Source organism: Catellicoccus marimammalium M35/04/3 (assembly GCF_000313915.1).
Classification (GTDB): domain Bacteria; phylum Bacillota; class Bacilli; order Lactobacillales; family Catellicoccaceae; genus Catellicoccus; species Catellicoccus marimammalium.
In genome coordinates this window covers 1-57,671 of sequence record NZ_AMYT01000022.1, presented here as the reverse complement: position 1 = coordinate 57,671, position 57,671 = coordinate 1, and the positions used below count along the sequence as shown (strand labels likewise).

The window sequence follows — 57,671 nt, the reverse complement described above, 5'->3', positions numbered from 1 at the left end:
ACATTTAATAAGTTTTGTAATTTTTCTTCCATATTTGGTAACGCACCAGTTACAAAAGCACTCGCTTGATTTAATTTATCTCCAATTAATGGTAGTCCTTCTTGATAGAATTTTTGACCACCTTCAATACCAGCAATGATAGTTGACATATTTTCATTCAATAAAGTACTTGCATCATGAACTTCTTGTCTTAAGCTTGGTAATTGTTTTTTAAATTCAGTAATTAAATCATTGGCTTCAACTAATGTTTTGTTTGCATTTTTCAATAATGGAACCAAATCAACACCTTTAATTTTAGCTGTTACTGATTTTGCATCTTTCAATGTAGCTTGCAATTCACTAGCAATATTCGCTACTTTTTGTGGTAAATTAGCATTCGCTACTTCTTGAATCATCCCTTGAATTTTCTTTGATAATTCATTGACTTGTTTTAACGCAGATTGAATTTCAGCGACAGAAGCATGTTCTACCGTTTGATCAATTCTATTTAGATGTCCTTCTAAATCTTTATTTACGGTCTCTGCTTGTTTTAATGTATCAATCAGAGATTGCAAATCATGATTTCCACCTGCTTGTTGTAACTGCTCTAAAGTACCAATCATTCCAGAAAGCATGCCATTCATTTGTGCCAACTGTTGATTCATTGATTGGACAAACTTATTAACATCTGCTTTATCTTTATCGGTTAGGGCATTTCCTTGAACTAAAGCATAAAGACGTGCACTTTCTGTTTGGATATTTTGGGCAATTCCATAGACCAAAGATAAAGAAGTATTCACAGACTTCGCTACTTGCGGTAATGCTTTTTGTACAGCAGATACTTGATCTTGTGTTAGATTTAAAAATTGATTGGCTTGATTTAACGTTTGGTCTACCGCTGGTAAAATATTTGCTGCTTTTTGAATTACTTCTTTACCAATTTGTGTAGTTTTTTGTGCGTTATCTACTGTATCCACAATTTTATCAAAGTTTTGATCAAGCATTGATAATTGTTTTCCAGCATTTTGAATTTCTGGAATCTTACTTGGTAGAGTATTTAATACAGATAAATCTTCTACTAATTTTGGATAGTTTTCATCTACTTTTACTACCCCTTCAGCTGCTTGATTTACTTTTGGTAATGTAGCATTCACAAAGTCTTTCGTTTTCTCGATATTTTCTGAAATTTTTGGCATATTTTCGTCTAATTGTACAACGTCTTGAAGGTAGCCATCAATTTCTGACAAATGATCATTCGTATATAAGACTAAGCTTCGAACTTTTTCTACATCAATTAAGTGACTATCTAAATCAATTCCTGCTTTATTGGCCATCGAGAAAATTGCTTTACTGACCGTCCCAATGAATTGTTGGGTAATCGTTTCTTGGATAGTTCCTGCTCCTTTATCCGTAATTTTTGGAGCAATCGCATTAATTTTTTGGTTGACATAGTACTGAATCTCTGGTTTTTCTATTTTTCCTCGTAGAAAACTCATTAAACAATCGGAAAAGTCTTTAGGAATATAAATCCCTGCATAATATTTCCCAGATTGAACACCATCGACTAATTCATCTTTAGAATCAACAAATTTCCAACCGATTTTGTGGTTTTCTTTTAAGTTTTTAACCACTTCATCTCCGATATTTAAATCTAATTTTTTCTTTCCTAGATCTAATACTTGAGTTTTATCTGCACTATATACGGCTACAGGTAAATCTCCTGTATTACTATATGGATCCCATAAAGCCTTAATATTAAACCATGCGTAGAAGCAAGGTAAGATTAATAAGGCTAAGACCATTAAAATTGCCATTTTATTTTTAAAGACTCTTTTCCAGTCATCCATATAGAGATCAGAAACATGTTTAAAAAAATTCAATTCATCCACCTCTATACTCATATTTTTACGTTACTTATCTATTATACTATTTTTTGTATGATATTTCTCATTTCTTGCTAAAATAATGATGAAAAAATTTATTTTAGTTTTCTAATCTCTTCTTTTTATCATTGCCAAAATAGTTTTTTACAGATATAATGATAGTTGTTACTATGTTCGTATACAACCGAATGTAAGATTAATGTGGGAGGTGAAATCATGCCAAACATCGAATCAGCAATCAAACGCGTACGTACAAGCGAAAAAGCAAATGAAAAAAATTCAGCACAAATCTCAGCTATGCGTACTGCCATCAAAAAATTTGAAAAAGCAGTAGAAGCAAAAGCAGATAACGTACAAGACTTATTCAAAGAAGCTACTCGTGCTATCGACATGGCTTTATCAAAAGGTTTAATCCACAAAAATAAAGCAAACCGTGAAAAATCTCGTTTAGCATCTAAATTAAGCAAATAATAAAAAATCGCAGTCTTCTCACTGCGATTTTTTATTTTATAAACGACTTAACAATAACTCGAATAAAAAGTCTTCATCCATTCCCGTTGATTTTAACGCTTGTTCTACTTCTACTGCATAACGATACATCGTTTCTAGTTTTTTCAAAGAAACTTGCCGAGTCTGTCTTTTTGCCAATTCAATACGATAAGGATGAATACCTAATGCTTTTTGCATTTGTTCTTTCGAATATCCTTTTTCCTGTAAAATTTTTACCTGTAATAAAAGACGAATTTGCATTAATAACAAATAATTCATCTTAATTGTATCTTCTCCTTGTACTTTTAATTGGCGATAAATACGCACTGCTTCTCCAACATTTCTTTCTAATAAGTGATCACTAATCGCAAAGAGATGCTCTTCTAAATTAGGCTCAATGGTCGCATCAATGCCTTCTTTTGTAATCTCTTGTTCTCCTGTACTATATAAGAATAATTTTTCTAACTCTTTTTTGATTTCATCGCGCTTTTGTGGCAAACGTTGAAATAAAAATTGTAAATTTTCTTCAGAAATGGCATAACCTTGAGTTTGAATTTGCTGACGTAAATAATTTTTCCAATCTTTTTCTTTCCATTCCTCTTGTGTAACACTCACAGCTTGTTTTAACACTTGTTTTGTCACTTGTTTTCTTTTATCAAGTTTTTGTCCATCACAATAAAAAATCAGGATTACTTCTTCTGGTAACTGTTGAGAAAAGGCTTGGAAGGCTTCAATTTCTTCTTTTGGTACTTCTGTTTTGGTACTTAAAAAAGTACAACTTTCTAAAACAATGACTTTTCCTTCTCCTAAAAAAGAATAGCTTTCTGCTTCGGCAATTAAAGAAGGAAGATCTTCTTCTGGAAAACGAATCCACTCTGCTTCTGGTCTTTGTTCTTGAATGATAGCTAATAAGCGCTCTTTTTGTACTTGATCAAGATCTTGCCATAGATAAAAAGGAGCGATACTCCCCTCTTGCATTTGCTTTTTCGCTGTTGTGTAATTCATTTGTTTCGCCCCTTTCTATTCTTCATTTATTATAGTCGATTTCTCTTTTTCTATCATCTTTTCTTAAGGAATAGCTACTTGAATTTTTTCTTTTCCTAATAACGAAACTTGATAGGTAATCGTTCCTTGTAGATCAGTACGATAATAAGGAATTTTTTCTTTTTTTAAAACCGCTAATACTTCTGGATGAGGATGATGGAAGCGATTATGGTAGCCACAAGAAATCAAAGCTATTTTTGGTTTCCAAGCTCTCAAACAATTTTCATCACTTGAAGTATGACTACCATGATGCCCTAATTTAATAAAATCTGTCGTCAAAGAAGGTAATTGGTTTTCTACTTCTTTTGGTGCATCTCCTAGTAATAAACATTTTCTTTTTCCCAGATGCACTTGTAAAACCAAAGAGTCCTCATTACGTCCACTTCCTTCTTCTTTAGGCCATAAGGTTTTCCAAGTTAACGTTTGATTTTTTTCTTGCTTTCCAGCAATGAGCGGAACAAATTTTGTTTTTGGTTGTATTTTTTGCCAAGCTGCTTTTTCTCTAGCAAAAGTGCCTTTTTTATCACAGCCTAAAGAATACATCACCTGCTCAACTTGAAAATTTTTAGCTAAAGCTACCATATTTCCCATGTGATCCCAATCTGCGTGAGTAATAAATAACGTTTTAATCTTCCATACTCCTTTACTTTTCAAAAAAGGAATTAAATTCCTCTCTGCATCTTCCCTTTTGGGTCCTTGTTGACCAATTTTTCCTCCACAGTCCACAAGATAATGTTCTTGAGCATAATGAGAGCCAGAAAACAAAATGGCATCTCCTTGTCCAATATCAATGACATTCATTTCTTTTTTCAATGTGCAAGGATTGAGGATGAATAGTAGAAGTAGCATCCACCACAATCCCTTTGTTTTTTGTTGGAAAAAACGCCTTTGCCAATACCACAAAAAAGTAACTAAACAAAGACAAAGAAGAATACTAGAAAATGGTTTTAGGGTCAAAGAAAAATTATATTGATTACCAAAAATAACCAATTGGTCTAACTGTCGTAAGGCATTCTCTACTAATTGCTGTAGGGGAGCAAAAGAAAAGAAAGAGAAAATAAAAAAATATCCAAATAAAAAAGGAATTAAAAGATAGGTAAATAAAGGAGCAAAAATAAAATTCCAAAATGTACTCCAAATCGAAACTTCAAAGAAAAAGCGAGACATGACTAGACATAAGAGAAAGAAAAACAATAATGAACCATGCTTTTCTTTTTCATAAAAACAAAAGTAAGCAAATAAACTTAACAAATAACTTAAAACAGCTCCTACTTGAAGTCCAAGACTTGGACAAAAAAGCCAATGACAGCAAAACGCTAAGCCCCATGTCTCATATAGAGTAGGCTTTAAGGAAAAATGCTGAAAAATACGTAAAAAAATATATTGCAAACCACTACGAATAATTCCAATTCCTTGCCCGCAAAACCAATAAATATTCCATAATAAAACTAATTCACAAAAGAAAGTAATTTCTCTTGGTAAATGACATTGCCATAAAATTTTACGCACTACCCAAACCATTAATAATACTTGTAATCCAGATAAGCTTAATAGATGAATCACACCTAATTGACGATAGGCTTTTTTCACCTCTCCTTCGGTCATATTTTTTCCTAATAATAACTGATTAATATATTTTTGTGTACAAGAAGGAAATGCATGCACCTTTTTTTGAATCCAAAGTTGCATCTTTTGGTGCCAAGAAGGAAGAAAAGGAGAACAAACTGTCACATCTTTTCCCATGATTTTTCCTGCTAGATGCTTTCCTCTAAAATATAAGCACTCATGAAAGCCATGTTGGAATCTAGCTTTTTGTCCATTTTGTACCACTCCCTTTATTTGCCAATAAGAAAAAGGAGCAGATGGAACTTTCTTTTTTGGTAACCATAATTGATATTCTTGATTTTTGTATTCTACGATTAAAGACGTTTGATTTTCTTTCTCTTCTTTCGTTTCCCACTTTGGTTTTACTAGCCATGAAACTTCTTGTTCTTGAAAAGGAGCTTCTATGATTTTCTTTTCTTCCAATAATAAAAAGGATGCAAATAGACATACTATTACTAATAAAAGATGCTCTTTCTTATTTTGAATTTGCCACAGACGAAGAAAAACAAGTACTGCTAATACCAATCCTAATCCTTGATAAGAAGAGGAAAGAAAAAACCAAGAGACTCCCCAAAGTAAAAAAGCAAAAAGAGGACTTTGTATTAGTATCCGTTCTTTTTCGATCATAGAACTAACGCCTTCTTTAATTTTTCTACTGTTTTTTCACCAAAACCATCAATATTTTGTAGCTCATCTAGCGACTGAATTTGCCCTTTCTCTTCTCGATATTGAATAATTTTTTGTGCTTTTTTCTCGCCAATTCCATCAATCGTTTGTAGTTGTTCTGAAGTCGCTTGATTAACCGAAATTTTTCCTCCTTCTTCCTCCTGTCCACTGTCCTTTGCTCCCCCTGCTGAAGATGAATTGGTTTGGGAAGTAGCAGTTTCTCCTTTTGGATAGCGAAGCCAATCTTTTTTCTTCTCCCCTTTTTTAGGAATGATAACCGTCATTTCATCTTGTACTTTTTGTGCCAAATCTAAACGATCTTTTTCTGCTGCTTTCGTTAATCCTCCTGCTGCTTGAATCGCATCATATACTCGATCTCCTTCTTGTAAAGGATACATTCCAGGATGCTTTACTTCTCCTTTCATATCTACATAGATTTTTTTAGTTGTAGATTCTTCTTTCAAAGAAGCACTCGTTTCTCCAGTATCTTTTGCCAAAGAGGTTGCTTCTGTTGATTCCACAGGATCAGAAGGGGCTAATTCTTGAGGTTCTCTTTTTGATCCCAAAAACCATATTCCTCCGCCAACCACAAGAACGATGATGATAAGTAAAATTAATTTCTTTTTCTTTTCTTCGATTTCCATTTTCCTCACCTCATCTATTTATACAAAAAAAAGAAGCAACTATTTCTAGTTGCTCTTTTCTAAATAGTGGATGGCATCTTGTACAGTTTTTACAGGCACCACTTTCATTTTTGTATGAATATCTTTAGCCGTTTTTTTAGCTTCCGCATAATTTGATTGGAAATCTTTTGGTTTTTTCCCTAATTCTTTTGGCCATGTATCATCTGGCGCTAAAAAGATTTCTGCTCCACTAGCATCTGCAGCTACGATTTTATCTTGAATTCCACCAATCCGGCCAATTGTACCATCTGGATAAATTTCACCTGTACCTGCAATTTTACGTCCTTTTTGCAAATCTTTATGTGTTAGTAGTTCATAAATTTGCAAAGTAAACATCATTCCAGCCGAAGGACCGCCAATATCTCCTACGGTAAATTTAATTTTTTCTGGCGTTTCAATTTTTGTTTTGGTTACTAAACCAATTCCTAGTCCAACTTTTTTTGTGGCTTTAATTTTTTTCAAAACCCCAGTAATTTCTTTTTCTTTCCCTTCTTTTTTCACTGTAAGGGTTACTTTTGTTCCAGCCTTTTGTTTTTGTAGATAACGAATCATTTCATCAGCAGAAGAGAAAGACTTTTGATTGATTTTTGTAATCCAATCTCCCACCGCTAATTTATGGTAAAAATCAGAATCCTTTTCTACATCTAAAACATAAATTCCATCATATTTTAAATGATAAGGTTTTTTAGCTAGAGATAAAGCCACTTTTTTGGCGATATTTTGCGAGGTTTCCATATAATATTGTTGCATTTGGTCATATTCTTTAGAATCAGTATCTTTTCCCATGACCTCTTCTTTTTTCATCACTTGCATATAAGGATCTTTTTTTGCTTCTAAATAAAGGTAAGGAGTGGCTTGACGCAACATCACAGTGGTTAAATAAAAATCTCCCTTTGCTTTTTCTTTTTTTCCATTGACGGTTACCATTTCTGTCAACGGCTCAGCGCTACCTGGAGCTTCAATTACATAATTTTTTAATGGAAAACAAAAGAAGAAAATAGCTCCCACTCCTACAATTAAAAGAAGAGCACTGATAATATACCATAGAGAATGACGTTTCTTTTCTTTATCCATTTTTTCCCCTTTCTGCTTCTAATTCTGTCCAAATTTCTTTTGGCACATAGGATTGATACTGCGTCCCATAAGAGAATAGTTCACGAACATAGGTGGAAGAAAGAGTTAGATATTCTTTTTTGGCGGGTAAAAACAAAGTATCTACCCCTCCTAACTCTTGGTTCCACTGACTCAATGTCCACTCATTTTCAAAGTCATTCATAGAGCGAATTCCTCTTAAAAACACGGCATTTGGGTATTCTTTGGCTATATCTACTGCCAATTGATCTTTATTTTGTATCACTTGAACATTAGAAAAAGAAGCAACACTTTTTTCTACACAATTTTTTCTTTTTTCTAAAGAAAGCCAAGAGGACTTATTACGATTTTGTGTCACCACTACAATGACTTTTGCAAAAAGTTGACTGGCTCTTTGGATGATATCTAAATGTCCTAGAGTAATTGGATCAAACGAGCCACTATAAATTGCTATTGTCATTCTATTCATCCTTTTCATATAAGACAATTTGAGTAATACCATAAGTAGCACGACGGCGACAGTATAATCCTGCAATTTCATCAGGTAACTCTACGGTTTTGGCATCGACTTCGCACATAATAATACCCATATCGCTTAATAATTGATTTTCCATAATAAAGGTTAATTGTTTCTCAATTTCTTGTTTTGCATATGGGGGATCTAAAAAAATCAAATCAAAGCTTTGACGTTGAGCTGCAAATTGTTGCAATGCTTGATTTGCATCCTGTTTTAAAATCACTGCTCGGTCAGCACAACCTACCAATTCCATATTTTCTTTGATGACTTTAATTGCTTGATAATGATGATCAATACAATACGCTTCTTTCATACCGCGAGACAAAGCTTCAATTGCTAAGCCTCCACTTCCACTATATAAATCTAAGCATGTTCCTCCATCAAAGTAAGGGCCAATCATACTGAATACAGCTTCTTTTACTTTATCTGTTGTGGGACGAGTTTGTTTTCCTTCTAAAGATTTCAAACGACGACCACGATATTCTCCAGCAATGACTCTCATGTGTTATTTTCCTTTCTTTTCTTCTGAATAATCTAAACGAATTTCATCTTTTTTAGAAGGTTCTACTTTTAAGACAAAATGTTGTTGTTCTAAGGCAGAAATAATTTCGTCCTCTTTTTCTTTTTCCACATAAATTAACGCATATTGATTCTTTTTGGAAACATAATGAATCATTCCGTACGATTTAATATGACGAATGTATTTTAGTCGTTTCACAAAAACACATAAGCCAATACGTTTTGTGCGTTGAAATTCACTTTCTCTAATGGTGGGTACTGTGTCCATGACAGTTTCCTTTACAGTTTCGTTCACCCCATAAACCTCCTCCCTCAATCATAATTGATTCATCGATGGTGTGAACCATTTTCTCTATAACAGTATAATATAGTTTTTGCCAATCCAAAAGCGCACGACGATAAGCAGCTACTTCTGGTAAACAATCATACGCTCTTTTTTGGGCATAAAATGCTCTTCTTGCTTCTTTATACCCTGGAGCATATTTCCCATATTCCGCAATTTGAAAAAATTTCTTTTGAGCATCTACCACTGCTTGATAGCTCATTTCCACTTCTTTATTTTTTAATTTTTCCTCTGCTTTTTTATAATTTTGATAGATTTCACTTTTAAGCAGTGCCTGACTTAATTGATCTACACTTTCTTCTAATTGAAAATATTCTTCATTATAAATCATTGATAAAAAAAGATGGACGAATCCGTCCATCCCCTCCTTATTCGAAAATTTTTAAACGTCTTCTTTTCTTTGTGGATAAACGATAATCTCTTTCGGTTGCACTTACGTTTAAGGCTAAGCCAACTCCAATCGAAAGAACAATTAAACTCGAACCCCCTTGACTGATAAACGGGAGTGTTACCCCAGTTAAAGGAATAATACCAACTAATCCACCTAAATTGATAAACATTTGAATAAAGATCATCATACTAATTCCGATACATAGATAAGAATTAAAACGACTTTGTGCTTTAATTCCAATGTATAAAATACGAAGAACTAACAATAAAAGTAGGCCGATAATGAAAAGACCAAAGAACATTCCTAGTTCTTCTACCGTAATGGAAAAGATAAAGTCGGTTTGTGCTTCAGGTAGGAATCCTTTCTTTTCAATACTGTTTCCTAAACCTGTACCAAACCAACCACCATTACTTAACGCATAGTAAGAATTAATTAACTGATGTCCTTCTCCTCTAGCATAATCAAATGGATGTTGAGCTACTAAAAAGCGCGCTTTTTGATATTCTTGCATCGGTAAAATATATGGTAAAAAGAAAATCCCCAAAACCGCTACAACATAGAAAAGTAATGTCGCGGCTCCTGAAATTTTTGGACTTTCTCCATTACATACCAATAACGCTAAAATTAAAAGTGCACAAATAACAACCCCACCATTATCTGGTTGTAAACGAATTAATAGTAATCCAAAGAAAGTAAAGAACCAAAAATGCCATTTTCTAGCAAAGGTCCAAAACTGACGATAAGTCAAATAACGAGCCATCATAATTACTAATGCTAATTTAAATAGCTCTAAAGGTTGGAATTGGAATCCTGGTAAAGAAATCCATCCTTTCGCCCCATTAATTCTTTGACCAAAAAGTAAAACATAGACTAATAGTACTAAAACAAAATAAAAAAAGTAATTGACGAGTCGACTATCTCGGAAAACCTTAATTTTCATTGTGTAAATCACGCCAATTAAAATCAACGATAAAATAAAAAAGATTAATTGTTTACTTGCGGAGCTCCACATCGGTAATCCTTCTTGTAAAAGACGATAAGAGCTGGCACTATAAACCATGATTACCCCTGTAACTGATAAAATCAAATAAGGAAGTAAAATAAACCAATCCACTCGTAAAAATTTATCTCGAATTTTTTGTTTATGTTGATGTTTTTTTGTTTCTTCCTCTTTTTTTTCTTCTTTTGAAATGATACTCACCCCAATCACACCACTTTTTACGCTTCAAATCGTTATTATTATAGCACAATATCAGGAGTGCATTTCTTTTTTTACTAATTTTTTAAGTTTTGGTAGGAGTTTTTGACATTGTTCTTCTGTTTCTTCCTTCGTACCATTATTATCAATTTGCCAAGTCGCTTGTTTTTGTTTTTCTTTAAGTGGCATTTGGCTTTGCATTTTTTGTTTCACTTCTTCTAAAGAACAATGATCTCTTTGTTGTAATCGCTCTTGTTGAATCGATTCTTGGACATGAACCACAATAATGGCATCCATATCTTGGTCATAATTTTGTTCAAATAATAATGGCATATCAAAAATTAAATGCGAAGCTTGACTCTGATCAATTTTAGCTTGGAACCCTTGTTGTAAGTATTGAGCCATAATTTGATCTAATTTTTGTCGTTCCGTTTCATCGGCAAAAATATGACGACCTAATTTTTTTCGATTTAAAGTCCCATCTGTGTGTAAATATTCTTTACCAAAAGTTTGGACAATTTCTTTTAATGCTGGAGTTCCTGGCAAAACAATTTCTCTTGCGACACAATCTGCATCTAAGATTTCCATTCCTTCTTTTTTTAGATATTGAGCCACTGTGGACTTGCCACAAGCGATATTTCCTGTTAAGCCAATTAAGATTTTATCGGTTGACAGTTTGGACAAAAGTGCGTCCCCCTTCCTCCAACTTTAATTTTTTCAATTGGGGTCTGACATCGTGGACAAGGTTCTCCTTTTTTTCCATACACTTGTAATTGTTTTTGGTAAGCTCCAGACTTCCCTTCCGCATTTTTATAAGTGTGGATTGTTGAGCCTCCTGCTTCAATGGCCGCCTGCAAAATTTCTTGACTCGCTTTTAAAATACTTGCACTTTCCTCTTTTGTAATTTCATTCGCTTTTGTTTCAGGATGGACTTGAGCTTTAAATAACACTTCATCGACATAGATATTTCCTAAGCCACTAATTACTTTTTGGTTTAGTAATACACTTTTAATGGCTGAACGATATTTTTTTAGTTCTTGGTAAAATTCTTCTTCGTTTTTATCCCAAGGCTCTTTTCCTACATGGGACAAGGCTGTAATCAAAGCTTCTTTATTTGGTAAATAGCACATTTTACCAAAAGCGCGCACATCTTGATAACGTAACTCTTCTCCATTGTCTAAAAGAAAACGAACATGCGTATGTTTTTCTAGAGGCTCGTCTTTTTTTGTCACTCGATATTTTCCTTCCATACGTAAATGACTTAATAAATACCCTTCATTCAAAATAAAAATGATATATTTTCCATGACGAGCAATTCCTTTTATCGTTTTTCCAACCATTATTTGGCGAAAATCTTCTTCTTTTCCTTCAATAATCGAAGGTCGAGTAATGATTACTTCTTTAATCATTCTGTTTTGTACTAAAGGACGTAATCCACGGCAAACGGTTTCTACTTCTGGTAATTCTGGCATCTTATTTCTCCTTTACAACCGCTTTTAATTCTTCAATGATTGCTTCTGTTTCTTCTAAAGAGTAAGCATTTGCGCCACTAGCTAAAGGATGTCCTCCTCCTTCATGAGCTTTAGCCACTTCAACGATTGGCAATTCTTTAGAGCGTAAGCGACAACGGTAATTTCCTGGATGAGCTTTCTTTTCTAAAAATAGTACCCAAACTTTTACTTCTTTAGCATTCCCCATTAAACCAACACAAGAAGCTGTATCTTCATGCTCTAAGCCAAATTGTTCAATCAATTCATTGGTAATATAAAAATAACCCACTCCTTCTTCGGTGCATGTGAAGTGGTCTAATAAATAACCTTCTAGTTTTAATACTTTACGTTCTTTTTCGATAAATTGACGATTTAGTTTTGCGACATCAAAAGGTTGTTTTACTAATTCACTTACGACTTCAAAAGTGTGACTTGTTGTATTGTTAAATAAAAAGCGACCTGTATCCCCAACAATTCCTGCATAAAGAAGATAAGCTACTTTTGGAGTTAAAGTTAATTCTTCTTTGAATTGATGATAAAAATCATAAATAATTTCACTTGTACTACTTGCTTTTGTATCTACCCATTCTTCATCTGCATAATGATCTTCATTAGGATGATGGTCAATTTTTAATACTTTTTTAGCTAAAGGTAAAAAATCTTTTCCATCAAGGCGATCAAGATTGGCAGTATCGGTTGTAATCAATAAGGCATCTTGAAAATCTTCTTCTTTTACTCGATCCATTTGATTCAAATATTGTAAATCTTTAGACATAGAACCAAAGCATAAAACTCGTTTATCTGGAAAAGCTTGACTTAATAAAGTTGCCAATCCTCCTTGAGAACCTAAAGCATCTGGGTCTGGATGGATATGACGGCAAATAATAATTGTTTGTGCAGCTTTAATTTCTGTCCATAAATTTGTAAAATCCATAAAATCCTCCTAAACAATATGTGCTACAAAATAAGCTTTTGTAACGACTTCTTTACTATGATAAATTTCTACTTCCATTTTAATAAAATTTTGTTGCATCCCTAAAATTTTTGCTTCTAATTCAATTTCTGCAGCTACTGGAATTGCTTTAAAAAAATGCACATTTAATTCTTCTAATTGTAAATCATGCGCAATGTATTCTTCTTGTACTTTTCTTTTAGCTACAGCTACAATTAATTCTGTTAAGACACTTTCTGCCAAAGTACCATCACTATGAATCATTCCTGGATGTACTTTAGCAGCAAAACGAAGATGACCATCTACTGTCATACGTTCTTCTAAAATGGTATGGAGCGTATCAAAAATTGTTTTTTGTTTTAAATGTTGATTTTGTTTTCGTTTTTCAATGCCTTCTAGCATCATTTCTTTAGAAACGAGTCCATCAATCACCCCATTTTCTTTAACTACAGGTAAATAAGAAAACTCATCCCAAAGCAATAAATGAGCTACGCTAGCTACATTAGAATGATTGCGGACAAAAACAATCTTTGTTTGCATAATTTTCCCTAATGGAGTATTACGAGGCTTCCCTTTTACTTCTCGTTCACTCACTAGTCCTTCTACCCTTTTTTGAGCATCCACAATTGGAATTACTTTTTGGTTTTGGCAAATCGCCTCATAATCAGCGACCGTATTTTCTTTTTCTAAAGTAATCGTTTGTTGCACTGGAATTTTGACATCTTTTACTTGAATAATTGATTGCATCAATTTTTGTTCCCCTAATGCCTTATTGATCATTGTTGCTACAGTAAAAGTATCATAATTCGTTCCAATCACTGGAAATTGATAATATTCACTAGCTGCTTTAATTCCTTCACTAGGTGGGAAACCTCCTGTAATTAAAACTGCCATTCCTTGTTTTAAAGATTCTAATTGAATATATTCTCGATTCCCTACAATCATTAGAGCATGAGGTTTCATGAATTTTTTCATCGTTTCCTCTTCCATTGCCCCAATCATAAAATATTCTAATGGCTTTTCTAAATAATCTTTACCACTATATACAACCCCATCAATCATTTTAACAATATCTGCATAATGAAGTTCTTTTTTGAATGATTCATTACTGATACGCACAGTTCCTACACGTGGAATAGTAGAAACAATTCCTTCTTCTTTTGCTTTTTGAATTCCACGGTAAGCGACTCCTTCACTCACATGTAATAATTGTGCTAATTGACGTACAGAAATCTGTTGCCCGGGTGTTAAGTTCCGAATATATTCTTGAACATGATCTTGTTTTTTTGACATCTCATTCCCCCTAACAAAAGAAAGACTGGAAATCCAGTCTTTCTTTTATGATTTATGACGACGTTTTCTTTGTGGATTTGCTTCCATAATTACAGGTAAAATTACTGGACGGCGTCTTGTTTGTGCAAATAAGAAACGACTTAATTGGTCTTTAATGTCTTGCTTCATATCTGCCCATTCAAAGTCATCCTCTGCCAAATAATGCTCAATGATTTGCGTGACCATTTGACTCGCTTCTTTTAACAATTCTTTACTTGCTTTTACATAGACAAAGCCACGAGAAGTAATTTGCGGTTTTGTAATAATCTTTTTCGCTTTGCGATCGATGGTTACCACTGTAATAAAAATTCCATCTTCAGATAAAATTTTACGGTCTCGTAAAACGATATTTCCGATATCACCAACACCTAACCCATCAATCATGACATTTTCTGCTGGAACAGAACCTGTCATAACAAATTTTTGTTTTTTCTCATCCCATTCAATAATATCGCCACAAGAAGCAATAAAGATATTAGACCAAGGCATTCCTTGCTCATGCATAATATCTGCATTCGCTTGTAATTCACGATATTCGCCTTGGATTGGCAAACAACTTTTTGGTTTTAATAGGTTATAAAGTAAACGCAAATCATCAGGATCTCCATGTCCAGAAGCACGGAAATCACCATACACTGCTTTTACATCTCCACCAGCTTTATAGATTAAGTTTTCTGTTTGAACTACAAAAATTTCCATAGCTAAAGAAGGAGTTGTCGCAAGATATACTAAATCTCCTTCTTTAATATTGACATGACGATGTTGTTGTTTGGCCATTTTTTGAATTGCCTTAATCGGCTCTCCCATATTGCCTGCTTCTAAAATCACAATTTCGTCATCTGGATATTTTTTCATTTGCTTTAAATTAATAATCAAATCATCACTTGGCACTTCTAATTTTCCAAGATCAATCGCAATACGTAAAATTTCATTGATGTTTCCATCCATAATCACTACTTTGCGATAAGATTGATAAGCTGCATTTAAAATCTGTTGAATGCGTTGAATATTTCCTGCCACACAAGAAACGATAATACGTCCTTCCCAATAGCGGAAGGTTTCATTCATTGATTCTTCAATTTGACGTTCACTTGCTACAGGTTCTGGGTTATCCGCACCTGTTGAATCTGAAAGTAGTAATAATACTTCTTGACTTCCAATTTGAGCTAAATGGACATAATCTGTTTGGTACATTGGATTTGCACTTTGATCAAATTTGAAATCTCCAGTATAAACAATATTTCCTTCTTTAGTATGAACGACAATTCCTAATGAATCTGGAATGGAATGAGTCGTTTTAAAGAAAGAAATGGTCGCACAAGAAAAATCGATTTCTGTTCCTTCATTTACAACATGGAAATCATTAAATTTTTTCGCTGGTGCATAATTACGTACATACATTTTTGCTAAAGCAATCGTTAATTCTGAACCAAAAACAGGTACTTGAATTTGTTCTAATAAATAAGGTAATGCGCCAATCGCATCCGCATGTCCATGGCTTAAAAAGACACCACAAACACGATCTTCATTTTCTACTAAATAGCGAAAGTCTGGAATAACTACATCGACTCCTAACATTTCTGTTTCTGGAATCTTCAATCCACAATCGCAAATATAAATATCTTGATCCACTTCAATGGCATAGAGCTTGCGACCATGCTCTCGAACGCCACCAAAAGGAATTACTCTAATTTTACTCACAGAGTTCCCCTTTCTTTACCTTTTTAGGTAATTTTTTTCTTCGTATCCTTATCAATGTTACTATTATAGCACGAGTTCGAAAAGAATAACAAAGACTCAACATAAAAAAATCCCTTCTCATAATTGAGAAAGGATTTTTTTTATTTTTGGAAAAAGATAGACATCCATGGATGATTTTTGTTTGCTTTTAGATGATGAGTAGGAATAAAAACACTCACCAATAAAACTAACCAAGCTACAATCTGAATTAGTGTTGCCCACCATTCTGCATGCGTTGCCAGTTCAGACATAAAGGTGCAATACCATAAAGCAAAGATGCTCAACCAACCAAAGTTACTCCATCCTGCATTACGCCAACGTTTTACTAACCAAACAAAAGATGGGTAAATTAGGATAAGATGTAGAATGATTAAAAAGCAACCTAACGTAGCTAAAAAGGAACCAAAGGCATTATCCATAAATAAATATCCCGCTAAGCAAAGCATTGCTAAAATAGGAACTAAACATAAGAAAGGATAGACCCAAAAGAATTCACTTCGTGTAATTTCTCCACGCCAATGGAATCCTTCGTGATAAAATTTCTTCCACGCTTCTTTCATCATATCCTCCTAATTATTATTATCACTGTTAAACACATCTAAAATTTGTAGTAAGTTAATAAACATCGCGATTAAATCCATGTATAGATTCATCGCACCATAAGTAGCTAATCCTGATTTTGTTTCTGAGTTTGCCATTTGATATAAACGGATAATCATTTGTGTATCATAAGCCATATATCCAGCAAATAAAGCTACAGAAACTAAAGAACAGAAGAAGCTTAAAGCACCACTACCTAAGATTAAGTTTACCAATAACGTGATAATGACTCCTAAACTGATTCCCATCAAGAAATTACGCCAAGCACTTAAATCACGTTTCGTTGTACGACCATAAATCGACATCGCAACAAACATTAATGCTGTAACTAAGAACGCTTGTGCAATTACTTTTGGACTGCTCACAATCGTTAAACCAACGGTCAATGTTAACGCATTGATGATACTATAAACCATATACATCATCATCGTTCCAGAGGAATTGCCACTGTAAGCACGATGTCCAGCAGAAATTACAAGCATAATTTCTACGATACAAAGTACTATCCATAAAATAGTACTATTGGCAAAAGCAACTAAAACATTAGGCATGAAGTAAATTAAAATAAAACTTACTAATGCACTAACACCAACTCCTAAGGCAACTTTGGCATATACTTCACCAAAAAAACGATTTAATCCAGTAGTATTCGCTTCAATAATTCGTTGATTCATTAATATACCCTCCTATTTTTCATATAAATATGCATATTTTTGATTTCCATATCCAGTTATATTATACGTTTCTTCTTCTGAAAACTCCATTTTTTCAACTAAAGTAAACTCTTGCAATGCATATAGTTTTTGTACTTCAGAAACAGGAAGAGAATACGTATAAGGTTGCCAAATTTCTTGTAAAAATTTGATAATTCCTGTTTCGATTTCTTCTTTTGCTCCTCTTTCTTTTAAAGAAAGGCATAAGTGCGGAAATTGAGTAGGAACAAAGTCTCCTGCCACTTGGTCCATTTTATTATAAATAGTTAATACAGGAATAGACTGACAACCTAATTCGTCTAGTAAACGTAGTACCGTCTTTTCTTGCTCATCTCGTTCTGGGCTACTAGCATCTACAATATGAAATAAAAGATCCATATTTTGTGTTTCTTCTAAAGTAGAATGGAAAGCTTCCACTAAAGTTGTTGGTAAATCTTGGATAAATCCTACCGTATCAGTAAACGTCATTTTCAATCCTTCTTTTAGACGATATTGACGAGTCAATGGATCTAACGTCGCAAATAATTCATCTTTTTCATAGGTTTCTGCTTGTGTTAATACGTTTAAAAATGTAGATTTCCCAGCATTTGTATATCCTACTAACCCAATATTTAAACCACTATTTTGTGTTCGATTTTTACGTGCTAGTTCACGATGTTTTTTGACTTCTTTTAATTCTTTTTGAATTCGGAGTTGTTGACGGTGTAAGTGACGACGATCGGTTTCTAATTTTGTTTCTCCTGGTCCACGAGTCCCAATTCCTCCTCCAAGTTTTGATAGATGACCATTCATCACTGTTAAACGAGGTAATAAATAATCAATTTGCGCTTTTGCGACTTGTAATTTTCCTTCTTTTGAACGAGCACGTAAGGCAAAGATATCTAAAATCAATTGCGTACGGTCAATTACACGGCAAGGTAAAATTTCTTCTAAATTCGCTAATTGACGAGGAGTTAGACTTGTATTAACCACCACAAGATCAATGTTTTCTGCGATTACTTGCTCTTGAATTTCCGCAATTTTTCCTTTTCCTAGCACGGTTTTTTGATCGATATCTTCTCGATGTTGAATATTTTCAACAATGACTTCTCCTTGTGCGGTTTCTACTAAACGTTTTAATTCTTCCATGGAAGATTGAAAATGTTCTTTTTCTTTTTGGGTATACGCACCGCAAACTAATACTCGCTCTTTTGTTAATTTTTCAACCATTCTTGAACCTCTTTTTCTACTCTCTCTTTTTCTCCTTCTTGCCAAAGATCAAGCCAAGTTCCTGATAATCGATTACGGAACCAAGTTAATTGACGTTTGGCATATTGACGAGAATGCTGTTTCACATCATTAATTGCTTCCTCTAAAGAAATCTCTCCTGAAAAATAAGGCATAAATTCTTTATAGCCAATTCCACGACTACTTTGGACAGGTCCTAACATCTGTACCCATTGCGCTTCGTCTAATAGTCCTTCTTCCATCATCAAATCCACTCGTTGATTAATTCGATCATATAAACGTTCTCGATCCGTATTCAAAATAATCAATTGAAAATCATAGAGAGGTTGTGGTGTTTCTTTTTGTTGGAAGCTTTCTCCTGTACTTAATACTACTTCAAGTGCTCTAGCTACACGACGACGATTATTGGGATGAATCGTTTGTGCTGTTTTTTCATCTCGCTGTTTTAATTCTTCCCACAATTCTTGAGCTGTTTTTTCTTCCTGCCATTGAGCAACTTGTTCTTTTACTTCTTTAGAAATCGTTTCTTCTTTTGTTCCTAAATGGAAATCATAAAGTAAAGATTGCAAATACAATCCCGTGCCTCCTACAATGATTGGTAGTTTTCCTTTTTGTGCAATTTCTGCAATTGCTTTTCTTCCATCTTTTTGAAAATCCGCTACACTATATTCTACTGTTGGTTCTTTATAGTCTAACAAGTAGTGGGGAATCCCTTGCATTTCTTCTGGTTTTACTTTTGCCGTACCAATGTCCAATTTTTTATACACTTGCATGGAATCTCCACTAATAATTTCTCCGTTCCATTTTTTTGCCCATTCAATAGATAATGCTGTTTTCCCTACTGCTGTAGGTCCGGCAATTACCAATACTTTTTGCAATCCAATTGCTCCTCTCTTCTATTTTCTCTTATCTTATCATTTTCATTTATAGAAAAACAAATATCATAGATTTTCCCTCTTTATTCTTGGTATAATAAAAAAGAAGAAGGAGGGATTTGTAATGAAAAACTTTACTAAAGGATTCTTATCTGGTGCTGCCGTTTTAGGTGCTGGCGTTGCTGCTGCCCTTTATGGGGTGAAAAAAACAGTCATTGAACCGGTTGAAAAGAAAGAAGAATTTGTTAACGAAAACCGTAAAAAAGCAATGCGTAAGAGTCACGCTCGTTCATAAAAAAGACCTCAAGAAGCAATTCTTGAGGTTTTTTCTTATTGTGTTTTTTTCACGCGGCCTGTCCATTGATCAAATCCGCCTTTTAAGACATAAATATTGCGGAATCCTTGTTTATACAAAACATTAACAGAACGTGCTTCCATTCCTTTTGTTTGAGCGTATAAGTAGATTGGACGATCTTTACGTAAAGATTGACCTACCTCTTTTAACATACTATATGGGAAATTACGTGCTCCCATAATGTGACCTGCATTGAAAGAATCTCTTTCTCGTGTATCAATTAATTGTTGATTTTTACTTTGTACACGGAATTCTGCTTCTTCTAGCTGTGTAGCTTTACGTTTTAAACTTACATAAACATAAAGCATATTCGCTAATAACCCTACTAAAATAATAATTAAAATTAAATTCACAACGGCAATGACTGACATGTTTTTCTCCTTTTTCTTTTTTATGCTTGTAAAACTAATGAGGCAGCACCAATAACCCCTGCATCATTTCCTAATGTCGCTAAACGAATTTTTGTCGTTTGTTGTACTAATGGGAAAGTAAATTGTTCAAAGTAACGCTGAACTCCTGCTCGCAAAATCTCTCCTGCTGCAGAAACTCCTCCTCCAATCACAACACAAGCTGGATTTAGTGTATTGGCAATATTTGCTACGGCTAACCCTAAATATTGATGTACTTGATCGACGATAGATAAAGCAAGAGCATCTTCCATTTTAGCAGCATCATAGACATCTTTTGCTGAAAATTCCTCTTTTTGACGTAAAATGGAGTCCATAGTAGATTCCTCTAATGTTTTTTTCGCTACATTTACAATTCCTGTTGCACTAGCAATTGTTTCCAAACAACCTTTTTTACCACAAGTACATGGAAAATCATGTTTTTCTAAAGCCACAGTAACATGACCAATTTCACCAGCACCACCAGCAATTCCATGCATAAGTTGATGATTTAAAACAATTCCTCCACCAACTCCTGTGCCTAAAGTTACAAGAACAACATCCGCTTGGTTTTCTCCTGCACCTTGCCATTGTTCTCCTAAGGCTGCTACATTTGCATCGTTATCTACATAAAATGGCACATGGAAAGTTTCTTCCATCGGTGTTTTTAAATCTTGGGTTTCTACCCAATTTAAATTGTAAGCACCTGTTACTGTTCCATTGGCACAGTCTACCCCTCCAGGAGAACCCATACCAATCCCGATGATTTCTTTCCATTCTTCTTTTGTGACTTCTTTTTGTAAAGAAGCAATCATATCAGGAACAATATGACTTCCTTCATCAGAAATATCGGTTGGAATGTTCCATTGTTTTTCTACCATTCCTGATTCTGTTACAATCGCAAATTTGATACTTGTGCCACCAAGATCAATTCCTATCATTTTTTTACTCATGACAAACTCCTATGATTCTTGATTTTGTTTTTCTTCTTCGTAGCGATGTTCTCGCCGTAAAATTAGTTTTGCAATTTGGTAGGTTTCATCATCAATTAATCGTGAACGATGTAACTGATCGATTTCAATTGCCATCATTTCAATATCGGCAATTCTTGAGCCTACGTACACAATAATACCAAAGCGTTTTAGTAATTGTTGCACATCATAAAGCGTTTTCATAAAATCCCCCAAAATAGTACATATGTTTTATTATAGCACACTTCATTTATCTATCTGACCTTTTTCTTTGGGGATAGAATAAATCCCAAAAGTACTCCAGATAATAAGCCGCCTAGATGTCCAGATAAGGAGACATTGCTATCAAATAAATTAAAAATAATATTCATCGCAATAAAGACAAAATATTGTCTTCCTAATTCTCTCATCCATGGGCTAGAGCTACGTTTTGCCTGAACGATATAATAACCAAAAAGACCAAATAAAGCTGTCGAGCAGCCAGCAGAAATCGCGTTTCCATCAAAGAATAAACTTACAACATTTCCGCCTATTCCGCAAAGAAGATATAAAAGAAGATAACGAATCTTTCCTAAATAAAATTCTAGTTCTGGCCCAATAAAATAAAGGGTCAATAAATTTAAAAATAAATGAGCAAAGCCAATGTGGACAAACATTGCGGTAATTAAACGCCACCATTGACCTTGATGAACTAAAGGTCCCCATTCTGCACCAAAAGTAAGTAAGGTAACATTTTGGCCATTTTGACTTGGGATTCCTTCTTTTGGTAAATAAATATATTGAAAATAACACATTCCAAGATAAACAAAGATACAAAGACCAATCAATACATAAGTCATCCAAGGTTTTCTTTTCATTCTCTTCTCCTATAGAAAAAAGCGAGGGTAAACCTCGCTTTCTATTATTTTGTTTCACGGTGTAAAGTTACTTTACGTTCACGTGGACAATATTTTTTCTTTTCTAAACGATCTGGGTTGTTACGTTTATTTTTGTTTGTTAAGTAGTTACGTTCTTTACATGAAGTACATTCTAAAATAATATTTTCACGCATAATCTATTCTCCTTTGTGTTTTTATCTTTAATCAAGTAGTTCTAGTATATCATTTTTTAAGAAGGCTGACCATACTTTTTCGTCAATTTGTTAAGGAAAACTACTTTACATTATTGTTGTTCTTTATTTCCATACAATTTGTAGTATAAGTCGTACACTTCTTTGGCTAGCGCTACGTTCTCATGACTATTTTCTGAAACTTTTGGTAAAACAACGGTCACAGATAATTTAGCATCTGTATCCCCACGTTTATTAATGTAAGAAATTAAATTCAAGTTTAAGGTGCTTTCATAGCGGCCACTTGCACGATTATATCCTGAAGTTTCGGCCGTTCCTGTTTTTGCACTAATATTATATTTACATCCTTGAAGATCTGTTGCTGTACCTTGTGCTCCATGAACAACTTGGTACATTCCTTCATGAAGGATGTTCCATTGATCTTGTGTTAAATGAATGGTATTCATTACTTTTGGTGTAATTTTCTTGATTTCTTTCCCTAATCCGCCTTCGCTATTATTAGCATAAATTCCTTCGACAAAGTGTGGCGCAATTCGTTTTCCATCATTATAAATTGTACTTGTATATTGAGCTAATTGTAATGGAGTATACGTGTCATAGTTTCCGTAAGATAAATCGAGCATATTCCCTTGAGTTCCTGGAATTAAGTTGCCGTCTTTATCATAGAATTGTTTATTAATTAATCCTGTAGATTCTCCATTTACATCTACCCCTGTTTCTGCACCTAAACCATATTCAGCATAGGTCTTGCGCAATTTTTTAATAGGTGAAATATCTTCTGACATTACCATGTTTGGTGTGTAATGCTGACCTAACATCGCAAATACGATATTCATCATATAAACGTTAGAAGAAACTTCTAATGCTTTTACGGCATTGACCGGTACTTGACCATAGCGGTTAAATACTGAACTTTTACGAACCGCTCCTGCTCCTTGACCAATCACTAACGGTTGGTCAATAAAGGTTTGATTATCAGAAATTACTTTGTTTTCATAACCAGAAGTAATAGTTGCTGGTTTTACTACTGAACCTGGGATAAAGGCTTTGTTGATAGTTCCTAATGTGTCTTCATCAATTTCCCCTGTTTTTGGATCACGACTATATCCAGAAATCCCAATAATTCCGCCTGTTTTTGGATTGGTTACTACAACATAAGCTCCTTCTGAGCAAGGACTGCTACCTACAATATTTTGTGCATAGCGTTTAACAATATCATTTAATTTTTCTTGGAACTCTGCATCAATGGTTAATTTTAAATTGTCTCCTTTTTCTGGCTCTTTAACCACTTCTTGTTTAACAATTTCTTGTTTATTATTCGTAAAGATTTCTACTTTTCCGTTTACCCCATGAAGGTAAGATTCATAGGTTTTTTCTAAATAACTTAATCCTACACGATCATTTAAAGAATATCCTTTCGCTAAATATTCTTTCGCTAAATCTGCAGGTAATCCTGTTTTTTCACTAGAAACGGTTCCTAAAATACTACGCATAGAATCGGAAGCTTTCGTATAAGAACGAGTCCAATCGACACTTGTTGCGACTCCATCTAACTTATCTTCATTTTCTCCCACAACCGCAATTTCTTCATTTGTGACATCACTATTTTTCACTACAGTAGGAGTTAATGTTTGGGCTCCATTTAATTTTTTATAAATAGCAACTGCTTCTTTTTGTTGCTGATTATAATCAATATCGGACTTAGAAACATATTTCAACTGTAATTGATACGTTTTTCCAGGATCTTCTCCTGTTTTAATCAATTCATTTTTGGGAATACGATCAAGCACTTCTTCATTATGCTTCTGATAAGCTAAATAGTAATCCTTTTTATCACGTTCTGTGATATTTTTGGTTGGCATTGTAATCAATTTACTTAATCGATTCGCTACCTCTGCCATTTGTTGTGTTGTAGCTCCTCTTGGTTTGGTATAAATAATTGCTTGGTTGGCTTTATTTGTTACTAATACTTTACCTGCATTATCATAAATAGAACCACGAGGGGCATTATTTAATTTCACGATGGTTTCATGCTCATCATTTAAACGAGCTTCAAACTTTTTATAATCTACAACATCTAAACGGAATAATTGCACGACTAAAATGAACAATAGAATAAAAGAAATTGTAGAAAGTAAGTTTAAACGAAACGCAATATGCCCGGTACTTGTATTATCTGTTTTTTGTTTGCGTGTATTTTTACGAAACGGGATATAGGGTTTCTTCATCGATGCAGTCTGCTCCTTTCTTTTATAAATTCCTTTTTATTGTACCACAATTTTTTCTTTCCGACGTTTGTGAAGCGATGTTTTAAACTTTTTTGAAAAAACAAAAGGTCTTTATCGAAAAAATAAAAATACCTCCCAAAAGTTGTATCTAACTTTTGGGAGGCATATCAATAAAGAGTAGTTTATTTTTAATCTTCTGTTGGACGGCTGAAGTTTTCTACATCTTTCGCTAATAGAGCTTTGAATTCATCTAAAGACATAGAAACTTGTTCTTTTTGTCCATAACGACGAACATTTACAGAACCATTTGCTGCTTCTTCATCCCCTACAACGACTTGATAAGGAATTTTTTGTGTTTGTGCAGAACGGATCTTATATCCTAATTTTTCATTACGTTCATCTACTTCTACACGATAAGGAACTAATGCATTTTTCACTTGATAAGCGTAATCAGCATGAGCTTCATTGTTTACTGGAATTACTTCAACTTGAGTTGGTGCTAACCAAGTTGGGAAGGCACCTTTATATTCTTCGATTAAGTAAGCTGTGAAGCGTTCCATTGTAGAAATAACTCCACGGTGGATAACCACTGGACGGTGACTATTTTCACCATCTTCTCCAACATAAGTTAAATCGAAGCGTTCTGGTAATAAGAAGTCTAATTGGATTGTAGATAATGTTTCTTCTGTTCCCATCGCTGTTTTCACTTGTACGTCTAATTTAGGACCATAGAAAGCAGCTTCTCCTTCCGCTTCAAAGTAATCTAATTCCATGTCATCCATCGCTGCTTTTAACATTGTTTGTGCTTTTTCCCACATTTCGTCATCATCGAAATATTTTTCTGTATTTTCTGGGTCACGATAGCTTAAACGGAAACGATAATCTGTAATATTGAAGTCTTTGTATACTTCTAAGATTAATTGTAATACGCGAGTAAATTCTTCTTGAATTTGATCTGGACGAACAAAGATATGTGCATCATTTAAAGTCATTTCACGTACACGTTGTAATCCTGATAAAGCACCACTCTTTTCATAACGGTGCATCATTCCTAATTCTGCAATACGAATTGGTAATTCACGGTAAGAGTGAATATCTTGTTTGTAAACTTCCATGTGGTGTGGGCAGTTCATAGGACGTAATACTAATTGTTCTCCATCTCCCATATCCATTGGTGGGAACATATCATCTTTATAGTGGTCCCAGTGACCAGAAGTTTTGTATAAGTTTACATTCGCTAATACTGGAGTATATACATGTTGATAACCTAAGCTTAATTCTTTATCAATAATGTAACGTTCTAACACACGGCGAATTGTAGAACCTTTTGGTAACCAAATCGGTAAACCAGAACCTACTTCTTGAGAAATTGTGAATAAATCTAATTCTTTTCCTAGTTTACGATGGTCACGAGCTTTTGCTTCTTCACGCATTTTCAAGTATGCTTTTAATGCTTTTTCATCAAAGAAAGCTGTACCGTAAATACGTTGCATCATTTTATTATTACTATCTCCACGCCAATATGCTCCTGCTAAAGATAATAATTTAAAGACTGGAATTTTCGCTGTACTTGGTACATGTACACCACGACATAAATCTGAAAATTCACCTTGTTCATAATAAGTAATTGTTTCGCCTTCTGGTAATTCAGCGATTAATTCTACTTTATATGGATCATCTGCAAATTTTTCTGCTGCTTCTTCACGAGAGCAAACATGACGAGTAATTGGTAAGTTTTCACTAACAATTTTTTTCATTTCTGCTTCGATTTTTGGCAAATCTTCTTCTGTAATTGGTTGATCACCGTTATCTACATCATAATAGAATCCATTTTCAATCACAGGTCCAATTCCTAATTTAATGTTTGGATATAAACGACGTAAGGCTTGAGCCATTAAATGAGCTGCAGAGTGGCGCATTACTGCTAAAGCATCTTCGTCTTTATTTGTTAAAATTTCTAAACTTCCATCTTCTTCTAAAGGAGTTGTTAAGTCTACTAACTCTCCGTTAAAACGAGCAACGATTGCTTTTTTTGCTAAACTATTGCTGATTGATTTGGCAATATCATAAGCACTTACGCCATTGTCAAATTCTTTACAGCTTCCATCTGGAAATGTAATTTTCATTTTCCTTCCTCCTCATTCATTTTTCTATAAAAAAAATCCTGATGCAAAGCATCAGGACGATATAGCAAACGTGGTTCCACCTCAATTTAAGATTAATCGATGATTAATCTCCTCTCCATACTATAACGCGTATGACACGGCATAACTTTTGACGATTATGCTCTGACAAAAGGAGTCATCCCCTCTCGTTTCTTGAGGAAGCTTTCAGCGGGTCACTTCCCTCTCTGTCCAAGGCGTCATAGGTTCAGGTGGCTTTTGTTAAATCTTTATTTTATTTGTTATTCTCATTCTATCTCATTTTTTATTTGCTGACAACTCTTATTTTTCTTTTCTTTCTCAAATTATTTCCAATCTATCTCCTAAAAATGAAAACGTTTTCTTATTTAGTCTTGAACTTGGAAATTTTCTAAGGCACTCGCAAAAGGATTTTCAGCTGGAGCTTTTTCGCTATATTTTTTCATCAAACGACGTTCTTCTTGTTTTGTCATTTTTTGTTTTTTCGCTTTTTTGTCTGGAATTTTTTCTGTTAAAGAACAACTCTGGCATTTAAAATATGCACCTTTTTCTCCTTCTACAATGACCATTTTCTTATGACATTGTGGGCAACGATGATTGGAAACTTTTAAATCCTTCCGACGTTTATAATGGCATTCTGGATTGGAACAAACATAAAAAACACCTTGTTTGGTTTTCTTTTCCCGTAGACGTCCACTACATTCTGGACATTTTTTTGTAGTTAACGCAAAATCCTTATATTCTTTTTCACTTTGTTTAATTTCGGTAACTAAGCGCGTTGCCTCTTTTTTCATCTTTTGGATAAATTGTTCTTTTTTCTCTTTTCCTTTTTCAATCTTTTGTAAATGCAATTCCCACTCTTCGGTCAATTCTGGACGCACTAAACTTTCATTGACTAAGGTTAGCAATTGTTTTCCTTTTGGAGTAACAATAAATTCGCGACCTTGACGTTCTAAATATTGAATATTTACTAATTTTTCAATAATTTCTGCTCTTGTCGCTGGAGTTCCTAAATGATGTTTTTCCATTTGTGCTAACAATTGTCCTTCCGTTAGACGAGATTTTGGTTTTGTCATGGAGGAAACTACTTTTATCTGGATAGGAAGTTCTTGATTCAAAGATAAATGTAGAGAAGAGACTCCTTCTTCTTTTTCTTTCCAACCTTGTTCTAATACTTTCTCTTGTTTTAATTGAAAGTTTTGATCTCCTAATAGAATGACAAACGTTTGTTCTTCTGCTTCATAAGGCGGATAAAATAAATTCAAGAACCGTTTTGTAATTAATTGATAAATTTTCCATTCGTCTTGTGATAGACGTGAAATGTTAGGTGCCACTTCTGTAGGAATTAATCCATAGTGATCCGAAACTTTTTGATCATTAAATACTTTTCTTTGTTGGACCTTTCCTTTTTGTAAAATCGTTCCAGAAAGAGAAAACTCTTTAGCGACAGCTTGTAATCGTTCTTTCATTGAAGATTCTAAATCTGTCGGCAAGTATTTTGAATCCGTACGTGGATAACTGACGATTTTATGATGTTCATATAAACTTTGTACTAAATTCAATGTTTTTTTTGCTGAAAAGCCATATCTCTGGTTGGCTACTTGCTGTAACTCGGTTAAGTCATAAAGTAGTGGTGCCCATTGCTTTTTCACTTTCACTTTCTTTTCTTTAACTACAGCCGTCTCTTTTTGTAGTTGAGCTTTCACTTTCTCAGCAGTTTCTTTTTTAGAAAAAACAAGAGGCTTTCTACTTGTCAAAGGATGACCTTGATAAGATAATTCGACCGTGAATTGCTCTTTTGGTCGGAAAGATTCAATTTCCTTTTCTCGTTTTCGTACCAACGCTAATGTAGGGGTTTGCACTCTCCCTGCAGAAAGTTGATCTCCATATTGAATCGTTAATGCTCGTGAAACATTTAATCCAATCAACCAATCTGCTTCTGAACGTGCTTGAGCAGAATAAAATAAATCATCATACATTTTGGCTGGTTTTAAATGAGCAAATCCCTCTTTAATCGCTTTATCGGTTTGCGAAGAAATCCAAAGTCTCTTTACCGGTCCTTTATAGCGTACATATTGTAAAATCCAACGAGCAACTAATTCCCCTTCTCTTCCAGCATCTGTTGCTATAACTACTTCTTTAATATCTTTTCTTTGACATAATTGACGAATGGCTTGCAATTGTCCTTTGGTTTTAGGCAAAGGTTGGATTAAAAATTGTTTGGGTAACATCGGTAGAGTATCCATACTCCAAGTTTTCCATTCTTTTTTATAGTCTTCTGGCATTTTTAATGTCAATAAGTGACCATAACCCCAAGTAACAATTGTGGATTTCCCTTCATAATAATGCTTTTTCTTTTCTTTAGCATGTAGCACACGAGCCAAATCACTCGCGACACTTGGTTTTTCTGCGATAACTAATTGTTTCATCTTTTCTCCTTACAAAAAAGCTGAAGCCAAGGCTCCAGCTTATTTTTTCTTCATTTCGACTAATACTTGATTGACCAATTCAGATTGAGCATCAATGACTTCATAAGGATGATTTGGACATTTTTCTTCGATTAAAGAAAGTTCTGTACATCCTAAAATCATATAATCACAATGATATTCTTCTTTTGCTCGTTGTAAAATTTGATGATAACGTGCTTCATTCATCCAATCTTTTTCTTTAATATCATCATAAATTAAGCCCATTACCTCTTTTTGTAGTTCTGCATCAGGAATACAAATCTCTAAATTAGGATAAGACTCTAATTCTTGGTGATATACTTTGGATTGAATGGTTCCAGAAGTTGCTAAAACCATCACTCGTTTTTTCTTTCCTTGCGCTTTTTTAGCTACAACATGAGCAGCAATTCGTGGCATATGTAAAATCGGAACAATAGAACTTTCTTGCAAGCGTTCATAAAAATAATGAGCCGTATTACATGTCAACACAAAAAAGCGTGGGTGTAACGGTTGAAGAGAAACGATGTCTTCTTGTAACACAGGATAAGGATCTTCTTTAGATTGTTGTAAAATAAACGCTGTTCGGTCAGGAATCGAAGCATGGTTACAAACAATATAATTTAAATAATCTTGGTCTTTATTTGCAGGGGTACGTTGGTTTAATAAATGAATAAAACTTTCCGTTGCCATTGTACCCATGCCACCTAAGACGACAAAAAAATTCTCCATAATACCTATCCTTTATTTTCTTTAAAATATTTTTTATATTGGCCAATATAACGATGAAATGCGTATTTCATCAATAAAGTACGTTTTAAATTTTTATCTTTATCATAAAAAACAGTAGTTCCCCAGTGTCCAGATTTTAACATTGCCATTGCTTTGTCTTTATCTTTTCCTGGCTTAGCGTATTCCTTAAATACTTTTTTGGGCACTCCCATCCACAACATGTCTCCTTGACCATATGTTGTTTCAATGAAAGGTTGCTCCATCACTAAATCTTCAGTCACATACTCCGCTAAATTATAGCCGTTTAATGTGCAATAGAAGCTACTACGTCCTTGACGTAAATTAATTTCAAATAATTTATATTCGTCATCACGAGGATCGTATTTCATATCAAAGTTCGCAAAACCACTATATTCAATAGCTTCTAAAAAATGTTGAATTCGTTGATAAATTTTATCATCGTAATCTGGCATAATTACGACATAGTTCCCAATCGCAGATGGACTTGGATCTTCTAATAAAGGATGACCTAAACACATCATACGAACGTTATGATTTTGATCCACATAGGCATTTAATACACGCATATGCGAATCATCTCCTGGAATAAAATCTTGACAAATCATTACATCACTATAATCTGTTTCTTCATAGATTTGATGTAATACTTTATTTAATTCTTCGGCAGTATGAATGGTAAAAGCCTTTTTCTTTCCTTCAAAATCAATCGATAACCATTCCACACTATTTGCTGGTTTCAAAGCAACAGGAAAATCAAACGGTAAAGAAATAGAATCTTGACCTACGACCATTTCTTTACGAATAATCAAAGTATCTGGATAAGGTAAGCCATATTTGTCACACATTTCATAAAATTGCACTTTATCTTCTAAGCGAGTAAACAATTCATGATCTACCCCTGGGCATAAGAAAGATTGTGTTAATTCATCGCGGTGTTTGGCAACTAATTCTGCATAGCCATCTCCGCAAGGAATTAATAAATAATTCGTATCATCTTTTAATTGCGCCGCTACCTCACGCATCTTTTCAATAAATACAGGATCACTATCAAAGTTTTCGGTTACTTGTACGGTAACAATTTGACTATCACGAGTAGGAGCTAACGCTGCAGAAGCATAGGCAATACTTTTTACATCATATGCTTCATAAAACGAACGAGCCATTCCATATACGTTGATATCGCTTCCTAATAAAATCGGTTGTAATTTTCGTCTCTGTTCACTTTGACTGTCACTCATTTTTTATTCACTCTCAATTCCTAAATAATTTTTTGCGATGGTTACATCTCCTAAATACGGTACAGATTCACCACAAATCTGTTGGGAGGCATCGCGACCTTTCCCCATTAAAACAACAATATCATCTTTTGTTGCTTTATCTAAAATAAACTCAATGGCTTCTTTTCGGTCCACAATTTCTGTATAAGGGACCTTGCTATCCATTGCTGCAATAATCTCTGCATTGATTTCTCTTGGATCTTCATATCCTGGATCATCACTTGTTAACACTGCATAATCTGCGTATTCTGATAACACACGTCCAAAGTCTTGACGGCGAGATTCTGCTTTATTCCCTGTACTTCCGACAACAACATAAATCTTTTGTTGTGGATATTCTTTTTTGATGAAAGAAAGTAAAGAAGAAGCACTTAAATAGTTATGAGCATAATCGATATATACAACCGGTTCTCCTTCTTTTTTCAGGCATTCCATTCTTCCAGGAACTAAGGCTTTACGTAATCCTTCACGCAAACTTTCTTCATCTGCTCCTAGTTGACGGCAGGCAATTAAGGCAGATAATCCATTACTTTGGTTAAAATCACCTAACAATTGCGTTTGGTATTCTCCAGATAACTCGACATCAGAACCATGGGTTTCAACAGAAAAAATTCCGCTTCCTTTTGATTTCCATTCATAATCAGCGGCTTCTGTTTTTCCGTAAGTAATCACGGGCACATGTAACGCAGCTGCTTTTTCTAATAAAAATTCTTTTTGGTCAATTTCATCTTCAATAATCATTAAACGACTATTTTCAATCAATTCACTCTTACAATAAATATAATCTTCATAAGTTGGATGTTCAATAGGACCAATATGATCTGGAGATAAATTTAAGAAAATTCCAATATCGAAAGTTAAGCCATATACACGATGTAGCTTATAAGCTTGGGAAGACACTTCCATTACTAAGTGCGTCATACCATGGTCTACTGCTTCTCTAAACATCGCATATAAATCTAAAGATTCAGGAGTCGTTAATTTAGATTTTTGTTTGGTTTTCCCATCTAAGATGGTTTCCATGGTAGATAATAATGCACAATGATGATCGGTCCATTCATCTAGAATAGATTTACAAAAATAAGCAGAAGTTGTTTTTCCTTTTGTGCCCGTATAAGCAATAATTTTTAACTCTTTTTGTGGATATCCATAAAAAGCCATTGCGACACAAGCCATCGCTTTACGAACATCGGTAACAAGAATCGCTGTCATTGCTTCCATTTCTGGAAAATGAGTTTCTGATAAATATGCTACTGCTCCTTTTTCTTGAGCCATTGTTAAAAAGTCCATTTTAAAGTTTTGACCTTTACAAATAAAAAGACTATTTCTTTCCACTTGTCGTGAATCATAGGTTACTTGCTCATAAGTTTCATTATCTAGAAGTTGGAAATGTGCCTTACCTTTTTGCCAGACTTCTTTTAACAAATGATGTTCTTTTAATAATTCTACAATTTCTTCTAAAGTAATTTGTCTTTTTTCTGACATTGGCTAATTCTCTCCTTCTTCTTTTTCTCTCATTGGACATAATCTTTTTTGACGAGGTTCAACCTTATCTTGCCGTGTATCTAAAATCAATAATCCATGATAACATTGCAAGTCATCGGAACATTCTTCACAATAGTAATATTCTCCTTCTTGCCAAAATGCTGCCATATAAGGATCTTTCGTTTTTACATGAGGATATTTTTCTTCTAACTCTCCATACCAATCAATATATTTCGCTTTTGCTTGAGCAAAGGTACGAAAAGTATATCCTTCTACTACTTGTTCTTCCCAATTTTCAAAAAACCACCAAGGTTCATCTGGGCCTTCTGTTAGTAAGACATGATACATGATGTTTTTTCTCCTTTATTTTAAACATATTGACAAAGATTACCATCACGATAAGCAGCATCAATTAAGGCACCACCTAGACATTCTTCCCCATCGTAAAATACAACGGCTTGTCCTGGAGTTACTGCGCGAGCAGGTTCTAAAAAGTGAACCACTGCTTCTGATTGATCTTCATTCAGTTCTACACGCACAGGTACATCTTTTTGACGATAGCGGAATTTCGCTGTACATTCAAAAGTTTGTGGTTTCTTTTCTGGAGTCGTAAAACTCACTTGGCTTGCAGTTAAGCAATCAGCATATAAATCTGGATGTGTAAATCCTTGACCCACAATCAATTCATTTTTCGCTAAATCTTTCCCAATAACAAACCAAGGTTCGTTGGTTTTCCCATTACCACCAATTCCTAATCCTTTACGTTGACCGATTGTGTAATACATCAATCCGTCATGTTGACCTTTCACTTCTCCCTCTTTTGTCACCATTTTTCCTGGTTGGGCAGGTAAATATTGACTTAAAAATTGTTTGAAGTTTCGTTCTCCAATAAAACAAATTCCTGTAGAGTCCTTTTTATGGGCAGTTGCCAAGTCATATTCTTCTGCAATGGCACGTACTTTTGGTTTTTCTAATTCACCTAAAGGGAACAACGTTTTTTCTAATTGATGTTGTTGTAATTGACTTAAAAAGTAAGTTTGGTCCTTATTATCATCTACGCCACGTAGCATATGAACCATTCCATTTTCATCGCGCACCGTACGGGCATAGTGACCGGTCGCCACATAATCTGCTCCAAGTTCTAAAGCATAATCTAAAAAGGCTTTAAACTTGATTTCTTTATTACACATTACATCGGGATTGGGTGTACGACCTTTTTTATATTCTTCTAAGAAATATTGGAATACACGATCCCAATATTCTTTTTCAAAATTAACAGAATAATACGGAATCCCAATTTTTTCTGCAACACGAGCTACATCTTCATAATCTTTAGTAGCGGTACAAACTCCATTTTCATCCGTGTCATCCCAGTTTTTCATAAAAACACCAATGACATTATATCCTTGTTCTTTTAGTAATAAAGCCGTAACCGAAGAATCCACTCCTCCGCTCATTCCTACGACAACCGTTGTATCTTTTTTTTCTTTCATCTTTGTTTTCTCCTTCTCTTGCGATTTGAAGGTCGCTTTATTCGATAACAGAAAGACAATGACGTTGTAGTAACGTTTGCATATAAAATTCAAATTTTTCTTCAATCATTGCTTGCTGCGGATGATTTAAATCAAAGATATTTACTTGATTTAAACCAGTTTTGTCGACAATAGACATTTTTAATTTTGTCATTGAACGATCAATAGTAATTTTCAATGTAAATCCTGTTTTCATTTGTGGTGTTGGATCTAAAGAACGCTTCCATTGAAAGTTTCCTTGTTTCGTTTCCATAAATCCTACATCACGTAAAGTATAACGTTTCACTTCTGGACTTACTTCATATTGTACTTTAGCCCCTAAAGGAGCAGCTACTTTTGCAAATGCCATTTTTTTCACCCCAAAATTTCTACTAATGCTGTAATTAATTGATCAATTTCTTCTTTTGTATTTTGATAACCAAAACTTAAACGAATGGAATGGGTCAATTCGTCCGCTTCTTTTCCATACATTGCTTCTAACACATGAGAAGGATGTACATTACCAGCCGTGCAGGCAGAACCAGTAGAAATCGCAATTCCTTTCATATCTAAACGCAGTAATAAAATATCACTACGCATTTTTGGTAAATAAAGATTTAAGACATGCGGCGATTTATCTCCTTGCCCATTCACTTTAAATTCAATTCCAGCTTTTTCCAATCCTTGAATAATTTCACTTTGGAAAAACAAATATTTTTCTTGTAGGGCTTTGCGCTCTTCTTTTGTTAAGCATTCTACAGCCGTTTTTAATCCTAAAATAGAAACTGTATTTTCGGTTCCTGCTCGTTTATGATATTCTTGCTCCCCACCACGAATGACAGGAACTACCTTTTTATCATCTTTGGCGTATAAAATTCCAATTCCTTTTGGTCCATTGATTTTATGTCCTGCCGCAGATAAAAAGTCCATTCCTAATTCTTCCACTTGAATCTCTTCTAATCCAAAAGCTTGAACTGCATCCACATGGAATAAGATTCCTTCTTTTTGAAACAATGAAGCTAATTTCGCAATGGATAGGCGCATTCCTGTTTCATTATTTACGTACATAAAGGAAGCCGCAATCGTATCTTTTCTTATTTTTTTTGCCACTTCTGAAACAAGAATTTCTCCTTTTTCATTCGGTTGAACATAATCTACTTCATAACCTTCTTGTTCCAATTGTTTCATTGTTTCTAAAACAGCTGGATGTTCAATTGCTGAAGTTAACAAATGTTTTCCTTCTTTATTTGGATGAGCAATCATAGAACGAATCGCCATCGTATCACTTTCTGAACCACTAGCTGTAAAAAGAATATGATCACTTGTTGTTCCTAAAAATTGAGCAACAACATCGCGAGCAGCTAAAATTTGCTCTTTTGCTTTTCTCCCATATTGATGCACACTTGATGGATTTCCAAATAGATCCATAGCTTCTAACATCGTTTCTTTTACTTCCGGTCGTAATTGGGTTGTGGCCGCATTATCTAAATATATCATTCTTCTTCCTCATAGATTTTTGCATTAAACATATTTTTCATATACTCTAATGAATATTCTTGTGCCTGCTCACTTGTTCCTAAAATTGAATCCTTCATCACACAAACTTCATAATTATAGTAGTAAGCATCGGCTACCGTTTGTAAAACACAAATATCCGTACACACTCCTAAAATATGAATTTTTTCAATATTATAGGCTTGTAGTAAGGAATGTAAATCTGTGTGATAAAACGCAGAATAGCGTGTTTTATTTAACGCTACAATCACTTCTTGATATTTACGATAAAATTCTCTTACTGGTTCATATAACTGACGTCCCCAAGTACCAACAATATTATGAGGTGGGAAAAGTTCATTTTCTGGATGATCTTCTCCTTCATAATGAGCATCAGTCGCAAACACAACTAAATTCCCATCTTCTAACGCTTGTTCTAAATGACGAATAATATTTGGAGCTAAATCTTGTGCTTTTTTCCCTAATGTCATTGAACCTTCGTCAGCCACAAAATCATTTGTATAATCTATTAAAAGGTATGCTTCCATTTTATCCCTCAATCTTTTGTAATAATTTTAAAACCATTTCCGCTGATTTTTTCCCAGCAATTTGAATAAATTCATCAAAACTCATACTTGCTTCTTCGTCTGCTACATCACTCATCGCGCGAATCACAACAAAAGGAGTTGAAAATTGATAAGCTACTTGTGCAATGGCTGTAGCTTCCATTTCATTTGCCAGTGCATCAGGGAAAATCGTTTTAATTTCTGCAATTCGTTCTTTACTATTTACGAATTGATCTCCAGAAACAATCGTACCTGTATAAACAGTCTCTTCAGTTTCTGCTGCTGCTTGTTTTGCTGCCTCAATCAATGATTTTTCTGCTTCATAGTAAAGAGGCATTTGTGCCATTTGCCCTGGAGCGTAACCAAAGGCAGTTACATCAGCATCATGATAAGCTAAGCGTTCAGAAATAACAATATCTCCAACTTTTAATCCTTCTCCAATTCCGCCTGCACTTCCTGTATTAATTAAAGCATCTACTTGGAAATGATCAATTAATAATGTAGCAGTCACAGCTGCAGCTACTTTCCCGATTCCACAGCGCACTAAAACAATTTCTTTTCCAGCATATTGCCCACAAGTGAATTCTGCTCCAGCAATCATCTCTGTACTTGAGTTCTCCAACGCTCCTTTTAGTGTCACTACTTCTTCTTCCATTGCTCCAATAATTCCAATTTTCATCAGATAACCTCCTTTATGCTTTAAAAATCAAATAGAATAAAACAATTAACAAAAGAATAACGATAAATAGAGCACGATTTAAAAAACGATTCCGCTCTTTATCCTTTTCCTCTGCTTCTTTTTTTTGACGATAAGAACGAACGGTTTCACGATTAATTATTTCACTTTTCGTTCTTGTTTGTCTTTCCTTTTTATTACTCGTATCGCTTTTTTCTTTTTGACGACGATACTCTTCTCGTGTCATTGCTTTTTTTTCTTTTGCCATAGGACTCCTTCCTAATCATGAACACAGATAATATTTTTATTTTAACATAGAATATAATGGAAAAAAATGGTGCCAAAATGTTCCTTGGGAAAAAACAGACTTTTTTCGCCTATTCTATAAAAAATACGAAAATTTTCAACCTTCATTTTGCCTTATGGTACAATAACAATGAAAGAAAGGAGGAGCAAAACGTGTTTAAATTTATAAAGAAACATTGGTTTGCCATTGGATTTGATCTTCTATTGGCAGCTCTTTTATATTTTTGTAATCCCCCTACCATCAGCACAGTAGTCATCACTTTATTTGTTCTTTTTTTAGTCATTGGACTACAAGTATTTTGTCACAAAGTTTATCGCTGGTGGAAACAACTTCCAGGGATTCAACATTTCTATCGTAAAGAACATACGATGGAAGAATTAAGTCAAAAATTATCCCAAGCTCAATTATCAAATAAAGATGTACTATTTATTGAAGATACTTTTTCTTCTGCTCAAAAACAAGTACAGTTATTGCAAAAACAATTTCGAAAAAATAATCAATTGAAAGCCATTCAAGAAAAAACAAATGTGATTGCAGCTTGCCAAGGACTACTTGACTTACTAGCTAAAAACCCAGAACAATTTTCTCGTTTAGGAGATTTTTTATATCATTATCTACCAAATTTAGTCGATTTAGTGACTCAATATTTAGAAGTTGTTAATCGTCCGTTAGCCTCGCAAGAAACCAAAGATATTTTACAGCAAAGTGAACAGACGATTACTCATCTATCATTAGCCATTGTCGATGAATATCATCGGTTAACCTCTAGTGATTTATCTGGACTTTCTGATAGTATTCGATTGGCCCAAAAAAAATTAAAGGAAATCCAAAAATAAGGAGGCTTTATTATGACTGATCCTTTTGCAGAATTATTAGAATTGGAATCTTTAAATGAATCCGATAAGCAAAAAGAAACAAAAGAAACAGAAGTTAAAAATACGACAAACAAAACAACGGTTGAACCTACTTTTTTCCAAAAATTACCAAGAGAACAACAAGCACAAGCCGAACAATTAGCAGAACAACTCAACGTACAAGATCGTAATGCAGTTCTTTCTTTTGGAGCTCAGGCTCAAGAAAAATTAGGTACCTTTTCTCAAATCATGTTAGAAAACGTTCAAAACCAAGACCTAGGTCCAATTGGCCAAACATTATCTCAATTGATGTATGAGCTAGAACAAAGTAACCCCGAAGAATTAACTCAAGGAAAGACTTCAGGTTGGCAACGATTTTTCCAAAAAGCGAAAAAATCTATTTTAGAAAACATTGGTAAATATCAACAAATCAGTGCACAAGTCGATAAAATTGCCGTTCGTTTAGAGCGAGAACAAGAAGGGTTGCAAAAAGATAATCAACAATTAGAACAACTATACCAAAAAAATAAAGACTTCTTCCAAGCATTAACCGTTTATCTTGCGGCAGGGGAATTAAAATTATATGAACTAGAAACAAAAGATATTCCTACATTAGAAAAAGAAGTAGAAGCTACAAAAGATGAAATGAAAATTCAAGAATTAAATGATTTAACACAAGCTCACCATCGCTTAGAAAAAAGGATGCATGATTTAAAATTAGCAAGACAAATTACCATTCAACAAGCACCACAAATTCGTTTAATTCAAAATACCAATCAAGCATTAGCAGAAAAAATTCAGTCATCGATTACTACAGCTATTCCTCTTTGGAAAAACCAAATTGCGATTGCGATTACTTTATTAAGACAGCAAAATGTGACAAAAACACAGCAACAAGTCACAGAAACTACAAACCAACTATTAAAACAAAACGCTTCAATGTTAAAAGCATCTACGATTGAAGTTGCCAAAGAAAATGAACGCAGTATTGTAGATATTGAAACATTACAATATACACAAAAAGAATTAATTGATACCATTCAACAAACGTTAGAAATTCAAACAGAAGGTAAGAAAAAACGTCAAGAAGCTGAACAAACCTTAGGCCAATTAGAAGAAGAATTAAAAGAACAAGTTCTTGCTGTAAGTAAAATTTCTCATTCGTAAGCAAATTTCATCTTCTTTTTAGAAAAGCGTGCTAGAATAAACTTGTATTTTCATTATCATTATTATCCAAAAAAGCACTAGAGAAAACTCTAGTGCTTTTTCTTTATGGATTAGGTTGGAATCCCCATAGTTGATATCCATGGACGTAACCTTTCCCTTGTGTAGTTTCAATATAGTATTGTGGCCAACCTACAGGACGTTGCGTTATTGGATCGATATAGTTCCAACGGCGATGAACAATTACTTCTTCTCCTGGAACTAAAGCAAATTCTTTTTCGCCTTCTTTCAGAGTACTCATCGCGCTTCCTCGTCCTTGACAAATCGCTTTTTGAGTTAAGAAATTTTCATCTTCTTCCCAAACTCCAATCACTGGAGCAAACAATTGTTCTGTCACTCGTTCATTTTCTTTCCCATCTTCTAAATGGATATAAGGTAACATTTTTTGTTGATTCCAACGACTTAATGATTTTTCTTCTAATAACTCTTTTGTTTTTTGGATAAGATCATCTTCTGTTTTGACAATTGGTCCAGGTACTTTTTGATAGGCAAAGTACGCTCCACGCTCCTTCTCATATTGTTCTTCATCATAAGCATAAAAGAGCATTGGTTTTTGTAAGACACTATAATCAAAAAAGACTGAGCTATAATCGGTAATCAAAAGATCACTGATGACATATAAATCATTAATTTCTGGATATTCGCTAACATCATAAACCCCATCCACTGAAATTTCTAAGTCTTGATGGATTAAATAATGCAGGCGTAATAAAAGAACAACCTCTTCTCCTAACGCAGTTTTTACCTTTTCAATTGAAAATGGAAAGGCAAAGGAATAATTTCCTTGTCCTTGGTTTTCACTATCACGCCAAGTAGGAGCATAGAGAACCACCTTCTTCTCTTTTGGAATCCCTAATTGTTCTTTGATTTCTTTTGCTTGTTTTTCTTTTTCTAAAAGCGCTTGGATTCTTGGGTATCCTGTTAACATGATTTTTTCAGCTGGTAAAGCAAATGCACTTTGGAAACAAGCAAAAGCGTATTCATTAGGAGCAATTAAGCGATCCCACTTTTGCACATCTTGTAAAAACTCTTGGTAATATTCTTTTGTATTCACTCCTGCTAAGTGAACACTTTCAATATCCAAACCTAATTTTTTCCAAGGAGTACCATGCCAAGTTTGCAGTAAATACGTATGTCGAGGCGGCTTTTTCCAAGGAACAAGACGAGTATTGTATACCCAATATTGTGCTCGAGCTTGTACCCAAAGGGCAGACAAGCTATTATTCACGACATACGGCAAGTTTTGTTCTTTAAAGACAGATTCATAACCTTTTTTCACATTCCAAATACAACGATATTCTGGATGATTCTTTATCATATAATCATATAATGCTTTTGGATTATCCGTCGCTTTTTCTCCATAAAAGCTTTCAAAACAGATTGTTTTTGTTTTTGGTAAAACTCCTACAAGAGTAAACAAAATTTCATATCCTTTGTGTGCCCAAAGAGAAAGATAAGGTTGAATATAGCTTTCATTTCTTGGAGTAGCAGCATAAGTAGCTAATTTTTCTCCCCATTGTGTGAAATAGGTTGGTGTAATCTTTTTCTCTTCTCTACTTGGAACGATATATTGTACGTTCATCTTCTTAATAATGGATGGAATTTCTCCGGGTACAACCTTTGGATAATTTCCTTCTTGATTCACTAAATAAAGCGGTTTAGCTAGCAGAGAAAATGTATCTAAAACTCTTTCTTCTTTAGCAAAAATTACATCACATAAAACACCAATTTCTTCTACCGTAAACTGATGAGCGGACCATTGATTATCTGAAATTTCTTCTACAAAAGAAACAATGTATTGATAGTCTTTAGAATAAGGAACTTTTCTTAACGTATCTTGATCTAATAATAGTCCAATTACTTTTTTCTTTGGATCTAGTCCATAGTTTTGTTTCCATTCCTTTTTCTTTGTGGAATAATACATTTCTTCTGCCCAAGGGAATCCGATTGCGTGAACTTCTCCATTATAGCCCACTTCTTTTTTCCATTGCTCTCCTTGCGCTTGATTTTCTACGAACCAATGTTTTGCTCGATTGAATTGTTTCTTCTCTTCTTTTTGATCTTTAATTTTTCCTCTTGTTCTTAATGGAGCATTCATCCATTGAGCAGTTACTTGTCCTTTTTTCAAGCGATAATAAGAAGGAAGTGTACACTCACTAATCAAATATTTACTTTGTGCTAGTGCTTGAATATAAGATTTTGTTCCCACAACGATATCTTTTGAAAGATAACTAGCACGAACTCCTTTAGGTAAAGCAACTTGTACTTTCCATCCGTCATCTTCTAAGCTAGAAACAAGATGAGCTAGACCAACACTATCTCTTTTGGCTTGTAAAAGCACTTGATTTTTTAATTTCTTTTTCTGAGCAATAAAAAATTGTAAAGCAGGAAAAGCACTTCTTACTTGTCTTTCTTCCTTTTCAATTCGGTTTGAAAACCAAGTGATTTCCTCTGTTTGTTCTTGTTTTCCGACATGTTGGATTGGTGAAAGTATCCATTCTCCTTGCCACTCATAAAGATAATAAGGCTGATACAATCCATCTGCTAGTGCTTGCAATTTTTCTTTTGTTATTTCTTCTGCTTTTGCATAACGTTCCAAGACATGATTTTTTTCATCCCATAACACCCAACCTTTACGTTGAGCAGGTAAATACATCGCGCCTTTTGAACCTACAATGGTTGTTTTCACTGTTTTTTCTAGATGTAAATATCCTTGATGATTTTTCCATTCATATTGTTGGCAATCATCTTCCCAAGCTCCATTACCATCTAAATGAACTGCCTGTACTTTTCCTTGAATAAAGGCAAATACATCTGTCCATTGATGCTCATTTCCTTTTTCTATCGGTTGAATTTTTCCTTCTTTTGTGGCCCCAAAAAGATCTTTTTTCGCTATTGTTTTTATATTCTTTCCAGTCAAAGGAACTTCCCAACGACCACCATAAGAGGAAGTTTGCCATAGGCCATCTTGAAACTCTACGCTTTGTTCATTTTGTAGACGCAACGGATGATAACCTAAACTCCATTGCCATTTCCAATCTTGGCTCTTCATTTCTTCTGTTTTTGGTAAAACAAAAGAAATTTGCCATCCACCTTTTACTTTTTGACTCTTCACTTTAGTGGGAAAAAGAACTTCTTTATCATTTTGTAAAGACACACGGAAAATCGCTTGTTTTACAGATAATCCTAGGTCATTTTCAATAAATCCTTGATATAAAATTCCTTCTTCTACTTTTTTGGCCGTTAAAAATAAAGAAAATGGCCAAAGAGTTGTATCTAATTTTTGACGATAATAAAGCGGTAAAGCTTGGGGCTGATAACGCATTTCTTTTGTTACATAGTATTTCCAGAATAGATAGCCTTCCTTTGGCTGCTGTAGCTCTTGCCACAATAATTGAGCCCAAGGATGAGAAAACTGAGTGGCTTCTTCTTTTTCAAACCAAGAAATCCATTGTTTTCTATATTTTTGGTATTCTACAAATGATAAATCTTTTGGTAGTTGTTCAAAAAATTGTACAAAATATGTCTCTTGAATCCAAGATAATAAAATCTCATGCCATTCTGGACGTACTTTGGCAATCGTTAAAATATGATGGAAAGAAGAAAGCCATCTCATTTCTTGTACTGGAAAAGCTTCTTTTTTCGCTTTACTTTGACAAGTAGAAATACGATCTGCTGCTAACAAAGTAATCCAATGGAAACACCAGCTCGCTTCTTTACTATTTAAAAAACGAAAAGAAAAACGATCTAAAAATTCTTTTCGATAAATTTGAGTTGATAAAGAGAGTTGCGTAAACTGTTCTAAGCGTTCTTCTAAATTTTGATCTCTTTTTGTTGCTTTTGCGCTTAGCGTAATTTCACTTTCCGCAATCTCTGCTTGTATCCATAAAGGAAAATATTGTGGAATCGTATCAGTAAAGGATAAAAAGCAAACATATTTTCCTTTTGCTTGTGCTAATCCTTGATTCCAACCTGCATTTATTGTGTCTGCAGAAGAAAGAAGGACCTCAACTCTTTCTTCTTTTTCCTTCCATTCATTCATCTTTTCTTGACTTCGATCCGTTGAATGTAAGTCCACCAACAATATTTCTGTAATCACATCTTGACTTTGTAATTGCGATAGAACAGAGTCAATCTTTGTTTCTTGATTTTTTCCTGCTAGTACTATCGTTAGCCCTTCTTGTTTTAACACAGTAAACGAAACTCCTTTCTCTTTTAGATACAAAAAAAGGGCACATGCCCCGACATACTTAGTGCTGCTTCCTTCCGGACCTGACACAATTCATAAGCGGAACATTGCCCATCGATATTATAACAAATCTTTTTGTTGTTGCCTAGCTCTTTTTTCTTCTTTTTTTCTTTTTCGCAAAGCACGGAAAAAATCTTGCAGTTGTTTTTGACACGCCTCTTCACAAATATGTCCTTCAACAATGTCACAACAATGATTAAATCGGTCATCTTGTAATAATTGATAAAAGGTACCTGCAGTCCCTCCTTTTGGATCATAGGCTCCAAAATAGACTTCAGGAATCCTTGATTGTAAAATCGCACCACTACACATCGGACAAGGCTCTAAAGTAACAAATAACTGACAATCTTCCAAGCGCCAATTATCTAAATTTTTACAAGCTTCTTGAATCGCTAACATTTCTGCGTGCGTAGTTGCATCATGACTTGTTTCTCTTAAATTATGACCTCGACCAATAATTTCTCCTTCTTTTACCACAATAGCGCCAATCGGAACTTCCGCTTTATCTGCAGCTTTCTGCGCTTCTTCTAGCGCTTTTTCCATCCAATATTCTTTTTCTCTTTCTTCCATCGTATTATCCTTCCATTCTACTATTTTTATTGTAAGAAGGATTCTACTTTGTGGCAAGATAAACTCTTAGAAATATAAACTCGTAATGATTAAACCTGTACCAAAAAGAAGAACAAAAAGAACAACTGGCCAAACAAAGCGTAACCAATGACTATAACGCATATCTAACATTTGTAATGTCGCCATAACAAGACCTGTTGGCGCTAAAAATAGCATTGCATATTGACCAAATTGATAAGCCATTACTACAGCAAAGCGAGGAATATGAACCGTTTCTGCTAAAGGAGCAAAAATAGGCATTGCTAGAACAGCCAATCCAGAAGAAGAAGGAACAATAAATCCTAAAATAAAGAAGATAAAAACTAAAACGATGATAAATAAAGTACCATTCATTCCTTGAACTAATTTAGAAGCTTCATATAGAATCGTATCTGAAATATAGCCTTTTGTTAAAATCAAATTGATACCACGAGCTAACCCAATGATTAAAGAAACTCCTACTAAACTAGAAGCGCCATTAACAAAAGCATCAATCACTTGTTTTTCACTCAAACTATGTTTTCCAAGTCCAACTAAGAGCATCATAATAATAGCCAAAGTTAAAAAGGACGCTGCCATTTGAGGGAACCACCAACCTTTTTTCATCACACCCCAAATCATTAGAGGAAATGCGATTACAAAAAGCGTTAAAATAATTTTTCTTTTCCAAGTAAATACAGGAACATTATCTTCATCTAAGACTGCCCATTGTGCATCGAATTTTTCTCGGTCCTCATAAGAATAGGAAAACTCAGGGTTAGCCTTAATTTTTTTAGCATACCAATATAAATAACCAAGAACAAAAAGTGTTGCAACCGCACAACCTAAAATACGCCAATTCAACCCTTCTGTAAAATTGATCCCTGCCGCATTAGAAGCAATCACGGCTGAAAATGGGTTAATGGTTGAAAAACATGTCCCGATGGAACTGGCTAAAAAGATTGCTCCAACACAAATGATTGAATCATACCCCATTGCAATAAAAATTGGCACTAAAATAGGATAAAAAGCAACGGCTTCTTCTTCAATTCCACAAAAAGTTCCACCAAGAGCCATTAAAATTGCTACTAGGGCAATCAATAAAAATTCTTTTCCTTTTGTTTTCTTTGTTAGTGCACTAAGACCAGACTCAAAAGCTCCACTGGCTTTTACTACTCCAATCATTCCTCCTAAAACCAAAATAAAGACCATAATATCTACTGCTTCAATAGTTCCTTGAACCATATCTGTAGCAAAGGACAAAAAACTTTCTGGTTTTTGTTTGACTCTTTTATAAGTATTAGGGATGGAGACTGGTTTTTGAATCGCACCAGAAGTGAACTGATGAATATCAATTTTCAATCCTAGTTGATCTAATGTCTTTTGTGTGGCAGGTAAGTTTTTTTCTTTTCCGTGTGAATCAACAAACAATAAATCGTGACTTTCTGCTTGATAAGAGACTTTATCATAGCTTCCAGCAGGGACAAACCAAGTAAGCAAAATGGATAGTAACGTTAAAATAAACAAAATGGTAAAAGCACCCGGCATCTTTAAACTTCTCTTTTTCATAAAAAAACTTCCTTTCTATAAGAAAAACAAAAGTAACCTTAATATTATTTTAAACCTAAATTAGTGCTTTTAACGTAATTCAATTCACATTTTGCTTATTTTTATAAAGAAAATAAAAAAAGATACTCGTAATCTTTATTACGAGTATCTTCTCTTTCTTACATATATAACATTTTGAATAATGCTACGGCAACAATACTTGCTAAAATTGGCATTACTACTGGTACCCAAGCATAATCCCAATGAGAACTTCCTTTATGTTTTAAAGGTAACACTTGGTGTAAAATACGTGGAGCTAAGTCACGAGCAGGGTTTAACGCTGGACCTGTTAATCCACCTAGTGATAAAACAAGAGCTAAAACTAAAAATCCTAGCGCAAAGTGTGCAGTTCCTTGATTATCTTGGAAGAAAGCAGCCTTAGTAATTCCTAAAGCAGCAAAGAATAAGATAAATGATCCAACAAATTCAGAGAACACACCGTTCCAAGTGCTATTTGCAGCTGGAGTTGTTGCAAATGGTGCAAAAACTAACTCTGAGTTTTCTGTTTTATCAAAGAATGGTTTGAAACCAACATAAACTAAGAATTGTCCGATAAATGCACCTAAAAATTGAGCGCAGACATAAGGTAATACTTCGTTCCATGGGAATAAACCACTTACTGCTAATCCAATCGTAAAGGCTGGATTGATATGGTTCCCACTAATACCACCAAAAATCATTGCTGGTAACATAACCGCACATCCATAACCAATAGCGATTAATAACCAACCTGTCTTATGTCCTTTTGTTCCTGTTAATTCTGCGTTTGCTACAGAACCATTTCCGATTAATACCATTAAAGCTGTAGCAATAATTTCAGAGATTACACGAACAGATAATGAAAAATCTGCTTCCATTTTCTTCCTCCAATAAAATATTTTTTATAATAATTGCATATGATTTGACTTTTTTATTTTATGGTATTATGAACATTTTGTCCATACTTTTTCATATTTTCAGAAAATAAATCAAGAAATAAAAAAAAGAGAAGACTAGCCTTCTCTTCTCTCTCAACGTTTATAACGACAAATATCACTTGCTTTCTATTATACATAATTTTCATGAAAAAGAAACAATTTTATTTTTTCTTTCATTTATATAGAGGTGGATAGAAAAAACTATCATTGCTTTTTTAAAGAAATATGATATAATCAAGAGCGTGTAAAATAATGCAGCTAAAAAACAGTATCGCGTCAACAGTTTATTGCCTATATGGTTCAATTGTGTACCCCGGCTGCAACGGTGAAGATTGAAGAATAAACTGAACGTATATGAAGTTTTTACTTATTATTTTACTCCAAAAAATACATTTATATTATTGGAGGAATTTAACTATGTCTCGTTATACAGGACCAAGTTGGAAAAAATCTCGTCGTTTAGGTATCTCATTATCAGGTACTGGTAAAGAATTAGCACGTCGCCCTTATGCACCAGGTCAACATGGACCAAACAACCGTGCTAAATTATCTGAATACGGATTACAATTAAACGAAAAACAAAAATTACGTAACATGTATGGTATGAATGAACGTCAATTCCGTAACTTATTCATCCAAGCTGGTAAAATCAAAGAAGGTAAACACGGTGTTAACTTCATGGTTTTATTAGAACAACGTTTAGATAACGTAGTTTACCGTTTAGGACTTGCTTCTACTCGTCGTCAAGCTCGTCAATTCGTTAACCATGGTCATATCTTAGTAGATGGTAAACGTGTAGATATCCCTTCATACCACGTTGAAGTTGGTCAAGTGATCTCTGTTCGTGAAAAATCTCAAAACATGGTAGCAATGAAAGAAGCTATGGAATCAATCGTTGGACGTCCAGCATTCGTTTCATTTGACGAAGATAAAATGGAAGGTAGCTTAACTCGTTTACCAGAACGTGATGAGTTATACCCAGAAATCGACGAATCATTAATCGTTGAATTCTACAACAAAAAACTTTAAGATATCTTTTCTGCGATATCTTTTGGATTTTATGCAAAAAGCACTCTTTATCGAGTGCTTTTTTTGTATAAAAAAACCGATGCCAAAGACATCGGTTTTTCTTTTGATATTTTTAATAGCGTAAAACAAAAGCTTCCCAAATATATTGAATTCCAAACCACATAAAGAATAAAGAAACAAGATAACAACACACTACACTAGAAGCTACTGGGTTCATAAACAACCAAACGCCTAAGAAAATTCCTAAAAGACTAGCAATTAAAGTGAACCAATAATATCCTTTACCGACTAAACGAGCAAAATCTAGTAGGAATAAATTGTCTACCGAATCGATCACAAACCAAAAAGCAAAGATATATGGTAAAACTTCTATACCAAAAGAGATATTGAAGAGTAATACTACTCCCAATACAATAAGAAGGATTCCCATTACTAAAGAAACCCAATGTTTATTTTCAATTCCTAATTGTTTATGTAGTTGATGACGGAAGAAAAGTTCCAACACACCTTCGACAATCGCCACTATTGCTACATAAATGACAATCCATTCTAAACTAAAACTTGGATTGATCAATAATATAAAAGACACCACCAAAAATAGAATCCCAACAATGAGACTCATCCAATTAAATCTTCTCTTTTCCATTTTTCTCCCTCCTCTCTTCTATTATACCGAAGATAGAATTCATCTCTCAAACAATAACTCTTTTTCTTTTTTGGGTAATTTTGAGCAAAATAAACTCATTTTTTGTGGTTTTCTATTATAATGAAGAAAGAGAGAATAAAGGAGGAAATAATTATGTTTCAATTACCAGATTTACCTTACGCTTATGATGCATTAGAACCTATCATTGATGAACAAACTATGCATTTACATCATGACATGCACCATCAAGCTTACGTGAACAATTTAAACGCAGCCTTAGAAAAACATCCTGCGTTACAAAATAAATCTTTAAACGAATTAATGAGTGATATCCAAGCTTTACCAGAAGATATCCGCACTGCAGTTCGTAATAACGGTGGAGGTCACTTCAACCATTGCTTCTTATGGCAAGAAATGACTCCAGAAAAATTAGTAAAAGATCCAATGGATTTCCGTATCGGTAAAGCGATTGTTGAAGCTTTTGGCTCTTTTGAAAACTTCCAAGATGAATTTACAAAAGCAGCAATGGCTCGCTTTGGTTCAGGATTTGCTTGGTTAGTTGTAAATAAAAACAAAGAATTAGAAGTAATTTCTACACCAAATCAAGATACTCCATTAGATGGTGGTTATACTCCAATTATGGCGATTGACGTTTGGGAACATGCTTATTACTTAAAATACAACAATCGTCGTAAAGAATATGTTGATGCTTTCTGGAAAGTATTAAACTGGGACTTCATCAACGATAACTACGATCGTGCAATGGAAAAATAGTAAAAGAGATAGTTGGGAAGAATTTTCTTCCCTATCCTTTCCATTCAAAAATGATATTCTATAAAAGCCCAAACATTTAATGTTTGGGTTTTTTATTACAAAAAAAACTCCTAAAAGCTCATCACTGCTTTTAGGAGTTCTATTATTTTTAAATGATAAATTAGCGAATACCACGCATTTTACGTTTCATCCATGGAGAAAGTAATAATACGACAACTGCTAATACGATTGCTAAAGCACCTAGGAAACCGAAATATTTAGATTCAGACCATAAGTTATATAAACGTACTAACTGAGCGTTTACCCCTTGCGCTGTCGCTGAAGCTAAGAACCACATAGATAACATTTGTGACTCAAACGCTTGTGGAGCTAATTTTACAGAAACACTTGATCCAACTGGAGACAAGCATAATTCTCCAAGTACGCATAAAATAAAGGAAGCAACTAACCACATTGGGTTAATTAATGTATCTGATTTCATTCCCATTGTTGGAATTACCATTAATAAGAAAGATAATCCAGCAAATAATAATCCTAAACTAAATTTAACCGGAGTAGATGGTTGACGTTTACCCATTTTTGCCCAAATCATTGATAAGACAGGAGCTAATAATACAATAAATAATGGGTTAATAGATTGGAAGAACGCAGCTGGAATTGTATAGTTAATTCCTAAAATTCCTTCCAAGTTTCGTTGTGTATTTGTATCTGCAAAGGCACCTAAAATAGAAGAACCTTGTTCTTGGATAGACCAAAACATTACTGCAGATAAGAATAACGGAATATAAGCTAACAGACGAGATTTTTCTTCTGTTGTTGTCTTATGACTACGATACATCATTGTGAAGTAGTATACTGGGATAACAATTCCTAAGAATGTAATCAAGTATGAGAAATTATCAAAAGTTAATTGGTTTGTCATATAAGCAACTCCTGCTAAGGCAGCTAAAATCACAACCCAAATACTTACAATCTTAATCACACGTTTTTTCTCTTCTGGGCTCAATGGGTTTGGTACGTCTTTTCCGACTAACCCTAAAGATTTTTTACTATATAGCATATACCCTAATAGAGCTAACGCCATCCCAACAGCAGCAGCACCGAATCCCATATGGAATCCATATTTTGTTTGTAATTGTCCAACGACTAATGGAGCAACTAATGCACCCATGTTTACTGACATATAGAAAATAGTGAATCCATTATCCATACGTTCGTCGTCTTTACGATATAATCCACCAACTACGTTTGAAATATTAGGCTTCATTAAGCCTGTACCAACAATAATTAACAACATTGAGACTAAAAATAATGGAATCCCACCGCTTGGAATTGCTAAAACAATATGTCCAAACATAATTAAAATTGCGCCATAGAATAATGCAGAACGGGATCCAATTAAACGGTCAGCAACCCAACCACCCATGATACCTGTCATATAGATCAAAGCACCATATAAAGACATAATGGATTGTGCCATTCCTTTTTCTAGTCCTAATCCACCACTCGCAACTGCTGTATACATGAAGTATAGTAAAATTGCGCGCATCCCATAGTAACTAAATCGTTCCCAAAACTCGATAAAGAATAAGTTTCCTAATCCTTTTGGATGACCGAAAAAGCCCGTCTGGGGAACGCTTTCTACCATCTCTTCTCTTGTGTACCTAGCCATAAAATCAACTCTTTTCTAAAATTTTGTATTTTTGATAGTGTACCAAATTGAATTCTTATTTGTCAAATAAAAAATAAAATATCTTTAAAACAAATTAAAATCACAAACTATAACAGCTATATTTCTTTTCAAAAAAACAAAATCTATTCTTTTATGCATAGGATTTTTCTACTTTTAAGTCTCTTTTTCATCCTTTAATTTACGTTTTTTATTTTTCACAAAAAAATCACTCTCAAAAGTATTTTTTACTTCCAAGAGTGATTGTGAAATTTATCTTTTATAAATGACTATTATGTTTATCATTCGTTTGAGTTGTAGCAATAGTAATACATTCATTATTTAATGTTGTAAACTGTTTTCTAGCCCAAGTAGCTTGGTTATCATTACATTTTGTTAAATAAGTAGCTAAATTCCCTTTATAAGATTTTGCTTTTTTATCATTAGCTGCCAAATTCTTTTCTAATTTTGCTTGAACTTTTTCTTTTACTGGTAAAATATGATCTTTATAAAGAGCATTATGATAAGTAGTTCCCATTAAAGTAGTTAATTTATAAGTCCAGTAAGCAGAATCTGTACTATAAGTACCATTTCCTTTTTGATAAGCTTTAGGTGTACCTTTAATATCTGTATAGAATGGAACATAAACACTAGTTGATGGAGAAGCCATAGCCATCCATTGAATTCCTGTTAATGATTTCTTTTGATTTGGACGTAATTGTAAAATATGGGATTCTACATTAGTTGCAACATTAATGGCACGGTAGCCTCCTTTATTTTCACCCATAGTATCATATTTTGTACCATCAAAATGATCTCCTAAAACACGGCCTACTTTATCAATCGTAATCTTTTCATCTGGCTTCATAAATGTCTTCCATTGATGACTAGTAATCTTTTGTTTTTTTGAAGGAGTCAAAAGACGTTGACCTGCCCAAATACGTGGATAATTGTATTTAGCATCTTCTTTATCATCTGTACCAAAAGCTTTAGCAAAATTTAGCTTACCATCTTTTAATAGATGATGTTTTTTAGCAAATTTTGGCAATGATTTTGAATACATGAAGTTTTTATGATCTTTAAAATTAATATTTCCTAGTACTAATTTATTAGGAATTACTGCATAAGTATTACTTGGGACACGTTGAGCTACCCATTGATGACCAGAACCAATTTCCATATACCAAATTTCATTTTTATCCGAGAAAATAATACCATTTGGAGCTGTGCTTCCTTTTTCTTCTACGATTTTACCTAAACGTTCCACTCCTTCTTTTGGTGAATGAATATAAGGTAAAACGACATTTAACATAGAAGCTTCATCAATCCCATCTTTGACGAAAGGATCAATTTTTTGAATTTTATCATTTGTTTTTGCAGATTCTGTTGCACTCATCGCAACATTTTTTTCATTAATGCCACCTTCTAAAAAATAACCTTCTTTTTCATTATAGTCTGGCATTCCAGTGTAACGTAATGCTTTTTTAGGAATTGGGTAATGAAATTTGTTGATATTTGCATGGAATTCTTTTTGTTTGTTTGTCTTTGCTGGATAAACTTTAAAATATTTCGCATGGTGAGTAGATACATCTTCATTACGAGCAATCATGGTTGACCCATCTTTTGTTGCTTGATTTCCCACAACCACGGTTGTACAAGCTTGTGCTTTTTGCATACCTAGTAAACTTAACCCTAATCCAACACCATATAACCATTTTCTATTCATTATTCTTCCTCCTCTTAAGAAAACGTTTACATTTTGTATTATACTCCTTTTTTTTCATTAAAAAAGTTATTTATCTAACAAAAAAAATCCTTAAAGAGTAAATCTTCAAGGATTTTCTTTTATATATTATTTTACTTCTCCGCCACAACCATAGTCTCCATGTTTCATATCACGGATAATAACATGGATACGTTCTTTTGGTACATCTGCATCTTTGGATACAACTTCTGTAATATCTTCAATTAATGCTTTCTTTTGTTCTGGAGTTCTTCCTTCTAATAATTCTACATGAATAAATGGCATACTTTTTCTCCTTTTTTATTTTTATTATACTCTAAGTTCTACATTCTCGTAAGTGATTTTTGTTATAATATAAGGGAATAAAATAAAGGCAGGAGAAGTTTATGAAAGACGTGCAAGATTACTTAGAAAAAGGAATGTACGGTGGTCCTCAAATCAAACCTGATGAAAAGCGTCGCTATTTAGGGAATTTTTTAGAACGTTGCTACTTGTATGTGGAAAACAAAGATCAAAAAGCAGACAATTTATGGGAACAATTAGAAGATACACTACAAAAAAATGAAGGTACGCTTTATATTCACCAACAAATTCCAACAACGATACAAGATCGTTGTATTCAATTAGCACAAAAATATCAGCGTCCATTTACTATGGTGAATGGCTTACCTCTAGCCGATGACACAGTTATTTTAGTCTATGCTGCTAAAGAAGCCGTCCATGTAGAAAATCCTTGTTTCCAAGCAAAGGAAAAACAAGAACAATCTTTATCTACCAAAGAGCATCCCTCTTTTTGGCAACGACTATTTCATAAAAAATAAAAAGAACCCTCAAAAGAGAGCTCATCTTTTGAGGGTTTTATTTACGATATTCTTTTAATTGTGGAATTTCTTTTTCAATAAAAGCTTGGACTTTTTCTGGCTCTTCAATAATTTTCCATTCATCAATATCAATTTTTAATTTAGGACCTTGATATTGCTCATACCAAGCGCAATAGGCATCATATAAGGTTTTATAATATTCATAACGATGACACCCTTCTTCTAATTGTTCATAATCACGATTTCTTTCCTTAATACGTTCTAGAATCGTTTCAAAACTTCCTTCTAGATAAATTAAGTAATCAATCGGCTCTTCCTCTGCTTCTTGTTCCAAAAAATGAATGAACTTTTGTAAAATATCTTGATATAACTGATATTCAACGTCTTTCATATATTCCATTTTTTGGAAAGTCGCTGCGTATACTTCATCTTCATAAATCGAACGATCTAAGATGAAATCTCCTTCTTGTAGCGCTCGCTTCATTCCTTCAAAACGATCATTTAAGAAAAATAATTGTAGTTGAAATCCCCATTCTTTTGGTTCATGATAAAATTTCTCTAACAACCAGTTTTCTTTTACTGCTTCCCATAATGGTTCTAATTGATACCATTTTGCTAATTGATTTGTATATGTTGTTTTTCCAGCACCCATCATGCCAGCCACTACAATGTTCATAGTTCCACCTATCATTCGTTTATTTTTTAATCACAAAGTTTATTGTATTCTTTTCCTTTAAGATACGCAACGAATAAAAGATAGTTCTTAAAGAATAAACAAATATTGTTCGTTATACACGAACAAAAAGAAAAAAGTAGTTCATAAAAGAACTACTTTTTTCCCTTTTTCTATTATTTTAAATCATCTAAAACGTCTTGTTCCCATGAATCTTTTTTCGCTTTATCAATTAAAATAGGAACAATTACTAAAATAACAGTTAAAATCACAATCATGATAGATTGCTTAATATCTGATGCAAATAAAGTAGCAAAGATAACTACTGCAATCCCAAATAATAAAGCACCTGCCACAGTAAATGCTAATCCATTTCCTTTTTTACCAATACGATATGGACGTTCTGCATTAGGTTGAGATTTTCTTAATTTAATTAAAGCTAATGCAATTAATACATACACAATAGCATATAAAATTGTTGTTGTATTTGTTAATGTTAAGAATACACCATTTACATCATCCATAAATCCATACATTAGTGCAAATAAAGAAATACAGATAGTTTGAGTTAATACTACATTCTTAGATACACCATATTTATTTTGACGATAAAAATGCCATTTAGGTGGTAATTGACCAGCTTTTGCTACTTGGATCATAGTTTGACCTGGTCCTGTTACCCATGCAGACAATTGAATTAATACTCCAATTACAACTAAGAAACTAAATACATTTGCAATCCATGTTGGTAAGTGTAACACATTACAATATAATAAAATAGGTTGTGTAATATTTGATAATTCAATGTGTCCACTTGGAACAATATTAGCAACAAAAATAGAGTTAACAATATTCATTAAAATTAAACCTAATAATGCAATTAAAATACCTTTAGAGTAATTTTTTTCTGCATCATGTAAACGTGGAATATATACAGATGATAATTCAATACCTACAAAAACAAAAGCAATTGCTGCGAAATATTGTAATGATTGTGCATCATGTGGAATTAATTTATCAAAAGAGAATGCTCCTAATGTGCTAGAAGGATTGATTCCTGTTTTAAATGTAGCTGCAGCACCCATTACCATTAAGATAACAATAGGAATATAAACTCCTAACCAGACACCTAATTGACCACCAATTTTAGCCATATCAAATTTTAAGTTAAGAATTGTAATAATCCAATAACATACTAAAATACAAGCTAATACGAAATAATGATTTGTGCCTAATTCAGCATTCCCAATTGTATTACCGATTAATGGCCCAATTGTTGAAGCTACCATTACCATACCAGGAAACATTTGTACCCATAGTAACCAAGAAGTTACAAATCCCCAACGATTACCTAGTGCAGAAGATACCCATAACTGTGGACCTCCATCACCTTGTAACATTGTACCTAATTCACCTGAAATTAAAGCAACAGGTAAAGCAAAGAAAATAACTGCGAATAACATATATGTAATTTGAGCCCAACCTGTAGCTGCAATAGAAGGGATACTTCTAACAGTAGCACATAATGCCATAGTCATACCGACGAAAGTACCCAATGTAATATTTTTAGAAGTTTTTTGTCCGTCTTCCATGTTTTAAACTTTCTCCTTCCTTAGTTTATAAAATCTAACAAAGAAAGTACTTAATAAAATAAGCACTTTCTTTATTAGCAATTAGAAATTATTTTTCAGATAAAATGATTTCTTCTAAGTATTCTTGTAAAGCCTTTTTAATCTTAGGAGCAAAATATTCAAAATTATCTGCTTTATTCATATATGGAGTCATAACAGAAGAACGAATAACTGTAACTTTACCTTCTTTATTCCATTCTTCTTCACTAAATCCTAATCCTTTAACAAAAGTTAATGGACTATTGCCATAATCTGGAATTGCAAAATCTGTATGAGATACAATATATTCTTTAGAATATAAGTTTCCAGTCACATAAGAAGCATGATCATATAAGTCATGATTTAATTTATTCATATCTGCTAAAGAATCATTTCCTTTTTCTTTAACAACATAATCAACCATATTAAAATCTGGTGAAACTAATGGATGAACTTCAATTGTATGTCCATCAATATCAAATGATAAATCTTTCAAGAAATCATAATATCGATGTGAACTTTCAATAGAAGCTCCGATTAATTTACCATATCCTTTATAATTTAAAGGTAATGTTCTATGAGCTGCCCATACAGAAGCGGCTGTAGCACCAGCTTTAGAACCTTCTAAGATATATGCACCTAGTAATGCCGGAATATCTGCACCTTTTTCAAATACATAGGTAGCAAAATAAGAAATTACATCACGCATACGAATATCTTTGATTGCAATTCCACCAGCTGAATATGGAATGTACCCCATTTTATGTGGGTCAATTGTCACAGAATCCGCATCTTTAATTGCTTCATATGCTTTATAAACATCTTCTTTGATATATTGTTTATTTTCTGTAAATACGCCAGCTTCATAATATTTTTCAGGTAATTCTTCATAAGGGATGAATTCATTATCTTCATCTAAGAATAATGCACGGCCATATCCACCATAGGCAGCATCTACGTGTACGTACATTGCAATTCCTTCTTCTGCTAATTTATCACGTAAAGCAATTACTTCATGAACATTATCTACTGCACCTTCTTCAGTAGAACCAACAACGGCAACTACACCAAGTACTGGAATTTCTTTATCAGATAATTCACGAATTTGTTTTTCTAAAGCAGCTACGTCCATACGATAATCTTCATTAACTGGAACTGGAATTACTTGATCCAATCCAATACCAATAATATCTGCTGCTTTTAACCAAGAATAATGTTTAGTTTGTGGAACAAACCATTTTCCAAGTTTATCTAAGTTCTCTCCTCCACGTGCAGAACGAGATTTTAATTCATCAACCTTATCTTCTTCTCCTGCTTTTTCAAATAAATCCATGATTTCTTTTGTAGATAAGTTTAATAATTCCCATTCTGTTTTTCCTTCTACTAATTCAGGACAAACTTCACGCATTGCTAATGGTAAAGATTTAATATTACGAGCATACCAAAGTCCTTCTAAGTTCGCGATTGAACCATCAGCACAGATATGTCCCCAACCATTTTTATATCCCATTAGTTTAGCAAAATCCATACCTACTTCTTCTTCCATTTGAGATGTAGCAGGTGATGATTCATAAGCTACGTTATTACCATTCCATAACATAGCATAAGTATATGCTAAGATAGATGGCATTAACGTTTCAGAGTTCATGTGACCCCAATATCGGCCAGCTGAATGCCATGGAACTGATTCTGTACGTAAACGATTTGAAACTTCAGCTAAAACTTCTTTCATGTGGTTAGTTGTTTGTTTATAATCTTCAGATGTTTTTTCTTCTTCAGAAATAATATTTTTATCAGAAGGAATATAATTTCTTCTCCAACCAATATGTTCATCAATTAATTGGTTCATTAATTCTTTAAATGTTTCGCCATTTTCAGCTTTATCACCAATAAATAATGCATCAATGTTTAAATTTTTATCCATGATAATATCTCCTTTATTTAATAATTTTTGCAATATAATATTTTTTCTTTCCTTTTCTAATAATTAGATATTCACCATCATAATTATCGTTAGGATTGATAACACTATTAACATCTGTATTTCGGCGCCCATTGATATAAATTGCACCGTTTTCAATATCTTCTCTTGCTTGACGTTTTGATGGTTCAATTCCTGTATTAACTAGTAAATCAACAATATTTACTAGTGAGTTTGAAATAGAAACATGATCTTCATGTGCAAAAACATCATCAATTTCTTCTTTAGATAGTTTTTCAACTTCACCTTTAAACAAAAGATGTGATAATTTTTCAGCATTTTC

At 33.8% G+C, this 57,671-nt stretch carries 55 protein-coding genes, 1 other RNA gene and 1 pseudogene (1 of these 57 running past the window's edge); 7 read left to right on the top strand and 50 right to left on the bottom strand.

What is annotated here, in order from left to right:
- Positions 1-1,859 carry the 5' portion of a YhgE/Pip domain-containing protein gene (locus C683_RS05825; protein ID WP_051011340.1) on the bottom strand. The gene continues 928 nt to the left of window position 1, outside the view, so only the first 1,859 of its 2,787 coding nucleotides appear in the window; its start codon is at positions 1,857-1,859; its stop codon lies beyond the left edge, outside the window.
- Positions 1,860-2,078: 219 nt separating this feature from the next.
- Between C683_RS05825 and rpsT the strand changes: the two genes are divergently transcribed.
- Complete coding sequence (rpsT, locus tag C683_RS05820) at positions 2,079-2,333, top strand: 30S ribosomal protein S20 (protein ID WP_009491957.1); 255 nt, start codon at positions 2,079-2,081, stop codon at positions 2,331-2,333.
- A 36-nt stretch (positions 2,334-2,369) separates the two neighbouring features.
- Here the strand turns inward: rpsT and holA are convergent, their stop codons facing one another.
- The 18 genes from holA to miaA form a co-directional block, all read right to left on the bottom strand.
- Positions 2,370-3,356, bottom strand: a complete 987-nt coding sequence (gene holA / locus C683_RS05815; RefSeq protein ID WP_009491956.1) for a DNA polymerase III subunit delta — start codon at positions 3,354-3,356, stop codon at positions 2,370-2,372.
- Positions 3,357-3,419: 63 nt separating this feature from the next.
- On the bottom strand, positions 3,420-5,627 hold the full coding sequence (locus tag C683_RS05810; RefSeq protein WP_009491955.1) for a ComEC/Rec2 family competence protein: 2,208 nt from the start codon (positions 5,625-5,627) through the stop codon (positions 3,420-3,422).
- Positions 5,624-6,310, bottom strand: coding sequence for a helix-hairpin-helix domain-containing protein (locus C683_RS05805; protein WP_009491954.1), 687 nt, complete (start codon positions 6,308-6,310; stop codon positions 5,624-5,626). The genes C683_RS05810 and C683_RS05805 overlap by 4 nt, the downstream gene beginning before the upstream one ends.
- 45 nt (positions 6,311-6,355) lie before the next feature.
- On the bottom strand, positions 6,356-7,423 hold the full coding sequence (locus C683_RS05800) for a SepM family pheromone-processing serine protease (protein ID WP_009491953.1): 1,068 nt from the start codon (positions 7,421-7,423) through the stop codon (positions 6,356-6,358).
- Complete coding sequence (gene coaD / locus C683_RS05795) at positions 7,416-7,901, bottom strand: pantetheine-phosphate adenylyltransferase (RefSeq protein ID WP_009491952.1); 486 nt, start codon at positions 7,899-7,901, stop codon at positions 7,416-7,418. The genes C683_RS05800 and coaD overlap by 8 nt, the downstream gene beginning before the upstream one ends.
- A gap of 1 nt (position 7,902) precedes the next feature.
- Positions 7,903-8,460: a 16S rRNA (guanine(966)-N(2))-methyltransferase RsmD gene (gene rsmD, locus C683_RS05790; RefSeq protein WP_009491951.1), complete on the bottom strand. Its 558-nt coding sequence runs from the start codon at positions 8,458-8,460 to the stop codon at positions 7,903-7,905.
- A gap of 3 nt (positions 8,461-8,463) precedes the next feature.
- The gene (locus C683_RS05785; RefSeq protein WP_009491950.1) at positions 8,464-8,772 is read right to left on the bottom strand and encodes a DUF2129 domain-containing protein; all 309 of its coding nucleotides are present in this window, start codon (positions 8,770-8,772) and stop codon (positions 8,464-8,466) included.
- Positions 8,723-9,181, bottom strand: coding sequence for a YlbF/YmcA family competence regulator (locus tag C683_RS05780; protein WP_009491949.1), 459 nt, complete (start codon positions 9,179-9,181; stop codon positions 8,723-8,725). The genes C683_RS05785 and C683_RS05780 overlap by 50 nt, the downstream gene beginning before the upstream one ends.
- A gap of 7 nt (positions 9,182-9,188) precedes the next feature.
- The gene (locus tag C683_RS05775; protein ID WP_009491948.1) at positions 9,189-10,412 is read right to left on the bottom strand and encodes an FtsW/RodA/SpoVE family cell cycle protein; all 1,224 of its coding nucleotides are present in this window, start codon (positions 10,410-10,412) and stop codon (positions 9,189-9,191) included.
- Between the two features lie 51 nt (positions 10,413-10,463).
- Positions 10,464-11,093, bottom strand: coding sequence for a dephospho-CoA kinase (gene coaE / locus C683_RS05770; RefSeq protein ID WP_009491947.1), 630 nt, complete (start codon positions 11,091-11,093; stop codon positions 10,464-10,466).
- Positions 11,063-11,881 (bottom strand): DNA-formamidopyrimidine glycosylase, encoded by an 819-nt coding sequence (gene mutM, locus C683_RS05765; RefSeq protein ID WP_009491946.1) that lies wholly within the window; start codon positions 11,879-11,881, stop codon positions 11,063-11,065. The genes coaE and mutM overlap by 31 nt, the downstream gene beginning before the upstream one ends.
- Before the next feature lies 1 nt (position 11,882).
- On the bottom strand, positions 11,883-12,833 hold the full coding sequence (locus tag C683_RS05760) for a DHH family phosphoesterase (protein WP_009491945.1): 951 nt from the start codon (positions 12,831-12,833) through the stop codon (positions 11,883-11,885).
- Between the two features lie 9 nt (positions 12,834-12,842).
- A complete protein-coding gene (locus C683_RS05755; protein WP_009491944.1) occupies positions 12,843-14,144 on the bottom strand; it encodes a DRTGG domain-containing protein in 1,302 nt (433 codons plus the stop codon).
- Between the two features lie 45 nt (positions 14,145-14,189).
- Positions 14,190-15,884, bottom strand: coding sequence for a ribonuclease J (locus C683_RS05750; protein WP_009491943.1), 1,695 nt, complete (start codon positions 15,882-15,884; stop codon positions 14,190-14,192).
- A 140-nt stretch (positions 15,885-16,024) separates the two neighbouring features.
- On the bottom strand, positions 16,025-16,483 hold the full coding sequence (locus C683_RS05745) for a DUF805 domain-containing protein (protein ID WP_009491942.1): 459 nt from the start codon (positions 16,481-16,483) through the stop codon (positions 16,025-16,027).
- Between the two features lie 9 nt (positions 16,484-16,492).
- Entirely contained in the window at positions 16,493-17,197 is a 705-nt protein-coding gene (locus C683_RS05740; RefSeq protein WP_009491941.1) for a Bax inhibitor-1/YccA family protein, read from the bottom strand.
- 12 nt (positions 17,198-17,209) lie between these two features.
- The gene (gene hflX, locus C683_RS05735) at positions 17,210-18,445 is read right to left on the bottom strand and encodes a GTPase HflX (protein WP_009491940.1); all 1,236 of its coding nucleotides are present in this window, start codon (positions 18,443-18,445) and stop codon (positions 17,210-17,212) included.
- The gene (miaA, locus tag C683_RS05730; protein WP_009491939.1) at positions 18,430-19,341 is read right to left on the bottom strand and encodes a tRNA (adenosine(37)-N6)-dimethylallyltransferase MiaA; all 912 of its coding nucleotides are present in this window, start codon (positions 19,339-19,341) and stop codon (positions 18,430-18,432) included. Before miaA ends, hflX begins: the two co-directional genes overlap by 16 nt.
- A gap of 121 nt (positions 19,342-19,462) precedes the next feature.
- Between miaA and C683_RS06515 the strand changes: the two genes are divergently transcribed.
- Complete coding sequence (locus tag C683_RS06515) at positions 19,463-19,633, top strand: DUF3042 family protein (protein WP_009491938.1); 171 nt, start codon at positions 19,463-19,465, stop codon at positions 19,631-19,633.
- Between the two features lie 35 nt (positions 19,634-19,668).
- On the opposite strand, the gene C683_RS05725 is transcribed toward C683_RS06515, so the two are convergent.
- The 18 genes from C683_RS05725 to C683_RS05640 form a co-directional block, all read right to left on the bottom strand.
- Positions 19,669-20,064, bottom strand: a complete 396-nt coding sequence (locus tag C683_RS05725; protein ID WP_009491937.1) for a rhodanese-like domain-containing protein — start codon at positions 20,062-20,064, stop codon at positions 19,669-19,671.
- Positions 20,065-20,084: 20 nt separating this feature from the next.
- Positions 20,085-21,032 (bottom strand): ROK family glucokinase, encoded by a 948-nt coding sequence (locus C683_RS05720; protein WP_009491936.1) that lies wholly within the window; start codon positions 21,030-21,032, stop codon positions 20,085-20,087.
- 9 nt (positions 21,033-21,041) lie between these two features.
- Positions 21,042-21,254, bottom strand: a complete 213-nt coding sequence (locus C683_RS05715; protein WP_009491935.1) for a YqgQ family protein — start codon at positions 21,252-21,254, stop codon at positions 21,042-21,044.
- Positions 21,255-21,304: 50 nt separating this feature from the next.
- Positions 21,305-21,907, bottom strand: coding sequence for a rhomboid family intramembrane serine protease (locus C683_RS05710; protein ID WP_009491934.1), 603 nt, complete (start codon positions 21,905-21,907; stop codon positions 21,305-21,307).
- Between the two features lie 44 nt (positions 21,908-21,951).
- Positions 21,952-22,101 carry a 50S ribosomal protein L33 gene (gene rpmG, locus C683_RS05705; RefSeq protein ID WP_009491933.1) on the bottom strand — a complete coding sequence of 50 codons (150 nt, stop codon included), beginning with the start codon at positions 22,099-22,101 and terminating at the stop codon, positions 21,952-21,954.
- Positions 22,102-22,211: 110 nt separating this feature from the next.
- Positions 22,212-24,347: a peptidoglycan D,D-transpeptidase FtsI family protein gene (locus C683_RS05700; protein WP_009491932.1), complete on the bottom strand. Its 2,136-nt coding sequence runs from the start codon at positions 24,345-24,347 to the stop codon at positions 22,212-22,214.
- Between the two features lie 188 nt (positions 24,348-24,535).
- Positions 24,536-26,473 (bottom strand): threonine--tRNA ligase, encoded by a 1,938-nt coding sequence (gene thrS, locus C683_RS05695; RefSeq protein ID WP_009491931.1) that lies wholly within the window; start codon positions 26,471-26,473, stop codon positions 24,536-24,538.
- A 383-nt stretch (positions 26,474-26,856) separates the two neighbouring features.
- Positions 26,857-28,917 (bottom strand): DNA topoisomerase 3, encoded by a 2,061-nt coding sequence (locus tag C683_RS05690; protein ID WP_009491930.1) that lies wholly within the window; start codon positions 28,915-28,917, stop codon positions 26,857-26,859.
- A gap of 39 nt (positions 28,918-28,956) precedes the next feature.
- Positions 28,957-29,664 carry an aspartate/glutamate racemase family protein gene (locus C683_RS05685; protein WP_009491929.1) on the bottom strand — a complete coding sequence of 236 codons (708 nt, stop codon included), beginning with the start codon at positions 29,662-29,664 and terminating at the stop codon, positions 28,957-28,959.
- Positions 29,665-29,669: 5 nt separating this feature from the next.
- Entirely contained in the window at positions 29,670-30,923 is a 1,254-nt protein-coding gene (locus tag C683_RS05680; RefSeq protein ID WP_009491928.1) for a carboxylate--amine ligase, read from the bottom strand.
- 3 nt (positions 30,924-30,926) lie between these two features.
- Positions 30,927-32,447 (bottom strand): UDP-N-acetylmuramoyl-L-alanyl-D-glutamate--L-lysine ligase, encoded by a 1,521-nt coding sequence (locus C683_RS05675; protein ID WP_009491926.1) that lies wholly within the window; start codon positions 32,445-32,447, stop codon positions 30,927-30,929.
- Between the two features lie 3 nt (positions 32,448-32,450).
- Positions 32,451-32,795 (bottom strand): DUF1033 family protein, encoded by a 345-nt coding sequence (locus tag C683_RS05670; RefSeq protein WP_009491924.1) that lies wholly within the window; start codon positions 32,793-32,795, stop codon positions 32,451-32,453.
- Positions 32,796-32,815: 20 nt separating this feature from the next.
- On the bottom strand, positions 32,816-33,940 hold the full coding sequence (gene mnmA / locus C683_RS05665; RefSeq protein WP_009491922.1) for a tRNA 2-thiouridine(34) synthase MnmA: 1,125 nt from the start codon (positions 33,938-33,940) through the stop codon (positions 32,816-32,818).
- A 37-nt stretch (positions 33,941-33,977) separates the two neighbouring features.
- Positions 33,978-34,328, bottom strand: a complete 351-nt coding sequence (locus C683_RS05660) for a DUF1831 domain-containing protein (RefSeq protein ID WP_009491920.1) — start codon at positions 34,326-34,328, stop codon at positions 33,978-33,980.
- 5 nt (positions 34,329-34,333) lie between these two features.
- On the bottom strand, positions 34,334-35,455 hold the full coding sequence (locus tag C683_RS05655; protein ID WP_009491918.1) for a cysteine desulfurase family protein: 1,122 nt from the start codon (positions 35,453-35,455) through the stop codon (positions 34,334-34,336).
- A complete protein-coding gene (locus C683_RS05650; RefSeq protein ID WP_009491916.1) occupies positions 35,452-36,000 on the bottom strand; it encodes a cysteine hydrolase family protein in 549 nt (182 codons plus the stop codon). The genes C683_RS05655 and C683_RS05650 overlap by 4 nt, the downstream gene beginning before the upstream one ends.
- A 1-nt stretch (position 36,001) precedes the next feature.
- Entirely contained in the window at positions 36,002-36,697 is a 696-nt protein-coding gene (locus tag C683_RS05645; protein ID WP_009491914.1) for a 5'-methylthioadenosine/adenosylhomocysteine nucleosidase, read from the bottom strand.
- 13 nt (positions 36,698-36,710) lie between these two features.
- Complete coding sequence (locus C683_RS05640; protein ID WP_009491912.1) at positions 36,711-36,962, bottom strand: hypothetical protein; 252 nt, start codon at positions 36,960-36,962, stop codon at positions 36,711-36,713.
- Positions 36,963-37,153: 191 nt separating this feature from the next.
- Between C683_RS05640 and C683_RS05635 the strand changes: the two genes are divergently transcribed.
- Positions 37,154-37,837: a 5-bromo-4-chloroindolyl phosphate hydrolysis family protein gene (locus C683_RS05635; protein ID WP_009491910.1), complete on the top strand. Its 684-nt coding sequence runs from the start codon at positions 37,154-37,156 to the stop codon at positions 37,835-37,837.
- 12 nt (positions 37,838-37,849) lie between these two features.
- Positions 37,850-39,022 carry a toxic anion resistance protein gene (locus tag C683_RS05630; protein ID WP_009491908.1) on the top strand — a complete coding sequence of 391 codons (1,173 nt, stop codon included), beginning with the start codon at positions 37,850-37,852 and terminating at the stop codon, positions 39,020-39,022.
- 103 nt (positions 39,023-39,125) lie between these two features.
- Here the strand turns inward: C683_RS05630 and C683_RS06420 are convergent, their stop codons facing one another.
- From C683_RS06420 to C683_RS05610, 5 genes are all read right to left on the bottom strand, one after another.
- Positions 39,126-43,271, bottom strand: coding sequence for a CDP-glycerol glycerophosphotransferase family protein (locus C683_RS06420; RefSeq protein ID WP_009491907.1), 4,146 nt, complete (start codon positions 43,269-43,271; stop codon positions 39,126-39,128).
- Positions 43,272-43,300: 29 nt separating this feature from the next.
- Positions 43,301-43,387, bottom strand: an RNA gene (gene ffs / locus C683_RS06510) — signal recognition particle sRNA small type.
- A 1-nt stretch (position 43,388) separates the two neighbouring features.
- Positions 43,389-43,898, bottom strand: coding sequence for a tRNA adenosine(34) deaminase TadA (tadA, locus tag C683_RS05620; protein WP_009491905.1), 510 nt, complete (start codon positions 43,896-43,898; stop codon positions 43,389-43,391).
- Between the two features lie 66 nt (positions 43,899-43,964).
- Positions 43,965-45,485: a YfcC family protein gene (locus C683_RS05615; protein ID WP_009491902.1), complete on the bottom strand. Its 1,521-nt coding sequence runs from the start codon at positions 45,483-45,485 to the stop codon at positions 43,965-43,967.
- Positions 45,486-45,643: 158 nt separating this feature from the next.
- A complete protein-coding gene (locus C683_RS05610; protein WP_009491900.1) occupies positions 45,644-46,381 on the bottom strand; it encodes an MIP/aquaporin family protein in 738 nt (245 codons plus the stop codon).
- 477 nt (positions 46,382-46,858) lie between these two features.
- On the opposite strand from C683_RS05610, the gene rpsD reads away from it, so the two are divergent.
- The gene (rpsD, locus tag C683_RS05605; RefSeq protein WP_009491899.1) at positions 46,859-47,470 is read left to right on the top strand and encodes a 30S ribosomal protein S4; all 612 of its coding nucleotides are present in this window, start codon (positions 46,859-46,861) and stop codon (positions 47,468-47,470) included.
- Between the two features lie 112 nt (positions 47,471-47,582).
- Here the strand turns inward: rpsD and C683_RS05600 are convergent, their stop codons facing one another.
- Positions 47,583-48,116 carry an HdeD family acid-resistance protein gene (locus C683_RS05600; RefSeq protein ID WP_009491897.1) on the bottom strand — a complete coding sequence of 178 codons (534 nt, stop codon included), beginning with the start codon at positions 48,114-48,116 and terminating at the stop codon, positions 47,583-47,585.
- Between the two features lie 150 nt (positions 48,117-48,266).
- Between C683_RS05600 and C683_RS05595 the strand changes: the two genes are divergently transcribed.
- Positions 48,267-48,890 (top strand): superoxide dismutase, encoded by a 624-nt coding sequence (locus C683_RS05595; RefSeq protein ID WP_040388762.1) that lies wholly within the window; start codon positions 48,267-48,269, stop codon positions 48,888-48,890.
- A 160-nt stretch (positions 48,891-49,050) separates the two neighbouring features.
- Here the strand turns inward: C683_RS05595 and C683_RS05590 are convergent, their stop codons facing one another.
- The 3 genes and pseudogenes from C683_RS05590 to C683_RS05580 form a co-directional block, all read right to left on the bottom strand.
- The gene (locus C683_RS05590) at positions 49,051-50,562 is read right to left on the bottom strand and encodes a peptide MFS transporter (RefSeq protein ID WP_040388753.1); all 1,512 of its coding nucleotides are present in this window, start codon (positions 50,560-50,562) and stop codon (positions 49,051-49,053) included.
- A gap of 277 nt (positions 50,563-50,839) precedes the next feature.
- Positions 50,840-52,285: a C69 family dipeptidase gene (locus tag C683_RS05585; protein WP_009491891.1), complete on the bottom strand. Its 1,446-nt coding sequence runs from the start codon at positions 52,283-52,285 to the stop codon at positions 50,840-50,842.
- Positions 52,286-52,411: 126 nt separating this feature from the next.
- Positions 52,412-52,591, bottom strand: a pseudogene (locus tag C683_RS05580) (2-hydroxymuconate tautomerase); the annotation flags it as partial.
- Between the two features lie 98 nt (positions 52,592-52,689).
- Between C683_RS05580 and C683_RS05575 the strand changes: the two are divergent.
- Entirely contained in the window at positions 52,690-53,124 is a 435-nt protein-coding gene (locus C683_RS05575; protein WP_009491886.1) for a YueI family protein, read from the top strand.
- Positions 53,125-53,161: 37 nt separating this feature from the next.
- On the opposite strand, the gene C683_RS05570 is transcribed toward C683_RS05575, so the two are convergent.
- The 4 genes from C683_RS05570 to C683_RS05555 form a co-directional block, all read right to left on the bottom strand.
- Positions 53,162-53,800, bottom strand: coding sequence for a deoxynucleoside kinase (locus C683_RS05570; RefSeq protein ID WP_009491884.1), 639 nt, complete (start codon positions 53,798-53,800; stop codon positions 53,162-53,164).
- A gap of 173 nt (positions 53,801-53,973) precedes the next feature.
- Positions 53,974-55,389: a tyrosine-tyramine antiporter gene (tyrP, locus tag C683_RS05565; protein ID WP_009491882.1), complete on the bottom strand. Its 1,416-nt coding sequence runs from the start codon at positions 55,387-55,389 to the stop codon at positions 53,974-53,976.
- A gap of 88 nt (positions 55,390-55,477) precedes the next feature.
- Entirely contained in the window at positions 55,478-57,331 is a 1,854-nt protein-coding gene (gene tdc, locus C683_RS05560) for a tyrosine decarboxylase (RefSeq protein ID WP_009491879.1), read from the bottom strand.
- A 13-nt stretch (positions 57,332-57,344) separates the two neighbouring features.
- Positions 57,345-57,671: S4 domain-containing protein (locus tag C683_RS05555; protein WP_040388751.1), on the bottom strand; the 327-nt coding region annotated here is incomplete at its 5' end.

Excerpts from the sequence above, each read along its gene's own strand:
- C683_RS05680 (WP_009491928.1), bottom strand. The coding sequence starts at position 30,923 with ATGAGTGACAGTCAAAGTGAACAGAGACGAAAATTACAACCGATTTTA.
- C683_RS05640 (WP_009491912.1), bottom strand. The coding sequence starts at position 36,962 with ATGGCAAAAGAAAAAAAAGCAATGACACGAGAAGAGTATCGTCGTCAA.
- C683_RS05805 (WP_009491954.1), bottom strand. The coding sequence starts at position 6,310 with ATGGAAATCGAAGAAAAGAAAAAGAAATTAATTTTACTTATCATCATC.
- C683_RS05725 (WP_009491937.1), bottom strand. The coding sequence starts at position 20,064 with ATGTCAGTCATTGCCGTTGTGAATTTAATTTTAATTATTATTTTAGTA.
- C683_RS05700 (WP_009491932.1), bottom strand. The coding sequence starts at position 24,347 with ATGAAGAAACCCTATATCCCGTTTCGTAAAAATACACGCAAACAAAAA.
- C683_RS05675 (WP_009491926.1), bottom strand. The coding sequence starts at position 32,447 with ATGTCAGAAAAAAGACAAATTACTTTAGAAGAAATTGTAGAATTATTA.
- C683_RS05575 (WP_009491886.1), top strand. The coding sequence starts at position 52,690 with ATGAAAGACGTGCAAGATTACTTAGAAAAAGGAATGTACGGTGGTCCT.
- C683_RS05655 (WP_009491918.1), bottom strand. The coding sequence starts at position 35,455 with ATGATATATTTAGATAATGCGGCCACAACCCAATTACGACCGGAAGTA.
- mutM (WP_009491946.1), bottom strand. The coding sequence starts at position 11,881 with ATGCCAGAATTACCAGAAGTAGAAACCGTTTGCCGTGGATTACGTCCT.
- thrS (WP_009491931.1), bottom strand. The coding sequence starts at position 26,473 with ATGAAAATTACATTTCCAGATGGAAGCTGTAAAGAATTTGACAATGGC.
- C683_RS05800 (WP_009491953.1), bottom strand. The coding sequence starts at position 7,423 with ATGGATAAAGAAAAGAAACGTCATTCTCTATGGTATATTATCAGTGCT.
- C683_RS05630 (WP_009491908.1), top strand. The coding sequence starts at position 37,850 with ATGACTGATCCTTTTGCAGAATTATTAGAATTGGAATCTTTAAATGAA.
- C683_RS05760 (WP_009491945.1), bottom strand. The coding sequence starts at position 12,833 with ATGGATTTTACAAATTTATGGACAGAAATTAAAGCTGCACAAACAATT.
- tyrP (WP_009491882.1), bottom strand. The coding sequence starts at position 55,389 with ATGGAAGACGGACAAAAAACTTCTAAAAATATTACATTGGGTACTTTC.
- C683_RS05670 (WP_009491924.1), bottom strand. The coding sequence starts at position 32,795 with ATGTATCATGTCTTACTAACAGAAGGCCCAGATGAACCTTGGTGGTTT.
- C683_RS05715 (WP_009491935.1), bottom strand. The coding sequence starts at position 21,254 with ATGAAAACGCTTTATGATGTGCAACAATTACTAAAACGCTTTGGTATT.
- C683_RS05585 (WP_009491891.1), bottom strand. The coding sequence starts at position 52,285 with ATGAATAGAAAATGGTTATATGGTGTTGGATTAGGGTTAAGTTTACTA.
- tdc (WP_009491879.1), bottom strand. The coding sequence starts at position 57,331 with ATGGATAAAAATTTAAACATTGATGCATTATTTATTGGTGATAAAGCT.
- tadA (WP_009491905.1), bottom strand. The coding sequence starts at position 43,898 with ATGGAAGAAAGAGAAAAAGAATATTGGATGGAAAAAGCGCTAGAAGAA.
- C683_RS06515 (WP_009491938.1), top strand. The coding sequence starts at position 19,463 with ATGAAAAACTTTACTAAAGGATTCTTATCTGGTGCTGCCGTTTTAGGT.
- rpmG (WP_009491933.1), bottom strand. The coding sequence starts at position 22,101 with ATGCGTGAAAATATTATTTTAGAATGTACTTCATGTAAAGAACGTAAC.
- rsmD (WP_009491951.1), bottom strand. The coding sequence starts at position 8,460 with ATGAGAGTCATTGCTGGAGAATATCGTGGTCGTCGTTTGAAATCTTTA.
- rpsT (WP_009491957.1), top strand. The coding sequence starts at position 2,079 with ATGCCAAACATCGAATCAGCAATCAAACGCGTACGTACAAGCGAAAAA.
- C683_RS05660 (WP_009491920.1), bottom strand. The coding sequence starts at position 34,328 with ATGGCATTTGCAAAAGTAGCTGCTCCTTTAGGGGCTAAAGTACAATAT.
- C683_RS05810 (WP_009491955.1), bottom strand. The coding sequence starts at position 5,627 with ATGATCGAAAAAGAACGGATACTAATACAAAGTCCTCTTTTTGCTTTT.
- C683_RS05685 (WP_009491929.1), bottom strand. The coding sequence starts at position 29,664 with ATGGAGAATTTTTTTGTCGTCTTAGGTGGCATGGGTACAATGGCAACG.
- holA (WP_009491956.1), bottom strand. The coding sequence starts at position 3,356 with ATGAATTACACAACAGCGAAAAAGCAAATGCAAGAGGGGAGTATCGCT.
- rpsD (WP_009491899.1), top strand. The coding sequence starts at position 46,859 with ATGTCTCGTTATACAGGACCAAGTTGGAAAAAATCTCGTCGTTTAGGT.
- C683_RS05755 (WP_009491944.1), bottom strand. The coding sequence starts at position 14,144 with ATGTCAAAAAAACAAGATCATGTTCAAGAATATATTCGGAACTTAACA.
- C683_RS05745 (WP_009491942.1), bottom strand. The coding sequence starts at position 16,483 with ATGAAAGAAGCGTGGAAGAAATTTTATCACGAAGGATTCCATTGGCGT.
- C683_RS05720 (WP_009491936.1), bottom strand. The coding sequence starts at position 21,032 with ATGAGTAAAAAAATGATAGGAATTGATCTTGGTGGCACAAGTATCAAA.
- C683_RS05610 (WP_009491900.1), bottom strand. The coding sequence starts at position 46,381 with ATGGAAGCAGATTTTTCATTATCTGTTCGTGTAATCTCTGAAATTATT.
- C683_RS05570 (WP_009491884.1), bottom strand. The coding sequence starts at position 53,800 with ATGAACATTGTAGTGGCTGGCATGATGGGTGCTGGAAAAACAACATAT.
- hflX (WP_009491940.1), bottom strand. The coding sequence starts at position 18,445 with ATGGTTGAAAAATTAACAAAAGAGCGAGTATTAGTTTGCGGTGCGTAT.
- C683_RS05645 (WP_009491914.1), bottom strand. The coding sequence starts at position 36,697 with ATGAAAATTGGAATTATTGGAGCAATGGAAGAAGAAGTAGTGACACTA.
- C683_RS05650 (WP_009491916.1), bottom strand. The coding sequence starts at position 36,000 with ATGGAAGCATACCTTTTAATAGATTATACAAATGATTTTGTGGCTGAC.
- coaD (WP_009491952.1), bottom strand. The coding sequence starts at position 7,901 with ATGACAATAGCAATTTATAGTGGCTCGTTTGATCCAATTACTCTAGGA.
- C683_RS05780 (WP_009491949.1), bottom strand. The coding sequence starts at position 9,181 with ATGGACGGATTCGTCCATCTTTTTTTATCAATGATTTATAATGAAGAA.
- mnmA (WP_009491922.1), bottom strand. The coding sequence starts at position 33,940 with ATGAAAGAAAAAAAAGATACAACGGTTGTCGTAGGAATGAGCGGAGGA.
- C683_RS05600 (WP_009491897.1), bottom strand. The coding sequence starts at position 48,116 with ATGGAAAAGAGAAGATTTAATTGGATGAGTCTCATTGTTGGGATTCTA.
- C683_RS05590 (WP_040388753.1), bottom strand. The coding sequence starts at position 50,562 with ATGGCTAGGTACACAAGAGAAGAGATGGTAGAAAGCGTTCCCCAGACG.
- C683_RS05615 (WP_009491902.1), bottom strand. The coding sequence starts at position 45,485 with ATGAAAAAGAGAAGTTTAAAGATGCCGGGTGCTTTTACCATTTTGTTT.
- C683_RS05710 (WP_009491934.1), bottom strand. The coding sequence starts at position 21,907 with ATGAAAAGAAAACCTTGGATGACTTATGTATTGATTGGTCTTTGTATC.
- C683_RS05740 (WP_009491941.1), bottom strand. The coding sequence starts at position 17,197 with ATGAATCAACGAATTATTGAAGCGAATACTACTGGATTAAATCGTTTT.
- C683_RS05690 (WP_009491930.1), bottom strand. The coding sequence starts at position 28,917 with ATGAAACAATTAGTTATCGCAGAAAAACCAAGTGTCGCGAGTGATTTG.